This is a genomic window from Rhizorhabdus phycosphaerae (assembly GCF_011044255.1).
Classification (GTDB): domain Bacteria; phylum Pseudomonadota; class Alphaproteobacteria; order Sphingomonadales; family Sphingomonadaceae; genus Rhizorhabdus; species Rhizorhabdus phycosphaerae.
This window is the reverse complement of sequence record NZ_CP049107.1, coordinates 3,261,060-3,316,996: the sequence shown is the minus strand read 5'-3', so window position 1 is coordinate 3,316,996 and position 55,937 is coordinate 3,261,060. Positions and strand designations below refer to the sequence as shown.

55 protein-coding genes (1 of these 55 only partly in view) are annotated in these 55,937 nt (G+C 65.2%); 29 read left to right on the top strand and 26 right to left on the bottom strand.

Translation table 11 applies throughout. From position 1 onward, the window contains the following. Positions 1-133 precede the first annotated feature (133 nt). Positions 134-994: a TauD/TfdA dioxygenase family protein gene (locus G6P88_RS15450; protein ID WP_165323964.1), complete on the bottom strand. Its 861-nt coding sequence runs from the start codon at positions 992-994 to the stop codon at positions 134-136. Positions 995-1,236: 242 nt separating this feature from the next. Here G6P88_RS15450 and G6P88_RS15445 point away from each other — a divergent pair, with 242 nt between their 5' ends. Continuing rightward, positions 1,237-2,568 (top strand): LLM class flavin-dependent oxidoreductase, encoded by a 1,332-nt coding sequence (locus G6P88_RS15445; protein ID WP_165323963.1) that lies wholly within the window; start codon positions 1,237-1,239, stop codon positions 2,566-2,568. 44 nt (positions 2,569-2,612) lie between these two features. Beyond that, positions 2,613-3,986 (top strand): FAD/NAD(P)-binding protein, encoded by a 1,374-nt coding sequence (locus G6P88_RS15440; RefSeq protein WP_165323962.1) that lies wholly within the window; start codon positions 2,613-2,615, stop codon positions 3,984-3,986. A 32-nt stretch (positions 3,987-4,018) separates the two neighbouring features. Here the strand turns inward: G6P88_RS15440 and G6P88_RS15435 are convergent, their stop codons facing one another. From G6P88_RS15435 to G6P88_RS15415, 5 genes are read right to left on the bottom strand one after another with little or no spacing between them, the layout of a single operon-like run. Beyond that, entirely contained in the window at positions 4,019-5,107 is a 1,089-nt protein-coding gene (locus tag G6P88_RS15435) for an LLM class flavin-dependent oxidoreductase (protein WP_165323961.1), read from the bottom strand. Between the two features lie 18 nt (positions 5,108-5,125). Then, positions 5,126-6,361, bottom strand: coding sequence for a rhodanese-like domain-containing protein (locus tag G6P88_RS15430; protein ID WP_165323960.1), 1,236 nt, complete (start codon positions 6,359-6,361; stop codon positions 5,126-5,128). Continuing rightward, entirely contained in the window at positions 6,358-6,951 is a 594-nt protein-coding gene (locus G6P88_RS15425; protein WP_165323959.1) for a cysteine dioxygenase family protein, read from the bottom strand. Before G6P88_RS15425 ends, G6P88_RS15430 begins: the two co-directional genes overlap by 4 nt. Beyond that, complete coding sequence (locus G6P88_RS15420) at positions 6,948-7,757, bottom strand: ABC transporter ATP-binding protein (RefSeq protein WP_425594456.1); 810 nt, start codon at positions 7,755-7,757, stop codon at positions 6,948-6,950. Before G6P88_RS15420 ends, G6P88_RS15425 begins: the two co-directional genes overlap by 4 nt. A gap of 1 nt (position 7,758) precedes the next feature. Further along, on the bottom strand, positions 7,759-8,559 hold the full coding sequence (locus G6P88_RS15415) for an ABC transporter permease (protein WP_165323958.1): 801 nt from the start codon (positions 8,557-8,559) through the stop codon (positions 7,759-7,761). A 185-nt stretch (positions 8,560-8,744) separates the two neighbouring features. Between G6P88_RS15415 and G6P88_RS15410 the strand changes: the two genes are divergently transcribed. After that, positions 8,745-9,581 (top strand): LysR substrate-binding domain-containing protein, encoded by an 837-nt coding sequence (locus tag G6P88_RS15410; RefSeq protein WP_165323957.1) that lies wholly within the window; start codon positions 8,745-8,747, stop codon positions 9,579-9,581. 132 nt (positions 9,582-9,713) lie between these two features. Next, complete coding sequence (locus G6P88_RS15405) at positions 9,714-10,406, top strand: peroxiredoxin-like family protein (protein ID WP_206335789.1); 693 nt, start codon at positions 9,714-9,716, stop codon at positions 10,404-10,406. A 423-nt stretch (positions 10,407-10,829) separates the two neighbouring features. Here G6P88_RS15405 and G6P88_RS15400 read toward each other — a convergent pair whose 3' ends face one another. Then, a complete protein-coding gene (locus G6P88_RS15400) occupies positions 10,830-12,419 on the bottom strand; it encodes a methyl-accepting chemotaxis protein (RefSeq protein ID WP_226946597.1) in 1,590 nt (529 codons plus the stop codon). A 6-nt stretch (positions 12,420-12,425) separates the two neighbouring features. Here G6P88_RS15400 and G6P88_RS20355 point away from each other — a divergent pair, with 6 nt between their 5' ends. Then, positions 12,426-12,737: a hypothetical protein gene (locus tag G6P88_RS20355; RefSeq protein WP_226946596.1), complete on the top strand. Its 312-nt coding sequence runs from the start codon at positions 12,426-12,428 to the stop codon at positions 12,735-12,737. A 564-nt stretch (positions 12,738-13,301) separates the two neighbouring features. On the opposite strand, the gene G6P88_RS15395 is transcribed toward G6P88_RS20355, so the two are convergent. Then, a complete protein-coding gene (locus tag G6P88_RS15395) occupies positions 13,302-14,621 on the bottom strand; it encodes an APC family permease (RefSeq protein WP_165323955.1) in 1,320 nt (439 codons plus the stop codon). A gap of 192 nt (positions 14,622-14,813) precedes the next feature. On the opposite strand from G6P88_RS15395, the gene G6P88_RS15390 reads away from it, so the two are divergent. Together G6P88_RS15390 and G6P88_RS15385 are read left to right on the top strand one after the other, a co-directional pair. Beyond that, positions 14,814-17,300 (top strand): TonB-dependent receptor plug domain-containing protein, encoded by a 2,487-nt coding sequence (locus G6P88_RS15390; protein ID WP_165323954.1) that lies wholly within the window; start codon positions 14,814-14,816, stop codon positions 17,298-17,300. 2 nt (positions 17,301-17,302) lie between these two features. Further along, positions 17,303-18,697: a M20/M25/M40 family metallo-hydrolase gene (locus G6P88_RS15385; RefSeq protein WP_165323953.1), complete on the top strand. Its 1,395-nt coding sequence runs from the start codon at positions 17,303-17,305 to the stop codon at positions 18,695-18,697. Positions 18,698-18,715: 18 nt separating this feature from the next. Here the strand turns inward: G6P88_RS15385 and G6P88_RS15380 are convergent, their stop codons facing one another. Further along, positions 18,716-19,483: an SDR family NAD(P)-dependent oxidoreductase gene (locus G6P88_RS15380; RefSeq protein ID WP_165323952.1), complete on the bottom strand. Its 768-nt coding sequence runs from the start codon at positions 19,481-19,483 to the stop codon at positions 18,716-18,718. 336 nt (positions 19,484-19,819) lie between these two features. Between G6P88_RS15380 and G6P88_RS15375 the strand changes: the two genes are divergently transcribed. The 7 genes from G6P88_RS15375 (at position 19,820) to G6P88_RS15345 (ending at position 27,478) form a co-directional block, all read left to right on the top strand. Beyond that, a complete protein-coding gene (locus G6P88_RS15375; RefSeq protein WP_165323951.1) occupies positions 19,820-22,087 on the top strand; it encodes a TonB-dependent receptor in 2,268 nt (755 codons plus the stop codon). 70 nt (positions 22,088-22,157) lie between these two features. Beyond that, on the top strand, positions 22,158-23,477 hold the full coding sequence (locus G6P88_RS15370) for a metal-dependent hydrolase family protein (protein ID WP_425594495.1): 1,320 nt from the start codon (positions 22,158-22,160) through the stop codon (positions 23,475-23,477). Between the two features lie 11 nt (positions 23,478-23,488). Then, positions 23,489-23,962 carry an Lrp/AsnC family transcriptional regulator gene (locus G6P88_RS15365; RefSeq protein ID WP_165323950.1) on the top strand — a complete coding sequence of 158 codons (474 nt, stop codon included), beginning with the start codon at positions 23,489-23,491 and terminating at the stop codon, positions 23,960-23,962. Positions 23,963-23,999: 37 nt separating this feature from the next. Continuing rightward, positions 24,000-24,824, top strand: a complete 825-nt coding sequence (locus G6P88_RS15360; RefSeq protein WP_165323949.1) for an IclR family transcriptional regulator — start codon at positions 24,000-24,002, stop codon at positions 24,822-24,824. 84 nt (positions 24,825-24,908) lie between these two features. Further along, positions 24,909-26,654, top strand: coding sequence for an FAD-dependent oxidoreductase (locus G6P88_RS15355; protein WP_165323948.1), 1,746 nt, complete (start codon positions 24,909-24,911; stop codon positions 26,652-26,654). 333 nt (positions 26,655-26,987) lie between these two features. Next, positions 26,988-27,194 carry a cold-shock protein gene (locus tag G6P88_RS15350; RefSeq protein WP_165323947.1) on the top strand — a complete coding sequence of 69 codons (207 nt, stop codon included), beginning with the start codon at positions 26,988-26,990 and terminating at the stop codon, positions 27,192-27,194. Between the two features lie 65 nt (positions 27,195-27,259). Further along, a complete protein-coding gene (locus G6P88_RS15345) occupies positions 27,260-27,478 on the top strand; it encodes a hypothetical protein (RefSeq protein ID WP_165323946.1) in 219 nt (72 codons plus the stop codon). 28 nt (positions 27,479-27,506) lie between these two features. On the opposite strand, the gene G6P88_RS15340 is transcribed toward G6P88_RS15345, so the two are convergent. Then, the gene (locus G6P88_RS15340; RefSeq protein WP_165323945.1) at positions 27,507-28,085 is read right to left on the bottom strand and encodes a TetR/AcrR family transcriptional regulator; all 579 of its coding nucleotides are present in this window, start codon (positions 28,083-28,085) and stop codon (positions 27,507-27,509) included. Positions 28,086-28,246: 161 nt separating this feature from the next. Between G6P88_RS15340 and G6P88_RS15335 the strand changes: the two genes are divergently transcribed. The 6 genes from G6P88_RS15335 to G6P88_RS15310 all read left to right on the top strand — a co-directional run bounded on the left by G6P88_RS15335 (position 28,247) and on the right by G6P88_RS15310 (position 36,056). Then, positions 28,247-29,152 (top strand): sugar phosphate isomerase/epimerase family protein, encoded by a 906-nt coding sequence (locus G6P88_RS15335; RefSeq protein ID WP_165323944.1) that lies wholly within the window; start codon positions 28,247-28,249, stop codon positions 29,150-29,152. 81 nt (positions 29,153-29,233) lie between these two features. Further along, on the top strand, positions 29,234-32,611 hold the full coding sequence (locus G6P88_RS15330) for a glycosyltransferase (protein ID WP_165323943.1): 3,378 nt from the start codon (positions 29,234-29,236) through the stop codon (positions 32,609-32,611). 235 nt (positions 32,612-32,846) lie between these two features. Then, positions 32,847-33,764 (top strand): bile acid:sodium symporter family protein, encoded by a 918-nt coding sequence (locus G6P88_RS15325; protein ID WP_165323942.1) that lies wholly within the window; start codon positions 32,847-32,849, stop codon positions 33,762-33,764. 3 nt (positions 33,765-33,767) lie between these two features. Then, positions 33,768-34,154 carry a RidA family protein gene (locus G6P88_RS15320; RefSeq protein WP_165323941.1) on the top strand — a complete coding sequence of 129 codons (387 nt, stop codon included), beginning with the start codon at positions 33,768-33,770 and terminating at the stop codon, positions 34,152-34,154. 22 nt (positions 34,155-34,176) lie between these two features. Next, positions 34,177-35,337 carry a pyridoxal phosphate-dependent aminotransferase gene (locus tag G6P88_RS15315; protein ID WP_165323940.1) on the top strand — a complete coding sequence of 387 codons (1,161 nt, stop codon included), beginning with the start codon at positions 34,177-34,179 and terminating at the stop codon, positions 35,335-35,337. 197 nt (positions 35,338-35,534) lie between these two features. After that, positions 35,535-36,056 (top strand): MarR family winged helix-turn-helix transcriptional regulator, encoded by a 522-nt coding sequence (locus G6P88_RS15310; protein ID WP_206335788.1) that lies wholly within the window; start codon positions 35,535-35,537, stop codon positions 36,054-36,056. Here G6P88_RS15310 and G6P88_RS15305 read toward each other — a convergent pair. From G6P88_RS15305 to G6P88_RS15285, 5 genes are all read right to left on the bottom strand, one after another. After that, entirely contained in the window at positions 36,042-36,374 is a 333-nt protein-coding gene (locus G6P88_RS15305; protein WP_165325229.1) for a hypothetical protein, read from the bottom strand. The genes G6P88_RS15310 and G6P88_RS15305 overlap by 15 nt on opposite strands. A gap of 109 nt (positions 36,375-36,483) precedes the next feature. Further along, positions 36,484-36,927 carry an HU family DNA-binding protein gene (locus G6P88_RS20460; protein ID WP_282097764.1) on the bottom strand — a complete coding sequence of 148 codons (444 nt, stop codon included), beginning with the start codon at positions 36,925-36,927 and terminating at the stop codon, positions 36,484-36,486. A gap of 29 nt (positions 36,928-36,956) precedes the next feature. Then, on the bottom strand, positions 36,957-38,297 hold the full coding sequence (locus G6P88_RS15295; protein WP_206335787.1) for a hemolysin family protein: 1,341 nt from the start codon (positions 38,295-38,297) through the stop codon (positions 36,957-36,959). Between the two features lie 37 nt (positions 38,298-38,334). Continuing rightward, complete coding sequence (locus G6P88_RS15290; RefSeq protein ID WP_165323938.1) at positions 38,335-38,787, bottom strand: nucleoside deaminase; 453 nt, start codon at positions 38,785-38,787, stop codon at positions 38,335-38,337. A 156-nt stretch (positions 38,788-38,943) separates the two neighbouring features. Continuing rightward, positions 38,944-39,258, bottom strand: a complete 315-nt coding sequence (locus tag G6P88_RS15285; RefSeq protein WP_226946595.1) for a hypothetical protein — start codon at positions 39,256-39,258, stop codon at positions 38,944-38,946. Between the two features lie 160 nt (positions 39,259-39,418). On the opposite strand from G6P88_RS15285, the gene rpmB reads away from it, so the two are divergent. Further along, a complete protein-coding gene (gene rpmB / locus G6P88_RS15280) occupies positions 39,419-39,709 on the top strand; it encodes a 50S ribosomal protein L28 (protein WP_165323937.1) in 291 nt (96 codons plus the stop codon). Positions 39,710-39,790: 81 nt separating this feature from the next. Here rpmB and G6P88_RS15275 read toward each other — a convergent pair whose 3' ends face one another. Next, positions 39,791-40,738 carry an esterase-like activity of phytase family protein gene (locus G6P88_RS15275; RefSeq protein WP_165323936.1) on the bottom strand — a complete coding sequence of 316 codons (948 nt, stop codon included), beginning with the start codon at positions 40,736-40,738 and terminating at the stop codon, positions 39,791-39,793. A gap of 203 nt (positions 40,739-40,941) precedes the next feature. Between G6P88_RS15275 and G6P88_RS15270 the strand changes: the two genes are divergently transcribed. Continuing rightward, positions 40,942-41,334 carry a glycine zipper 2TM domain-containing protein gene (locus tag G6P88_RS15270; RefSeq protein ID WP_165323935.1) on the top strand — a complete coding sequence of 131 codons (393 nt, stop codon included), beginning with the start codon at positions 40,942-40,944 and terminating at the stop codon, positions 41,332-41,334. 271 nt (positions 41,335-41,605) lie between these two features. On the opposite strand, the gene cobT is transcribed toward G6P88_RS15270, so the two are convergent. From cobT to G6P88_RS15250, 4 genes are read right to left on the bottom strand one after another with little or no spacing between them, the layout of a single operon-like run. Beyond that, positions 41,606-43,444 (bottom strand): cobaltochelatase subunit CobT, encoded by a 1,839-nt coding sequence (gene cobT, locus G6P88_RS15265; RefSeq protein WP_165323934.1) that lies wholly within the window; start codon positions 43,442-43,444, stop codon positions 41,606-41,608. After that, a complete protein-coding gene (locus tag G6P88_RS15260) occupies positions 43,444-44,220 on the bottom strand; it encodes a tyrosine-protein phosphatase (RefSeq protein WP_165323933.1) in 777 nt (258 codons plus the stop codon). Before G6P88_RS15260 ends, cobT begins: the two co-directional genes overlap by 1 nt. After that, a complete protein-coding gene (gene cobS / locus G6P88_RS15255) occupies positions 44,217-45,221 on the bottom strand; it encodes a cobaltochelatase subunit CobS (RefSeq protein ID WP_165323932.1) in 1,005 nt (334 codons plus the stop codon). Before cobS ends, G6P88_RS15260 begins: the two co-directional genes overlap by 4 nt. Positions 45,222-45,250: 29 nt before the next feature. After that, positions 45,251-45,853, bottom strand: coding sequence for a J domain-containing protein (locus tag G6P88_RS15250; protein WP_165323931.1), 603 nt, complete (start codon positions 45,851-45,853; stop codon positions 45,251-45,253). A 39-nt stretch (positions 45,854-45,892) separates the two neighbouring features. Between G6P88_RS15250 and G6P88_RS15245 the strand changes: the two genes are divergently transcribed. The 3 genes from G6P88_RS15245 to G6P88_RS15235 all read left to right on the top strand — a co-directional run bounded on the left by G6P88_RS15245 (position 45,893) and on the right by G6P88_RS15235 (position 46,844). After that, a complete protein-coding gene (locus G6P88_RS15245) occupies positions 45,893-46,177 on the top strand; it encodes a BolA family protein (RefSeq protein ID WP_165323930.1) in 285 nt (94 codons plus the stop codon). A gap of 84 nt (positions 46,178-46,261) precedes the next feature. Beyond that, positions 46,262-46,444, top strand: a complete 183-nt coding sequence (locus G6P88_RS15240; protein ID WP_165323929.1) for a DUF1328 domain-containing protein — start codon at positions 46,262-46,264, stop codon at positions 46,442-46,444. 64 nt (positions 46,445-46,508) lie between these two features. Next, positions 46,509-46,844, top strand: coding sequence for a hypothetical protein (locus G6P88_RS15235; protein ID WP_165323928.1), 336 nt, complete (start codon positions 46,509-46,511; stop codon positions 46,842-46,844). A gap of 6 nt (positions 46,845-46,850) precedes the next feature. Here the strand turns inward: G6P88_RS15235 and G6P88_RS15230 are convergent, their stop codons facing one another. Beyond that, entirely contained in the window at positions 46,851-47,942 is a 1,092-nt protein-coding gene (locus G6P88_RS15230; RefSeq protein WP_226946594.1) for a DUF3667 domain-containing protein, read from the bottom strand. A gap of 76 nt (positions 47,943-48,018) precedes the next feature. Between G6P88_RS15230 and G6P88_RS15225 the strand changes: the two genes are divergently transcribed. After that, positions 48,019-49,296 (top strand): glutamate-5-semialdehyde dehydrogenase, encoded by a 1,278-nt coding sequence (locus tag G6P88_RS15225; protein ID WP_165323927.1) that lies wholly within the window; start codon positions 48,019-48,021, stop codon positions 49,294-49,296. Between the two features lie 192 nt (positions 49,297-49,488). Then, on the top strand, positions 49,489-50,154 hold the full coding sequence (locus tag G6P88_RS15220) for a DUF4136 domain-containing protein (RefSeq protein ID WP_165323926.1): 666 nt from the start codon (positions 49,489-49,491) through the stop codon (positions 50,152-50,154). A gap of 66 nt (positions 50,155-50,220) precedes the next feature. On the opposite strand, the gene G6P88_RS15215 is transcribed toward G6P88_RS15220, so the two are convergent. Next, entirely contained in the window at positions 50,221-51,027 is an 807-nt protein-coding gene (locus tag G6P88_RS15215) for an enoyl-CoA hydratase/isomerase family protein (protein WP_226946593.1), read from the bottom strand. Continuing rightward, positions 51,024-51,899 (bottom strand): SMP-30/gluconolactonase/LRE family protein, encoded by an 876-nt coding sequence (locus tag G6P88_RS15210; RefSeq protein ID WP_165323925.1) that lies wholly within the window; start codon positions 51,897-51,899, stop codon positions 51,024-51,026. Before G6P88_RS15210 ends, G6P88_RS15215 begins: the two co-directional genes overlap by 4 nt. A gap of 273 nt (positions 51,900-52,172) precedes the next feature. Here G6P88_RS15210 and G6P88_RS15205 point away from each other — a divergent pair, with 273 nt between their 5' ends. Continuing rightward, positions 52,173-52,667 carry a VOC family protein gene (locus G6P88_RS15205; protein WP_165323924.1) on the top strand — a complete coding sequence of 165 codons (495 nt, stop codon included), beginning with the start codon at positions 52,173-52,175 and terminating at the stop codon, positions 52,665-52,667. A 36-nt stretch (positions 52,668-52,703) separates the two neighbouring features. Next, positions 52,704-53,474 (top strand): helix-turn-helix transcriptional regulator, encoded by a 771-nt coding sequence (locus G6P88_RS15200; RefSeq protein ID WP_165323923.1) that lies wholly within the window; start codon positions 52,704-52,706, stop codon positions 53,472-53,474. A gap of 22 nt (positions 53,475-53,496) precedes the next feature. Here G6P88_RS15200 and G6P88_RS15195 read toward each other — a convergent pair whose 3' ends face one another. The 3 genes in view from G6P88_RS15195 to G6P88_RS15185 are tightly spaced (at most 43 nt apart) and all read right to left on the bottom strand, a layout consistent with a single transcriptional unit that may run on beyond the window. Continuing rightward, a complete protein-coding gene (locus tag G6P88_RS15195) occupies positions 53,497-54,210 on the bottom strand; it encodes a TetR/AcrR family transcriptional regulator (protein WP_226946592.1) in 714 nt (237 codons plus the stop codon). A 43-nt stretch (positions 54,211-54,253) separates the two neighbouring features. Continuing rightward, positions 54,254-55,255 (bottom strand): NAD(P)H-dependent flavin oxidoreductase, encoded by a 1,002-nt coding sequence (locus tag G6P88_RS15190; RefSeq protein WP_226946591.1) that lies wholly within the window; start codon positions 55,253-55,255, stop codon positions 54,254-54,256. A 1-nt stretch (position 55,256) separates the two neighbouring features. Continuing rightward, positions 55,257-55,937, bottom strand: partial view of an SDR family NAD(P)-dependent oxidoreductase gene (locus G6P88_RS15185; RefSeq protein ID WP_165323922.1) — the 3' portion only. 147 nt of this gene lie beyond the right edge of the window; the window shows 681 of its 828 coding nt (coding positions 148-828); its start codon lies beyond the right edge, outside the window — the gene reads right to left on this strand; it ends in the stop codon at positions 55,257-55,259.

Sequence of the window (55,937 nt, the reverse complement as noted above, 5' to 3'; positions counted from 1 at the left end):
CGATAATTCGCAGCGAAAGGCGGCGATGAAGAAACTCTTCCCCCAGCGAAACGACAGCTTTTATGGCCGATGTGCACATGAAAAAGGGCGCCGGTTCGCACCGACGCCCTTCCGCTGGACGTGCTCCGGTCGATCAGAGGTCGGCGTAGAGCGGCTCGTCCGCGATCAGCACGCGCTCGAGATGGCGGGGGAAGTCGCCGTAATTCTTCACCGCGTAATGAACCGCAGCCCGGTTATCCCAGAACGCCACCGAGCCCGGCCGCCAGGAGAAGCGTACCTGAAACTCCGGCCTCTTATACTGACGCAATATCTCGTCGAGGATCGCCTTGCTCTCGGAAAGCTCGACGCCGAGTATCTGGGGTCTTTGGGTGAAGTTGACCCAGAGTATCTTCTGGCCGGTTTCGCGATGGGTGCGGACGACGGGATGCGCGACGATCGGGTAATCATGGCCGGCGTCGTGCAGCGCTTCGCGGAAATCATGGGTCACGTGAAGCTGATCGAGCCGCTCCTTCAATTCCGAAGACAGGCCCTCATAGGCGAGGTTGGCGTCCACCCAGATCGTGTCGCCTCCGGTCTCGGGCAGGGTGACGGCGCGCAGCACCGCGCCCCAGGTCGGGACCAGCCGCCAGCTCGTATCGCTGTGATAGGCGTCGCCCGGCAGCACGTCGCGATGGATGCGCTTCTCATATTTCGCGGCATCGATCGCCGCGATCCGGTGGATCGGTGCAACCTTCGGATCGCGCGTCGTGCTCGGGTGGGTGTAGAGCGGAGCGAAATTGGCGGCGAAGGCCGCATGACTGTCATTGTCGAGCTGCTGGTCGCGGAAGAAGACGACTTTGTATCGAAGCACCGCCTGCCTCAGCGCATCGCGCTGTTCCGGCGACAGGGGCTGGCGCAGATCGACACCATGGATCTCTGCGCCGATCGTCGGCTGCAACGGGCGAATCTCGAATGGCTCCTTGGCAAGTAGCTCGGCAGGCAGGGCTTGGGACATCGTCTTCTCCATCATTGTACTGTGGCGAAGGCGATCATCCTCTTACTTGTCGCAAACTTCTCATGAGATATCGTCGGGACGAGTAAAATGATGAAATAGTATAACGCCTGCTGATGGGATTTATGATCCCACCACTATTCCGGCGATATATTGAGGTTGCTCAACCCTTGCTTTTGCATTCGCCATTCGTCGGCCAATGCTCCGGAGACTATGTTGACGCCAGCTCAACAGATGGATCCGAAATGACACGAACAATCAAACTGGGCCTGATCCTCCACGGCGTCGGACGCAGCTGGGGCGACTGGCGGCATCCCGACCGCGACGTGAACGCCAGCACCAGCTTTGCCTTCTATCTGGAGCAGGCGGAGCTGGCCGAGCAGGGCAAGTTCCACTTCCTGTTCGTCGCCGACAGCCTGTCGATCAACGAGCGGTCGAGCCCGCATTATCTCAACCGGTTCGAGCCGATCACCATCCTGTCCGCGCTCGCAGCGACCACCTCGCGGATAGGCCTCGTCGCGACGCTGACGGTCAGCTATTCCGAACCCTTCAATGTCGCGCGCCAGTTCGCTTCGCTCGACCATATCAGCGGGGGGCGTGCCGGCTGGAATGTGGTGACGTCCTGGCTGGGCGACACGGCCGCCAATTTCAGCAAGACCGAGCATCCGGCCCATGACGTCCGCTATCGCATCGCCGCCGAGCATGTCGACGTGGTCCAGGGGCTGTGGGACAGCTGGGAAGACGACGCCCATGTCGGGGACAAGGAAAGCGGACGCTTTCTCGATCCCGACAAACTGCGCCGGCTCGACCATCACGGCCAGTTCTTCCAGGTCCGGGGGCCGCTCAACATCAAGCGGTCGCCACAAGGCCAGCCGGTCATCTTCCAGGCGGGAGCTTCCGAAGATGGCCGCGACTTCGCCGCCTCGCGGGCCGACTGTATCTTCACCGGTGCCCAGACGATCGAGGAGTCGCAGGATTATTACTGGGACGTCAAAGCCCGCGCACGCAAACTGGGCCGCGATCCGAACCAGCTGTTCGTCCTGCCCGGCATCGGCCCGATCGTCGGCCTGACCGAGGAGGCGGCGGAAGCCCGCTATCAGGAACTCGCCGCGCTGAACTCGATCGAGACCGGGCTCGGCATGATCTCGCGTGCGTTCGACGATCATGATTTCGGCGCCTATGATCTCGATGCTCCGTTCCCCGACGTCGCCCATCTCGGGCGGAACAGCAATCAGAGCCAGTCGAACCACATATTGGAACAGGTCCGCGCCGAGGGGTTGACCCTCCGCCAGATCGCGCAGCGTATCGCCACGCCGCGCGGCGCCTTCGTCGGCACGCCCGAGAAGGTCGCCGATGCACTGCAGAAATGGTTCGAGGAAGAAGCGGCCGACGGCTTCGTGCTCTTCGAAACATTGCCGGGCCAGCTGGCGCTTTTCGTCGACCATGTCGTTCCGATCCTGCAGGCGCGCGGGCTGTATCGGGCCGATTATGAGGGCTCAACCTTCCGCGACAATCTCGGCCTGGCTTTTCCCGAGAACCGGTATACGGCGGCACGGCGCAACCGCGCGGCCGCTTGAAAGACCGACGCTGACTCGGGAGCGCCGGCAGGTATAAGCGGCGAATGAAATTAGCGTCTCACCGCGCCGGCCACGAGCATATCGCCGTGGTCGGCGCAGGCTTTTCCGGCAGCCTGCAGGCGATCAACCTGCTGCGGCACGATGGTCCCCGGACCACGCTCGTCGAACGACGGTCGACCGCCGGACGCGGGGTCGCCTATTCGACCGCACATCCCGGGCATCTTCTCAACGTGCGCGCCGCCAATATGAGCGCGCTGCCCGACGATCCCGATCATTTTCTCCGCTGGCTGGCCGATCGCCATCCCGAGCAGGACGGCTTCGTGCCGCGGACCCTCTACGGCGATTATCTCGGCGATCTGCTCTCCGATACTCTGGCTGCCTCGCCAGACCGGCTAGCGCTGCACCAGGCCGAAGTGGTGGATGTCGTCCCGGTCGCGGGCGATGGTTTCGATCTGCTCTTCGACGAGGGTGACCGGCTTAGGGCGGATGCCGTCATCCTGGCGCCCGGCAATCTGCCGCCCCACCAACCGACACCTCTTGCGGCGGCGGATTTGCCTTCGGCTGTCTATGCCGGAGATCCGTGGGCAGCAGACGCCACCACTGGCCTGTCTCCCGACGATACGATCCTGATCATCGGCACCGGGCTGACGATGGTCGACATGGTGCTGCTGCTCGAGGCCGGGGGGCATCGCGGCCGGATCGTTGCGATGTCGCGCCGCGGGCTCAGTCCCCATGCCCATGCCGACGGCGTGATGGCCGCTCCGCTAAACGAACGTCCGCCGGTGCACCCAACAGGGGCTCTCAGTGCCGTACGTAGGCGTGCGACCCACGTCGGCTGGCGCGCGGCGGTCGATGCCCTGCGACCGTTCACACAATCGATGTGGCTCGCCGCCGATGCCGGGCAACGGCGCAGCTTCCTGCGCCATCTGCGCCCCTGGTGGGACATTCATCGTCATCGGCTCGCACCCGCCGTCGCAGCCCGGATCGCGGCCATGCGTCGGAGCGGCCAGTTGGAGATCGTCGCCGGCAAGCTCCAGTCGGCGGTGGCGACCGGGAAGGGTGCAATCGTCGACTGGCGACCGCGCGGCGAGGATGCAATCCGGTCGATCGAGGTCGCGCGCATCATCAACTGCAGCGGGCCGCAAGGCGATCTGCGCAAGACCGACGACCGTCTGCTGCGGAATCTGGTCGCGCGCGGGCTGATCCGCCCGGACCCGCTCCAGCTGGGGATCGACGTCAACGCCCGCTCGGAGGCGATCGCCGAGGATGGGCGGCCCAATCCCGGCCTGATGATCATCGGGCCCATGACGCGAAGCGCCTTCTGGGAGATTGTCGCCGTGCCCGATATCCGGGTGCAGACATGGGCGCTCGCCCGCAGGCTGTGCAATGCGCAATGGGTGGAGGGCGAAGGACTGTAGCGCAAAGCCACGGCACTCCGCCCTCCGGTTGCTCAGGCGGCAGCCACGCCCGCCTGCGCATCTCTCGCGGCGACCAGCGCACGTGTCGCGGGAATCAGATCCTTGCCATATTCGACCGCGTCTCCGAGCGGATCGAAGCCGCGAATGAGGAAATGGTCGACGCCGATCTCGTAATAATCGAGGAGCGCCTCGGCGACCTGCTCGGGCGTTCCGACCAGCCCGGTCGAATTGCCCGCAGCGCCGGTCAGCGCCGCGACGCCCGTCCATAGCCGCTTATCCTGGCGAAGCGCCGACGCCGTACGCAGCAGCCTCTGCGCACCGTCATTGGGCGGGGTGTGACCTTCGAGCGGAAGCCCTGCGGCGATGCGGCTTTCGCGCACTTGCTCGACGATCTCGGCAGCCTTCTTCCAGGCTTCTTCCTCGGTCCCGGCGATCACCGGCCGCAGCGAGAGCGAGAAGCCGGGCGAGCGGCCATGGCGCGCGGCCGAGGCACGTACGCGCTGCACCACCTCGCGTGTCGCCTCCAGCGTTTCCCCCCATGTGGCGTAGACGTCGGCATGCCGCCCGGCGACATCGATCGCCTCGGCCGAGGTACCGCCGAAAAAGATCGGCAGATTGTCGGGTTTGATCGCGCTGAATGCCTGCCGGACCCGATAGAAGCGCCCCTCATGGTCGAAGGGCTGCGAGGCGCTGAGCTCCTGACGCAACACGGTCAGATATTCGTCGGTGCGGGCATAGCGTTCGGACTTGGTCGTGCCGACGTCGCCGTCGCGGGCCATTTCCTCGTCGGCACCACCGGTGATGATGTGAACGGCAACCCGTCCGCCGGACAGTTGATCGAGGGTCGCGAGTTGCCGCGCAGCGAGGGTGGGCTGGGTGAAGCCAGGCCGATGCGCGACAAGGAATCCCAGCCGCGAGGTGATGGCCGCCGCATGGGCCGCAACGATCTGGCTTTCGGGGCTGTTCGATCCGAACGGGATCAGAACCCGATCGAAGCCGCCGGCCTCCTGCGCGCGCGCCGCCGCGTCCACATAGTCCTTGTCGAGCACGCGGGACCGGATGGCCTGTTGCGTTTCAGAGCCATTGTTGAACCCGATATAGCCGATGAATTTGACGCCCATGCCGGACTTCCTTTCGTTTCAGATGACGTAAAAACCGTGCGTGCCGTCGCGTTCGAGCTGATCGACGAGGCCGAACTCCCAATCGAGATAGGCCTGCATCGCGGCTTGCGGATTGTCGGTGCCCTCATAAGGCCGCTTGTATCGCCCCTCGGGTCCGCGCGGGGGGAAGGCGTCGCTGGCACCGGTTTCCAGCGGCCCCTCGAAGCCGCTCTCGAGCACGTAAACCTCCCACCCCATCTGGGCGAGCCATGAGGCGCTCATGTCGGCGCGCGCACCGAGATCGTCGGCAAGCACGATCCGCGCGCCGCGCACCGGCGCGAAATGATCGGTTTCCTGGACGAGCTGCCCACCCGGCGCGTTGCGAAAGCCGGGCAGATGTCCGGCGGCAAAGGCGTCCGGCTGCCGTACGTCGAAGCGATAGAGCGTCCGGCGTCCATCGGCGCCCAGTCGCTTTAGCGCAGCTGTGTCGATGTGCCTGACGCCGGCGCGATAGGCGACCTGTCGCGCCCGCTCGCGGGCTTCTGCTGCTGCGCCCTGATCTACAGGCGGCAGTCGGCGCTGCTGGCCGTTCTCGAGTTGCTGGCCTGCCAGCGTCCACCCGATCGTACCGTTGCGCAGCGCCACGACGCGGTTGGGAAGGCCCGCATTGATAAGCGACTGCGTCCCGATGATGCTGCGGGTCCGGCCCGCGCAGTTGACGATGATCGTCGTATCGGGATCCGGCGCCAGAATGGGGGCGCCGACGACCAGTTCGGCGCCGGGCACACTGGTGCCGGTGGGGATGCTCATCGTCGCATATTCCTCGAAGCGCCTGGCATCGAGGATGCGGATATCGGCCTTTTCGTCGATCAGCGCCTGCACGTCGGGGGCTGCGAGCGACGGGGTATGGCGGCGGCTTTCGACCAGTTCGCCGAACGCCTTGGAATAGCTGTTCACATCCTGGAACAGTTCGTATCCGGCGTCCCGCCAGGCCTGCAGCCCGCCCGTGAGCGACGAAACCTCCGTGAAGCCCAGCGCGCGGAATTGCTCGATCGCATCGTCGACCAGGCCTTCACCATCGTCATAGAGGACGATCGGCACGTCGCGCCTCGGTAAACGGATCGGTGCCTCCTCTGCGATGCGCGACGGCGGGATCTGGGCGGCGAACAGGGGATGGCCCTGCGCGAACGCATGCTCGCTGCGCAGGTCTATCAGCGCGATTTCGTAGCGCAGCAGCCATGCGGTGCGGACGTCGTGGGGTGAAAGGCGGCTCATCGTGAGGAAAGATCCCAAAGATTTGGAAGGCTGTCGTTGGCGTAGCCGGAGATGAAGCGCTTGGGCCGTCCGGCGGAATCGTAGGTCGCCCGCTGCACGGCGCCGATATTGTCGCCATAGACGTGGATGCTGATCGAGACCCGGTCGTCATAGGCGTTGGAGACACTATGTATGTCTCCGATATCGGGGCCGAACGCCTCGACATCGCCCGGCTCCAACCGATGCGCAGGTCCGGTGCGGATCAAGGCTCCGTCACCCGACCAGCCATAGTTGCGCACCACCTCGGCACCCCGCAGCACGCCGACCAGCCCCCAGGTCCGGTGATCGTGGATCGGTGTGCGCTGGCCCGGCCCCCAGACGAAGCTAACGACCGAAAAGCGCTCGCGGCTGTCGCAGTGGAGCAGATATTGGCGATAGCGGTCGGGGTCGGGCTGGGCGTAGGCATCGGGCAGCCAGTCGTCGTGCGCAACGAGGTCGCGCAGCAACGCGGCATGGCTTGCCCCCGGCGGGCCGCCCAATTCCGCGAAATCCCGGATGAAGCCGCGCAGGCGAGCGACACCGCTTCCGGCATCGACGAGCGCGAGGGTCATGGCACGTCGCTTTCGCTGTTGTGCCAGATCGCATCGGCATAGGTTCCCTCGGGCGCCTCGACGCCGAGATGGCCGAGCAGGCGGCTGCGCAAAGGCCGGACACTGGCGGTCCGCTCGCCGCGCGGAGCGGCGATGATCTCTTCCGCGACGATCCGACCGGCATCGAGGACGAGAATGCGATCGGCCAGAGCGATCGCTTCGTCGACGTCATGGGTTACCATCATCACCGCCGGGCGATGGCGCCGCCACAAGGCCAGCACCAACTGGTGCATCCGGATACGGGTCAATGCGTCGACGGCCGCGAAGGGCTCGTCGAGCAGCAGCAGCTTGGGTTCGCGGACGAGCGCCCGGGCCAGCGCGACGCGCTGTGCTTCTCCTCCGGAAAGGGTCAGCGGCCAGGCGTTCAGCCTGTGCCCAAGGCCAACTTCCTGCAAGGCTTCTTCGGCGAGCAGGCGCGCATTGCCGCGCCGCAGCCCGAGCGCGACATTGCGCCACACCTTCTTCCAGGGGAGCAGCCGTGCATCCTGGAAGACGACCGCGCGCGATTCCGGAACGCGGACATTCTGGTCGGTGACGTCGTCCAGTCCGGCGAGCGTGCGCAGCAGGGTCGTCTTGCCGCTGCCCGAGCGTCCGAGCAGGGCGACGAATTCACCCGGCGCGATATCGAGATCGAGGCCGTCGATGATCGTGTTGGCACCATAGCGGCGGGTGAAGCCGCGCAGGCGGACGACCGCTTCTCCCGCCTCGGGAGGCAGGGTGGCCTTCAGGGCCCGCGATACGAGCATCAGTCCATGGCGAGCGGTCATGTCAGGCCTCCAATATGTCGGGGCGCCAGGCGAGCGCGCGTCGTTCGATCAGGCGGATGACGTGATCGGCCGCGAGGCCCAGCAAGGCGTAGACCATCAGGCAGACGACGATGATATCGGTCCGCATGAAGTCGCGCGCGTTGTTGATCAGGAAGCCGAGCCCCGCCGAGGCGTTGATCTGCTCGGCGATCACCAGCAGGATGATCGCGATCGACAGCGAATAGCGCAAGCCGACGAGAAGCGACGGCAGCGCAGCGGGCAGGACGACATGAACGATCTGCTCGGTACGGGAAAGCCCGAAGCTCTTCGCCGCATCCAGCAGTCGCACATCGACCCCGCGAATGCCGTTGTAGAGATTGAGATAAACCGGAAACAGCGTTGCGAAGGCGATTAGCGCGACCTTCGGCGTCTCGCCGATCCCGAACCAGACGATGAACAGCGGCGCGAGCGCGACCACGGGAATGGTGCGCTTGATCTGCATCACCGGATCGACGATCGCCTCGCCGATGCGCGACAGGCCGGCAGCCAGTCCCAGGGCGAGCCCCAGCGAAACCCCGATCGCCAGTCCCGTCGCCGCCCGGCCGAAAGAGACGAGCAGGTTCCGCGGCAATTCGCCGGACCAGATCATGTCCGCCATGGTGGCCAGCACCGCCGACGGTGCTGCGAGCGTCTGTTCGGGGATCGCCCCGGTTCGTGAGCCGAGCTCCCACAGCAGCAGGAGCAGCAATGGAGAGAGCGCCCGCGATCGGGCCACGGTGCGCCAGCGGGGCAATGTCGAGATGGAAGACGGTGTCAGGCTCATATACTATCGATATGATAGAGTTATCGAGCCGTCCTATTTGGATTGCTCATATATCCCCTGTCCGGGGCTCAGACGGTGAAGATAAAATCCTATTTTCAGTTGCTTATGCCTACACCCAAACTTCGCTTTCGGGCGGCAAAGAGAAGCTGCGTCCGAATACTCTATCAAATCAGTTATATTAAATCATGGCCGTCAACCTACCCACCAACCTCCTCCGCAGCTTTGTCGCCATTGTCGACTCGGGCTCGATGCTCAGCGCCGCCGACAAGGTGTTCGTCACCCAGTCCGCGCTGAGCCTTCAGATCAAGCGTCTCGAGGATATGCTGCAGCAGGCGCTGTTCACACGCGATGGTCGCAAGCTGGCCCTGACCAGCGCTGGAGAACTCCTGCTGGATTATGCGCGGCGCGTGCTCAGCCTGAACGACGAGGCCGTGGCGGCCGTGACCCGTGGCACCTTTTCCGGGCCGATCCGGATCGGGATGGTTCAGGACTTCGCCGACACCTTGCTGTCCGGTCTGCTCGCCCGGTTCGTCGAGCTTCATCCCACCGCGCAGATCTACGCGCGCGTCGCCGGCACGGCCGAGCTTCAGGGGCTGATCGAGCGCAACCAGCTCGACATCGCGCTGGGCTTTGCGCCCGGCGACGAACCCAGCGCCATCCGGGTGGCCCCAATGAGCTGGTATGGCGACGAGAGCCTTGCCGAGCGCCCCATTCTGCCGCTCGCCGTGCTCGAAAAGCCGTGCCGGTTCCGCGATGCGGCAATCGCCAGCCTGGAGGCCGCGGGACTACCCTATCGCATCGCGGTGGAGTCGCCCAATCTCTCTACGCTGCGCGCCGCCGTGCAGGCCGGCCTGGGCGTGACCTGTCGGACGCATCTGTTCCTTGCGGACGGGGACTTGGCGCAGGTCGAGAGCCTGCCTCGGCTGCCGAACATCAGCTGCGTCGTCATCCGCGCGGGCAATGCCGACGAGGCCAAGACACGGCTCGCAGACCTTGCCACCGAGGTGATCTGCGCGCTGTGAGGGGTTGAGCCTGGGCATCGCCGGTCCCGCCCCGCAACCTATGAGGCTGGCTCAATCGAGCCGTGCAAAGTCTCGTTGGTTGGTGGCTGCACCTTCCGTTTATCCAGCGCAGACCAACCCTGTGCGGAGCCGATGACGATGTCCCAATCCCTGCAATCGAAATTCGACGCCCTCCATGCCGAACGCGTGCGCAGCTGGGACGCTGCCAAGCTGGCGACGAACATCGCGCAGCGGCAGGCGCTGGTGGAGCGGTTCGATGCCGAGGCGGTCGTCAAGGCCGGCGAGACGGTCGCGCCTTTCGTGCTGCAACTGTCGACAGGCGGCGCCGTCGACCTGGCCAGCCTGACGCGCGACGGGCCGGTGGCGCTGATCTTCTTCCGCTTCGCCGGCTGCCCGGCGTGTAATATCGCCTTGCCGCATTATGACGAGCATCTCCGCCCCGCGCTTGAGGCAGCCGGTATCCGCATCGTCGCGGTGAGCCCGCATCTTCCCGAGAAGGGGCTCGATGAGATCCGTGTCCGTCATGGCCTCGGGTTCGACGTGGCAAGCGATCGCGGCAACAGCCTCGCTCGTCGTTTCGGCCTGACCTTCGTTCCGTACGACAACCCACCCAAGCCGGAGAATGACGAGACCTGGATAGGCGCCTTGACGGGTACGGACAGCTGGGAATTGCCGATGCCTGCCGTCGTCCTGATCGACACGCAGGGGAAGGTGCTTTTCGCCGATGTCAGCCCGGACTGGCTGCGACGGACTGAAGCCGCTGAGATCATAGCCGAGGTTGCTCAATTGCGCGAAGATCACCCCCGGTCCAGAATTCCAGCCTAGCTTCCATGCGGAGGCCAGCACGGCCTAAGCTCGATCACGGACGCAGAAACTGCGGTTTAGGCGGGCCCCAGACCATGCTTAGCGGCACGATATCTATCGCTCGGACGATGTCCCTTCTGGGCTGCTTGCAGACAATCGACCATCGGAACGCCAACTGGGCGCGGCGCTGAACGCCACCGACTGCGCCTGTACGGGCTCGACCTATAAGGACTTGCTGGCCCGCGACGCGTAGCCGGCGGTGGCAGGAGCAACACCGAGCCAGTTTGGCGGTAACCAAGCCAAGTGGATTCCGAAGCGCTCGACCGGTTTCGACAACCGCGTCCGCCTGAACGCTCATCCGGCGGGACATATGTCCCGCCGGACAATCATTATCGTCCAGACGCTGCGTGAGCCCGTCGCCGCTGTACCTCAGCCTCCCAGAGCTTATGCCGCGCAGCCGAAGTCGGCATCTTCGCCGTCCGGGCCACCCGTGCTGAGATCGAGCGTGAAGCCACGCACCCTCGCCTGCTGGTCCGCGACCGAGCCTGCGCGCGCGATGGGTTTGGCCGTTGGCTTGGAAGCCGGCCGCATCAATGGCTTGCGCGCGGGCTGCTTCGCTGCTGCAGCAATATTATGCGCACCGGCTACGCGAAAGAAACCAAGGCTATGCTGCAGTTCTTCCGCGCGGCCGGCAAGGTCGGTCGAGGTCGATGTAATCTGCTCGGACGCTGCCGCATTTTGCTGCGTGACCTTGTCGAGCTGCTGGATCGCCTCGTTGATCTGCGCGGCACCGATATCCTGCTCACGGCATGCGGCGCTGATCTCGGCTACCAGTTCGGACGTGCGGCGGATATCGGGGACCAGCCGGGTCAGCATCTCGCCCGCCTGGGTGGCCGCCGTCACCGTGTCGGACGACACGCCGCTGATCTCGGCCGCCGCCAGCTGACTGCGCTCCGCAAGCTTGCGCACCTCGGCGGCAACGACCGCGAAGCCGCGACCATGTTCGCCGGCGCGCGCTGCTTCGACTGCAGCATTGAGTGCGAGCAGGTCGGTCTGACGAGCAATCTCCTGCACGATACCGATCTTCTCGGCGATCGTACGCATGGCGATGACCGCCTTGTGCACCGCCTGCCCGCTCAACTCGGCATCCTGCGACGACTGGCGCGCCATCTTCTCGGTCTGGGCGGCATTGTCGGCGTTCTGCCGGATGTTTGCCGCAATCTCCTCCATCGCTGACGACGCTTCCTCGGCGGAAGCAGCCTGTTCGGTTGCGCCCTGCGACACCTGCTCGGACGAGGAGGACAATTCCTGGCTGCCGCTCGCCACCTGATCGGCGGCAACCGAGACGGTGCTCGCGAAATTGCTGAGATTGTCCACCAGAGTGTTGATCGCATCCTTCATGCGGCGATGATCGCCTTCGCATTCGATCTCGACCCGCTCCAGCAGCGAACCCGTGCTTACCAGATTGAGGACGCGGTTACCCTCGGCAATCGGCAGCAGGATGGCATCGAGCATGCCGTTAATGCCCTCGACCAGCCCGGCGAAGTCGCCGGGGAAGCGATCCGCCACACCGCGCTCGCTCAGCTGACCCGCAGTCGAGGCGTGGATCAGGCGCTGGATTTCGCCAATGATTGCCTTGAGATTGCCGCGCAGCATTTCGATCGTATCGTTGATGAACGCCTTCTTGCCCGGAAGTTGCGGCATCGGCGCATCAAAATTGCCTTCGGCAAACTGCTTGATACAGGCCATCGCCATCTTCTTGGCCGCGATATGATTGGCGACCATCTCGTTGATGCCTTGCGCCATCAGGCCGAAATCGCCCTCGAACTTTTCCACGGGCACGAACACGTCGATGTCGCCTTTGTCGTGCTCCGCCGACATCCTGTTCATTTCCGCGATCAGCCCCTTCAGGTTGCCGCGCAACTTCTCGATCGTATCATTGATGAACGCCTTCTTGCCCGGAAGCTGTTCCAGCGGGGCCTCGAAATCACCCTCGCTAAACGACTTGACGCAGGCCAAGGCCAGCTTTTTCACAGTGATATGGCTGACGACCAACTCATTGACCATATGCGCGGCAACCGCCAGACCGCCCTGGAATTCCTCGACGGGCAAAATGACGTCTATGTCACCCCGGGCATGCTCGGCGGTCATGTGCACCAGTCGCTTGTTGAAGGCGGCTGTCGGCGCGGCGGCCGCCTCGATCATCTCGTTGACGGCGACCAGAACCTCCCGCGCTTTCCCCGTAGTCCCTGTCAGGTCAAGACGGTCATCGACGCGTCCCTGCACAAAAGCGCGCTGCACACGGGCGATCTCCGCGATGGCCGTGTCGATGTGGGACGTGGTTTTCAGTGAAGCATGGAAGCGCATTGGCGTTCTCCTGAAGGAGCAGGGCGGGCGGGCACGTCGGCGTGCAGAAATGGAGGCGCACGGCAGGATCAGTCGCCAGCCTGGCGCCAGCCGACAGTCTCGCTGTCGATTAAAAGCTTGTCGGTCGAGCCGCGCGCTGCGTCGTCCGGATCGGGTTTCTCACCTCCGGCGGTGAAAAACACAGGAGAACCAAGGTCTCCGATCTGTATGAAATCGGGACGCTAGGTCCAAGTCTCAATGAGAAAGATCATGTCGCCCTCGTTATTTGGTTGTTCTGCTACAATCCTCTAACGAACAAGCCGATTTAAAATCCTTAAATCTGATACTTAAATTCCGCTTAATCATTCAGCCTGAAGCATGCTTCGTTCAGGTATGAATTCAGACAACTCATTGTACGAAAAGATTATTCGAAACTTATCGAGGGAAGTAACCGCTGATTGCGGGTAATACACAGTGCCCGATGGACTCAAGGAACAGCGCCACCCTCACAGGCCATCGACTCTCGAACAGGCGAAGGAAAAGAGGCAGATTCGGCCCGGCGCTCGCGTGCTAAACAGCCGTCCGCCCCGCGAACAGGCCAAGCCCCCAACGCGCGATCAGGCCCGCAATCAGGGTGCCGAAGCTGATCGCGGTGCCGACCCAGCCGACATAGTCGATGCTGGCCCACAATATGTAGATCGACACGCCCGAGAAGATCAGCGGCAGCAGCGGACCGAAGGGAACGCGATAGGGACGCTCGGCTTCGGGGCATTTGCGGCGCAGCAGCGGCAAGGCGAGGCCACTCAGCGTCAGAAACAGCCAATAGACCGGCGACATATAGTCGACCATCGTCGCGAAGCCGGCCGGGGTCAGCGCGCCCCAGACGATCAGCAGCAGGGTGATAGCCGTCTGCAGCAGGATTGCGGCGCGCGGCACGCCCCGCTGCTCGTCCCAGGTCGCCAGCCGCTCCAGCCCCGGCAAGTCAGCAGCTGCGGCATAGAGGGTGCGCCCGCCGACGATCAGCAGCGCGTTGAGGATGGCGATCGCCGCCACGCCGACCGCGATGACCATGGCGGTGCGGCCGACCTCGCCGAAGACCGCCTGCATCACCGCCGCCGCCGGCGCATCGCTGCGGGCCAGGCCGGCGGGGCCGAGGACGCTCACATAGGCCCAGTTGGCGACCAGATAAAGCAAGGTCACCGCCCCCATTCCGCCGATCATTGCGCGGGTTATGTCGCGCGGCCGCCGGACCTCGGCCGACAGCGTGGAGGCGTCGTTGAAGCCACCATAGGCCAGCATGACATAGACCATCGCGACACCGAAACCGCCGACGGGATCGACAGGGGGAACCGCGCCATCGACCGGCACCCCACCCTGCACGATCATCCACAGCGCCGCGCCGCCGAGTGCCAGCAGCGCAACCACGTCGAGCGCCACGAACGCGACCTCGCTGCGGGCGCTGGTCTTCAATCCGCGCAGGTTTATCGCCGCGAGCCCAACGACCATCGCCGCCGCGAGCACCGCTCGCGTCAATCGGTCCATCGGCCATAATTCGTTGAGATAGTCGGTCCCGACGAAGGCCAGCATGGCCGCCGAGGCGGTGAAGATGACGGTGAAGCGCGACCAGGCGAACAGATAGGCGATCGTCTGGCCATAGGCCTGCTTCAGGAAGCGATAGTCGCCGCCCGGATGGGGAAAAGCGGCGCTGAGTTCGGCATAGCAGAGCGCACCGATCAGCGCGACGACACCGCCCAGCGCCCAGGCGGCATAGATCGCCAGCGGCGAGCCCAGCGTGGCGCCGACGACCGACGCCGAGCGGAAGATGCCCGCCCCGACGACCATGCCGACGACGACCGAGGATGCCTGCCAGGGACCGATGACGCGCCGCACTCTATCCTGTCCGTACCCGTTTTTCCGTCGGCGTCCTCTGCCGCGTCATGGGCGGCTTGTCGTCCCTTTTCTGGCCTTCCCAACCGATCTGGAAGAAATTGTTACGAACGGAATAGCATTCTTGTCTAAACGCTCGCGCGCCATCGGTTATAACGAGCAGCATAAAAGACAGGCGTTTCAGGGGACTATTCCATGCGCAAGATCGATCACCGCCTTCTCGCCGGCATCGCGACCGGTGCCTTCCTCCTCGCAGGCAGCGCCGCCATGGCGCAGACGACCGAGACCTCGGGCGATCCCGAGATCACCGTCATCGGCAGCCGCGCGCCGAACCGCACGGTGCTCGACAGCCCGGTGCCCGTCGACGTGATCCGCGGCGACGCGATCCGCCAGGCCGGTGCAACGGGCGAACTGGCCCAGTCGATCGGCACGCTGGTTCCCGCCTTCAACTTCCCGCGCCAGTCCAATTCGGGCGTCGGCGACACGGTGCGCGCCGCGCAGCTCCGCGGCCTTTCGCCCGATCAGGTGCTCGTGCTCGTAAACGGCAAGCGCTACCACACCACCTCGACGCCGGCGCTCGACACCAAGGTCGGCAAGGGCACCGCGCCGGTCGACCTCAACACGCTGCCGATCAACGGCGTCGGCCGCCTGGAAGTGCTGCGCGACGGTGCCGCCGCCCAATATGGTTCGGACGCAGTCGCCGGCGTGATCAACATCGGCCTCGACCGGATGGACCATGGCTTCGTAGCCGACATGACCTATGGCCTGAACATCACCAAGCCGCGCGCAGTGGGCAAGACGCTCGACGACGGACGCAACATCTCGGGCGCGCTGAAGTTCGGCACGAAGCTCGGCGACGGCGGCTTCCTGACGGTCGGCGGCGACTATACCCACCAGCAGGGCACCAACCGCGCCGGCTATGACCAGGGCGGCCAGTTCCTGTCGAACGGCAGTTATAGCGATCCGCGCAACGACCAGTTTTTCGGCAAGCGCCTGTTCAAGGTCGGCGATCCGCGCGTCGACAGCGGCCATCTCTGGTACAATGCCGAGACCCCGGTGGGCGGCGACCTGACCTTCTACAGCTTCGGCGTCGCTCATGCGCGCAAGTCGGTCGGCGCGAACTTCTTCCGCTGGCCGGTGATCGTCGACGGCAATGGCAACGACTATCTGCCCCCAGCCCAGCCGAACGGCACCGGCGGGTTCCGCCCGAAGAGCGTCGTGCGCAATCGCGACATCTCGGTCACCGCCGGCCTCAAGGGCGAGCTCGGCGACTGGCGCACCGATGCCAGCCTGACCTATGGCCGCAACTGGATCAGCTACCGCCTGCGCGACTCGGTCAACTATTCGCTCGGCGCGGCAAGCCCCAACGCCTTCCTGCTGTCGCGCGTCCGCTCGGACCAGCTCGTCGCCAATCTCGACCTGTCGCGCGACTATGAGCTCGGCCTAGCAGCCCCCGTCACCGTCTCCTTCGGCGGCGAATATCGTCGGGAGAACTGGCGTTCCAAGGCGGGCGACCCCGCCTCCTATGCCGTCGGCCCGCTCGCCGATCCGGCCTCGCTCGGCCTCCAGCCCGGCGCACAGGCCGGCCCCGGCCTGACCCCGGACGACGCGCGCAAGCTCGATCGCGACGTGGTCGCCGCCTATCTCGAACTGTCGACCAAGCTCGCGCCGACGCTGTCGGCCGACGTCGCCGGCCGCGTCGAACATTATTCGGATGCGGGCACCAGCGTTGCCGGCAAGGCGGCCCTGCGCTGGGAGTTCGTCGACGGCTTCGCGCTGCGCGGATCGGTTTCGAACAGCTTCCGTGCGCCGGCGCTCGCCCAGCGCGGAGCCTCGGCCACCTCGCTCAACTTCGGCGCGGGCGGGCAGCTGCGCCGGGTCGCGACGCTCCCCGTCGACAGCGCCGTCGCGCAGTCGCTCGGCGCCGCCAAGCTGAAGCCCGAGAAGAGCTTCAACCTCTCGGCCGGCATCACCGCCTCGCCCTTCGAGGGCCTGCACCTGTCGGTCGACGCCTTCCGCATCCTGATCGACAACCGCATCACCCTGTCGGAGCGCTTCGACCTGACCGGTCTCAGCGCGGCACAGCGTGCCGCACTGGGCCTCGGCACCTTCGACGCGATCAACTTCTTCACCAATGCGGTCGATTTGAAGACCCGCGGCATCGAAGCCGTGGCGGACTATCGCTTCACCCTCGGCGAAGCCAAGGTCGGCCTGTCCGCCAGCTACAGCTATGCCAAGAGCAGCATCCGCAGCGTCGATGCCCCGCCGGCCCAGCTTGCCGCCAACGGCATCAGCGGCAATCTCATCGGGCTCGAGGAAACCAACACGCTCGTCAACGCCGCGCCGCGCGACAAGCTGATCCTGTCGGGCGACTGGGCACAGGGGCCGTTCTCGGCCACGGTGCGCGGCATCCGCAACGGCTCGGTCGTGCGCGTGTTCGACTTTGGCGGCGGTTTCGCGCCGCGCCAGCGCTTCGGCGCCGAATGGCAGCTGGACACCGAGGTGTCGTATAGCTTCGCCGAAGGGCTGACCTTCAGCATCGGCGCGAACAACCTGTTCGACAACTACCCGGACCGGTCGATCGACGACATCAACGGCGCGGGCAACCTCGCCTATGACGTGCTGTCGCCGATCGGCATCAACGGGCGCTACCTCTACGCCCGCGCTCGGGTCGCCTTCTGACGATGCGCGCGCTGATCGCCCTCGCCGCGCTCTGCGTCGCCGGTACCGCTCATGCCGCTCCCGCCACCGACTGGCGGGCGCGTGCGGATGGCCTGCTGGCGGATGCGGTGGCCGTGCCTTCGGTCGATGGAAAGACCGGGGCCCGGCCCGTGGCGGAGCGACTGGCGCGCGAGTTCCTGGCGGCGGGTTTCCCGGCCGCCGACGTGCGCGTACTGCCCTACAAGCAGACCGCCGCGCTGATGGTCCGCCTCCGCGCGGCCCAGCCGAAGCGTGGCGCCGTCCTGCTGCTCGGCCATATGGACGTAGTCGATGCACGGCCGGAGGACTGGTCTCGCGATCCGTTCAAGCTGATCGCCGAGGGCGGCCATTATTATGGTCGCGGCACCAGCGACATGAAGGGCGGCTTCGTCGCCCAGGCGATCGCGCTGCTGCGGCTGAAGGCAGAAGGGGTGAAGCTCGACCGCGACGTCATCCTCTTCGCGACCGGCGACGAGGAGAGCGAGGGCGAGGGTGCGGCGAAGATCGTCGGCGAATGGCGTCCGCTGCACAATGCCGTCATCGCGCTGAACGCCGATGGCGGGGGCGGGTCGATCGACGGCGCAGGCCGGCCGCTGGGCTTCCGGCTCCAGACATCCGAAAAGACCTATGCGAGCTTCACCTTCACCGCGCGCAACCGCGGCGGCCATTCGTCGCGCCCGCGTGCCGACAATGCGATCTATGCGCTGGCGGGGGCGCTCGAGCGGCTGTCGGCCTATCGCTTCGCCCCCATGCTCAACGAGACGGTGAAGGCCTATCTCGAAAACTCGGCGCCGCTGCGCCGGCCGGAACTGGCGGCGGCGATGCGCGCCTTCGCCAAGGATCCGACCGACATCAAGGCAGCCGACCGCATCGACGCCGACGATGGCGAGATCGGGATGATCCGCACGACCTGCGTGGCGACGCTGCTGGGCGGCGGCCATGCCGAAAATGCCCTGCCTCAGACGGCGACCGCGACGGTGAACTGCCGCATCTTTCCCGGCGTCCCGGCAGAACAGATACGAACCGAACTGCAGGCGGTCGCGGGCAAGGACGTCGAAGTGACAAAGCTCAACGCCTTCGGGGACGGCACCCAGCCCTCGCCCCTTACCGATGAGATCGTCGGCGCCTACACAAGGGCGGTTCGCGCCCGTCATCCTGGGGTCGCGATCATCCCCGAGATGACGCCGGGCGCGACCGACGGCGGCCGGCTGCGGGCTAACGGAATCCCGACCTATGGCGTGGACGGGCTGTGGCGGGTCGACCCCGACGACATGCGCGCCCATGGCAAGGACGAGCGTATCCTGGTCGAGGCCTTCCATGCCGACCTCGACCATTGGTACGACCTGATCCGCAACATCTCCGGCGCACCCCGGCGCTGAGCGCCGGGGCAGCCTCAATCAGCGCATCAATTCTTCGTTGGTCGGCGTCCGGCGCAGCGATTGCCCGGCCGTGCAGTCGATCGCCTGACCGGTCGTCGATGCCGACTCGTCCGACAGCAGCCACAGCGCTGCATTGGCGACGTCGTCGACCGTGCTGAGACGGCCCAGCGGGATTTCGCGCAGGAACGCGCCTTCGAGCGTCGGCAGCGCGAAATAATCCTCGGTCATCGCCGAACGGGTGAAGCCGGGGATGACCGAATTGACGCGAATGCCGCGCTCGCCCAGTTCGTTCGCTGCCACGCGGACCATATGGTCGACACCGCGCTTCGTGCCTGCATAGGCCGAAAGCCCCGGCGGGGCGACGGCGGCCGTCAGCGACGAGGTGGTGACGAGCGACCCGCCGCGCTCCATGCGCCGCGCCATATGCTTGAAGAACAGCGCCGTGCCGATGAAGTGCACGTCGCACATGAGGCGCAGCTGCTCGACGGTGACATCGAGGATCGAAGCCTGCGTGTCCGCGCCCGCATAATTGATTGCGCCGTCGAGCCCGCCGAAACGATCCACGGCGGCTGCCGCCAGCGCCTCGATCTGCGCCTCGTCGGTGATGTCGCAAGCGACCGCAACCCCGCCGACTTCGCTCGCGACCGCCTCGACGCCTGCCTTGCGCCGGGCCGCAAGAACGAGATTTGCGCCCTCGCGCGCGAGGATGCGCGCAGTAGCCGCGCCCATGCTCCGACCGTCCGAAGCGCCCAGGATTACGATCGTCTTTCCGTCGAGCCTTGCCATGTTCATCCCTCCTGTCGGCGGCGGCCTTTGCGGCCACACGCTGCTCTCGCCGGGAAAGTACAGGAGGGGTCCGCGGCCGGGATGCTGATCAATCAGCTAGGTGGCCGCAACGGGTTCGGGGCGGATGCCGCCAGAACTCGCCGAATATTCCTATGGTGATATTCGTCGGCAAATTCGGATTTTTGAGGCGAAACCGGTTCCGCTTTGACAGCAATGCTGGCGGATTTTCACTACCGAAATCGAAGATCGGACAAAATTACACCCACTCGCAGGCAGAGCAAAATCTACCAACGTCCGCGAGCAAGCCGGTCGATCGATCCATAAAAGGGGAAATATATGGTGCTCTTCGCCAAGGCTCATTTCGCACGTCGCCTGTTGATCGGTACGGCTCTGACCGCCCTCCTGTCGACCGCTCCCGCTCTTGCCCAGACCGACGCTCAGGCCGCTGCCGAGAGCTCGGACGGCATGGGTGACGAGATCGTCGTCACCGCGCTGCGCCGCGCGACCAATCTGCAGGAAACGCCGCTCGCGATCAGCGCGGTCACCGGCAACACCCTGACCACCATGGGCGTCACCGATTCCAACGGCCTTGCCCGCGTCAGCCCCGGCCTCGTCGTCCGCGAGGGCGGTTTCTCCGGTTCGCGCGTCACGATCCGCAACATCCGGGCGGCGGGCGAAGCGACCGTCGGGCTCTATTATGACGACGTGCCGCTGATGGGCTCCTCGGGCGTCAGCAGCGACGCCGGCGGGACGACCCCCGACATCCGCCTGTTCGACGTCGACCGGGTCGAAGTGCTGCGCGGTCCGCAGGGCACGCTCTACGGCTCGTCGTCGATGGCGGGCACGGTCCGCCTGATCTTCGCCAAGCCGAAGCTCAACAAGACCGAGGCTACCGTCACCGGCCAGATCTCGGCCGTCGATGGCGGCAGCCTCGGCTTCGAGAATCAGGCGATGGTCAACGTGCCGATCGTCTCCGACCTTCTGGCGATCCGCGCGGTCGGCTTCGTGCGCGAGCGTCCTGGCTATGTCGACAACGTCACGCTGGGCCAGAAGAACGTCAACGACCAGTTCAGCACCGGCGGCCGCATCATGGCGCGCCTCGAGCCGGCCCCCGGCCTGACGATCGACGGCGTCGCGACCTTCCAGAACCTCAAGGGCGGCCTCAACGACTATTTCCTCGCGTCGGGTTCCTACAAGCGCAACTATGAGGCCGACCAGCCGGTGCGCGACAAGTTCCGGCTCTACAGCGGCACGATCAACTGGGATCTGGGCCCGGTCACGCTGACCGCGGTCGGCTCGCACGCCTATCGCAACTTCAACTACAGCTATGACATCTCAGCCTTCTTCCGGGTCAACGCCGCGCGCTTCCCGGTCGGGTCGGCAACCTACAACCTGCTCAACAACCAGGCGCCGGCCGTCGCCAACTCGCCGCAGATCACCAAGACCGACACGTTCGAAGCGCGGATCTCCGGTAGCGGCAAGGGGCCTTTCCAGTGGACCGGTGGCTTCTTCTACAGCGACCGCAAGGGCGACTTCGCCAGCAACATCCTGCGCGCCGCTCCCGGGTCCGGCGACGTCCTGCCGGTCAACGCGACCAATCTCCTTGGCCAGCGTCTGATCACTGACGGGCTGAAGCAGAAGGCCGGCTTTGCCGAGGCGACCTATGAGATCACCGACCAGCTCTCGGTGACGGGCGGCGTCCGTTACTACGACTATACCCGCAAGGTCACGGGCGTGGTCACCGTCGTGAACACCTCGGTCGGCTTCGCCCCGACGCCCTTCACCGCGCAGTCGAGCAGCGAGAATGGCTGGCTGTACAAGGCGAACGTCAGCTACAAGGTCACGCCAGACGTGATGCTCTACGCCACCGCCTCGAGCGGCCAGCGCCCTGGCGGCGTCAATCAGAATGTCAGCCTGCCGGCCGATCTGCAGAGCTACGCTTCGGACAAGGTCTGGAATTACGAAGCCGGCGTGAAGAGCAGCCTGTTCGATCGCCTGCTTACCCTGAACGCCGCACTGTTCCAGATCGACTGGAACAACATGCAGACCTCGGGCACGCTGCCAGGCACCAATTTCGGCTTCATCGCCAATGCCGGTCGCGCCCGCGTCCGCGGCATCGAGGCCGAAGCGACCCTCTATCCGCTCGACGGCCTGCAGATCCAGGCGTCGGGCTCCTACATCGACGCCGTGCTGCGCGAGGACCAGACCAACCAGTCGCTGCTCGCCTCGGGTCTCAAGGGCGACGACATCCCGAGCGTGCCCAAGGTCACGCTGCAGGGCGGTGCTCAATATGACTGGGATCTCAGCCCCGCGCTGAAGGCGAATGTCCGGTCCGATGTCTTCTACAACAGCTCGACCTGGACCGAATTCCGGCACACCAGCGCCTTCCAGCGCAGGCTGCCCGCCTATGCCGTCGTTTCGCTCCGCGCGGGCTTCGGCGCGCAGGACGACAATTGGAGCGCCTCGCTGTTCGTCAACAACCTGTTCAACGACGATACGGTGATCAGCAAGCTCAGCGCCAATGTCTATGGCGGCCTCAATAACGTCCGGGCGATCAGCAACGTCCCCCGCACGATCGGCATCGACTTCACCAAGCGCTTCTAACTATCGAGAGGGGGTCCGCTGGGCCCCCTCTTTTCTTTCACGCCCAATCGACAGGAGAGCTCCCGTGACCATCCGCACCGGCCGCCTGGCCTTCACCCTCGCGCTTGCCGCAGCCTCGAGCCTTTGCTCGCCAGCCATGGCCCGGGATGTCGTCATTCACGCCGGAAAGCTGATCGACGGCGTGTCTCGCCAGCCGCGCGAGCGCGTGTCGATCATCATCAAGGACGATCGGATCACGGGCGTCGAACCGGGGTTCGTCGACAAGCCGGGTGCGGACGTGGTCGATCTTTCCGGCAAGACCGTCCTGCCGGGCCTGATCGACACGCATGTCCATCTGCTGCTCGAACTGGGCAAGGGCTCGCAAGTCGTCAATGCGGTCACCAAGAACGCCTTCGATCATGTGCTCGACGGCACGGTCAACGCGCGCAAGACGCTGATGGCGGGCTTCACTTCGGTCCGGGACGTCGGCGGCTATACCCCGGCGATCGTCGCGCTGAAGAAGGCCGTGGCCTCGGGCGAGATCGTCGGGCCGCGCATGTGGGTGGCAGGCAGCATCATCAGCCCGACCGGCGGCCATGCCGATGCCAGCACGGGCTTCGACGAAGCCCTGTCCAAGCCCGAATGGACCGAGGGTATCGCCGATGGTCCCGAAGAGGCGATCAAGTCCGTCCGGCGTCATCACCGACAGGGCACCGACCTGATCAAGATCGTGCCGAGCGGCGGCGTCGCCAGCGTCGGCGACGACCCGCAGGCGCAGCTGATGACCGACGAGGAGATCAAGGCCGTCGTCGACACCGCGCATACGCTGCACATGAAGGTCGCGGCCCATGCCCATGGCACCGTCGCGATCGAGCATGCCGCGAAGCTGGGGGTCGATTCGATCGAGCACGGCTCCTTCGCCGACGCGGACGGCGACAAGATCATGAAGGCCAACGGCACCTGGCTGGTGCCGACGCTCACCGCCGGCGCCTCGGTGGTCGACTATGCCAAGACCCATCCCGAACTGCTCGCGCCATCGGTGGCGGCGAAAGCTCTCGCGGTCGGCCCGATCATGCAGGCCAATTTGGCCCGGGCGTACAAGGCCGGCGTCAAGATCGCCTTCGGCACCGACGCCGGCGTGTTCGCCCACGGCACCAACGCGCGCGAGTTCGAACTGCTCGTCGGCGCGGGCATGACCCCGATGGACGCGATCCTTGCGGCCACCTCTTCCGCTGCGGCGCTGATAGGCGACGAGGCCGATATCGGCTCGATTCAGGCCGGCCGTTATGCCGACATCATCGCGGTCGATGGCGACCCGCTGCAGGACATCGCCACGCTGCGCAGGATGAGCTTCGTCATGAAGGGCGGCGAGGTCGTCAAGGCTCAGCCGAGCCCTGCCCCGACGCGCTGACGGGGGCGACCATGGGGGGACAGACCGACGGCGAGACGCCGCCAGCCGCGCGGCTCGATCGCTACGACATGAAGATCGTCGCGGCGCTCGAGCGCGATGGCCGGCTGAGCTGGAGCGACCTGGCCGCCGAGATCGGCCTGTCCCTCACCCCTACGCTTCGGCGGGTGCGCAAGCTCGAACAATCGGGCGTGATCATCGGCTATGCCGCGAAGGTCGATCGAAGCGCACTGATCGGTTCGATGCCGGTGTTCATCTCGGTGAAACTCGAACGCCAGACCAGCGAGATACTGGAGAGCATCGAAAAGCTGGTCGAGGGCCTACCCCAGGTCGTAGCCGGCTATCTGATGAGCGGAACGAACGACTATCTCCTCCACGCCTTCGTCCGCGACCTGGCCCATTATCGCGAGCTGCTGGCGACCCTCACGCGCGCCAGCGGCATCGCTCACATAGAGTCCAGTTTCGTTCTGAAGACCTTCAAGGCATGACCATGCCGTTGGTGCCGATGAAGGGCTGAGGGACAGTATGCGACGCAGGACGGTCAAGTCGGCATCGAGGGCGTTCGAGGTGCTCGAACTCTTCGCCGATCTGCGCCGCCCGCTGCGGCTCAACGAGATCCACACCGCCCTGGGCTATCCGCAGTCGAGCACGACCACCCTGCTCAAGAGCATGGTGATGAGCGGCTATCTCAACTACAGCCGCCACAGCCGGACCTATTTGCCGACAACGCAGGTCAGCGCGCTCGGCAACTGGCTGACCGGCCATATCGTCGCCGATCCAGCCTATCGCGATCTGGTCGAAGGACTGCAGCGGATCACCGACGAAACGGTGGGGCTCGCCACCGAGAACGACCTCTACATCCAATATGTGCTGTTCCGCGAGCCATCGCACGACTTCAAGTCGGTGCCGCGCGAAGGGGTCATGCGCCCGATGATCGATTCGGCGGCGGGCCTCGCCCTGCTCAGCCAGATGAAGGATCGCCAGATCGAGAAGATCTTCCGCTATTCCCATTATTACCGGATGGGCGAAGGCGAGGCGCACAGCCTCGACCACCTGATGCAGGATATCCGCTGGATCAGGCAGATCGGCTATGCGCACCATGAGAACCGTCCCGACCCCGGCCTGTCGGCGATCGCCATGCCGCTGGGCCAGACGATGTACGGCGTCCGCCTCGCGATCGGCGTGGGCGGACTGGTCGACCGTATCGCCAAAGCCAAGTCCGATATCGTCCGGGCGATGCGCGAGCAGGTCAGCGCCTTTCATCTCGCCAACCGCGATGCATTCCAGAAGCCATCCGACCCTGCAGAGGTCGACGATGAGGATGGCGACCAGAGCGATCAGCCGGATTGATCTTTTTTATGACTATCGTTTGAAATAGTCGCGCAACGTCCCTATCCATCCTATCGTCCCGCAAAATCGAAGGGACGGGATGCCATGACGATATCGAGCGATGAGCGCGCGGGACAGGGCGTGAGCCGGCGCGTGCTGCTGGCGGGTGCAGGGCTTGCCGCCACAGCTGCGGCCCTGCCGACCAGGGCGCAGGCTATGGCTGCCGACGGAGCATGGGATCAGGTGGCAGACATCGTCTGCATCGGGAGCGGCGCCGCCGGCTGCAGCGCAGCCGTGACGGCGGCCTCCGCAGGCGCCAAGGTCATCCTGCTGGAGAAAATGCCTTTCCTCGGCGGTACCACCGGCAAATCCGGCGGCGTCGCCTGGATCTGCAACCACTTCGGCCTGCGCGCTCAGGGGGTGAAGGACGAGAAGGCCGATGCGATGGCCTATATGTGCCGCTTCTCCTTTCCGCAGCTCTACGATCCGACCAGCCCGACGCTGGGTCTGGCAGAGGCCGATTATCACCTGATCGAAGCCTTTTACGACCATGGCTACAAGGCGATCGACCATCTGCAGACGGTGGACGCGGTGCGCTTCAAGCAGTTCCGCCTGTGGGGCATCGACGAGCCGGCGCCCGACTATGCCGACCATCTGCCCGAGAACAAGGTTCCTACGGGCCGCGCACTGGAGCCTGTGACGGGCTCCGGAAGCCAGGGCGGCGGTAACCTGGCCATGCAACTGACCGACTGGCTCGAACGAAACAAGGTGCCGGTCCTCACCGAAACCCGTGTCACACGGATCGTCATGGACGACGGCCGAGCGGTCGGCGTCGAGGCGGAGGCCAATGGCAAGACGCTCCGGATACGCGCACGCAAGGCGGTCATCTTCGGCACCGGCGGCTATGCCCACAATCTCGACCTCGTCGGGCTGCACCAGACCGCGCTCTACGGTTCCTGCGCAATGCCGGGATCGACCGGCGACTTCATTTCCATCGCCGGGGCAGCGGGCGCCGCGATGGGCACGCTGGACGGCGCCTGGCGGACGCAGGTGCTGTTCGAAGAGGTGCTGGAAAGCCGCGAGCTCGGCGTATGCGCCTTCTTTCTCCCGGGTGACTCCATGGTGTTGCTCAACAAATATGGCCGCCGCGTGGTCAATGAGAAGCGCTGCTACAATGACCGGACGCGCGTCCATTTCGCTTATGATCCGGTTCGAGACGAATATCCCAACCAGCTTCTCTTCATGCTGTTCGACCAGCGTTCGCTGGATCGCTTCGGCGGCGCCTATCCGATGCCGGCGAAAGCGTCCGAAAGCCCCTATCTGGTAAAGGGCGAAAATTGGGACGCTCTGTTCACGCGGCTCGACGCGAAGCTGGCCTCGTTCGGCGGAAGGAGTGGCGGCGTCAGGCTGGATCCGGGCTTCGCAGCAGCGGCCGGCGAGAGCATCCGCCGCTATGACGGCTTCGCCAAGGCCGGTCGCGATGCCGATTTCGATCGCGGCGCGCAGCTCTACGACGTTCAGTGGCACAAGCTGTTCTCGGCGGCACGCGAAGGCACCCCATATGGCGCCAACCCCTATCCGAACCTCACCATGCATCCGTTCGCGGCTGAAGGCCCCTATTATGCCTTCATCCTCGCGGCAGGCGCGCTCGACACAAATGGCGGGCCGCGCATCAACCACCATGCGCAGGTGCTGTCCGCAAATGGTGAACCGATCCCGGGGCTGTACGGCGCAGGCAACTGCATCGCGGCGCCAACCCGCAACGCCTATTATGGCGCCGGCGGCACGATCGGCCCGGCGCTGACCTTCGGTTACATTGCCGCCAACCACGCGTTGAAGGGGACGATCTGAGCTGCCCCGCTCACCGAGACGGGCAGGCAACGTTTTAGCATCCGCCTCTCCCCGTCATCCCCGCGAAGGCGGGGATCCATAACCTCCGAACCGCAAGAGGTTCGGCGCCAGCGCATATGGATTCCCGCCTTCGCGGGAAAGACGGAGCACGAATAGGTGTGAGGGGCGTCGCTTTCCTTTTGCCGGCCGATCGGCTATGGCGATGTCGCTGACGTCGTATGCGACGGATAACGGGCCGCTTTGGCTCCCCTTTGTCCCTTTCAAGCCTCACGAAGCCGGGATGCGCCGCTGTTGGCGCATGCCCGTCATGCCTATGGGACAAGGATACTCCCCATGATCACCGGTACCGTCAAATTCTTCAACATCGACAAGGGCTATGGCTTCATCGCGCCGGAAGACGGCAGCGGCGACGCTTTCGTCCATATTTCGGCCGTCGAGCGGGCTGGCATGCACACTCTCGATCGTGATCAGCGCGTCTCCTACGAGCTGGAAACGAACAATCGCGGCAAGACGAGCGCCGTGAACCTTCAGGCGGCGTGATGCATGGGGCGGGCGTATTGCGATACGCCCGCCGCTTTCCCATCCCGCGTTACAGAGGAACCGTCATGTCCAGAGCCGTGAACATCCAAGCCACGCCCGACCATATCACCCAGAGCTGCGCCAAGATCGGTGCCAGCATCACGGCCATCGAGGCCCTTACCTCGGGTGGATCGCGGGTCGTGCTCAGCAACGCCGCCGGCTGTGCCGCGATCACGCGTCACTATGGCTCGAAAGTCATCACCGGTCGCGTCACGCGCCAGCCGCTGCGCTCATTGCGCGGCTGACCGCCGGGCAATCGCCTGCCGGCCGGGGTCAGCCCGGCGGCAGGAGGCCCGCTATGTGCTGGGCCAATATCTCTCGCTGACGATCGGGTGACCATCGATCGGGATCATAGACCGCCTGGGTCGCGATACCCGCCGCCGCACTCAACAAAGCCTGGGCAATCAGAAGCGACCGGTCGCCTTCGGTCACGGCACCGCTGGAAATGATCGCCCGATGGAACAGGTCGACCGCCTCGCGGCTGCGCTGGCGCTGCTCCGCAAGGAAGGATTCGTCGGTGGTGGCAAGCCCCCAGAAGGCCAGCCAGATACGCCAACTGTCCATCCGCTCTTCGTCGAGCGGCAATACCGCCGACAATATGTCCTGCAACGGAACGCCCGCCATGGTCGCCTCGTCGATGCGTGACGAGGTCCGTTCCATGCGCAAGCGGTAGGACGACAGCAGCAACTCGTGCTTGCTGTGAAAATAGTGCGACACGATCGAGGTACTGCACCCCGCAAGCGCGGCGATGTCGCGGACCTTGGTGCCTTCGATGCCGCGCTGTGCGATCAGTGTCGCAGCGATCTCCGCCACCTGCCGACGGCGCGCTTCGTGATCGACGATCTTGGGCATCTGGGGTCAACGCTCCTTCCGCCGCGCTTATGGCGTCATTGGTGCAGCGCAACAACATCATTCCTCCGCATAAAGGCCAGCTTGGCGCGACCGGCCGGAGCGTGTCGAAAGGGTGCAGGCGCAGTTCCGGATGCACGGGCGCGCGACGTGAGAGGACGCCGATGACCGAGACAGCGAAGCGACTGCCGGCCGACCCGCTGCTGGTCGCCACCTATTTTACTTTGGCGGGCGACGTGCACCCTTTTGCTCCGAGCACCGTGAGCCCGATTCCCTTCGCCACCCGCGCCGAAGCCGCCAGCCGCGCCGGCTATCGCGGCATCGGGCTGGGGGCGCAGGACGTGCTGCATCTCCTGGCGACGCTCGGCGCCCGCGAGATCCGCAGCATCGCCGCGGCGAACGGTCTGGAACTGATCGAACTGGAAGTCCTCGTCGACTGGTATGCCGCCGGCGAGCGGCGACGGGCATCCGACCAGCTGCGGGCCTCGCTTCTCGCCGCCGCCGCCGACCTGGGCGCGGTGCATCTCAAGGTTGGCGGCGATCTCGCAAATGGCGATTGGCCGCTCGACGGGGTGATCGAGGACTTCGCCGGTCTTTGCGACGACGCGGCGCGTGCCGGAACCGGCATATGCATCGAGCTGTTTCCGGGCAGCTCGATCGCCGATCTGAAGACGGGCACCGCGATCGTCGCGGGCGCTGCGCGGCGCAACGGTGGCCTGCTGATCGACATCTGGCACATGGTGCGGGGCGGGATCGACTTTGCGGAGATCGCGGCGATGGACGCTTCCCACATCCTGCATGTCGAAATCGACGATGCCGACGCGGTGCAGCAGGGCTCGATCATCGACGATACGATCGACCGGCGCCGCCTGTGCGGGGAAGGCGACCTGCCGCTCCCGGCCTTTCTGCAGGCCATTGCGGAAACCGGCTATAGCGGCGCCTGGGGCGTCGAGATATTGTCGGTAGAACAGCGCGCCCGCGATCCGGAAAGCGCCGCTCGATGCTCCTTCGAGGCGGCAAGACGCTTCTTCCCGCGCGCCAGCGCCCCCGGCCCGGATGCCATCGGTTAACGGAGAATAACCGAACACACTTTATCAGACGTTCATCTTTGCCGGGCATAGCTGCATCCATCGCATTGGGTGGGTGGCTGCGTGCAATCTCAGGTCTTTCATGATCCGACCGGCAGACGGGCGTTTCTCGTCCGCTGGACGTTTCGCGCAGCTTCGGTCGCGCTGCTGCTGGCCGCACTGATTCTGGGCGTGGCGCTGTTCACCTTCGACCAGCGTGCGGCCCCCGCCCTTCCCGACTTTCGATCGACGGGCGCGCCCTTCGTCATGCCGGCCGCGTCCCGCGACTCTGCCGCCGGATCCTGGCTCCCGGAACGCCCGCGGGCGGTGCCGACCGCCATGCGACGCCCGGAACGCACGGGCTTCTACATGCCTTGGGATGCGGCGAGTCGGCAGTCGCTCGCCGCGCATGCCGGCGAGCTCGATTATGTCGCCGCCGGTCTCGCCACGGTCACGGGTGCCGGTCACCGATGGCGGCATGAAAGCGACCCGCACCTGCACCAGGTGCTCGGCCGGCAGACGCGGCAGAAGCTGCTGCTCATGGTGCAGAATGTCGGCATCGAGACCGGATGGGATGGCCGCAACAGCGCGCGCCTGTTCGCCGACCGCAGGGCGCGCGCGACGCTGATCGACAGGATCGAGCGGGCGGCACTTGCCGACGATGCGCGCGGAGTCGTGCTGGACTTCGAAAACCTTCCTCCCACCGCGCATGATGCCTATCGGCGCTTCCTCGGCGAGGCACGGCGAAGGCTCGCTGCGCGAGGGCTGCTGCTGACGATCGCCGCCCCCGTCGGCGACGAAGCGTGGGACTTGGGCCGCTATGCGCCGCTGGTCGATCGCCTGTTCCTGATGGCCTATGACGAGCATTGGCCCGAAGGCGAGCCAGGCCCCATCGCGTCACAGCCCTGGTTCGCCCGCGTCGTGGGCGATGCGGTCAGGGCGGTCGGCGCGGACAAGGCGACCATCGCGATCGGCAATTACGGCTATGACTGGGGTGCCGGGGTCGCCGAACCGATAACCGTCGCCCAGGCGTGGGAACGCGCCGCAGCGGCCGGCGTACTGCCCCGCTTCGATCCCGTGACCGGCAACAGCCACATCGTCTACCGGAAGGACGGCGTCGTTCACCAATTGTGGTTGCTCGACGCCCTGAGCGCCTGGAACAACCTGCAGACCGCGCGACAGCTCGGCGCAGGCGGTATCGCCCTCTGGCGTCTCGGCAGCGAAGATCCCGGCTTCTGGAGCGCCCTGGGGACGCCGTCAGGACAGGTCCCGCCCGTGCAGGCCATCGCCAATCGCGAGGATGTCCAGTTGCTGGGAGAGGGCGAGATCCTGCGCCTGGCCAGGAGCGCGCAGCCTGGGCGGCGCGACATCGCGCTCGACACGAGCGGCCTGATCCGGAGCGCCCGCTATGCCGCCCTTCCATCGCATCATGTCGTGCAACGGGCCGGGCTGCAGCCCCGGCTCGTCGCGCTGACCTTCGACGACGGACCCGACCCCCGCTGGACGCCGCAGATCCTCGACGTCCTCAAGCGCGAGGGCGTCCCGGCGACCTTCTTCGTGACCGGCGCCAACGCGCTTGGCGAGGCCGCGCTGCTGCGCCGGATCGTGGCCGAGGGGTCCGAGCTGGGCAACCACTCGACGACCCATCCCGATCTCGACCGTCTTCCCGAAGCTGCGATCCGCTTCGAGATCAATACGACCCAGCGGCTCGTGGAAAGCTATACCGGCCGATCCATGCGCCTGTTCCGCGCGCCTTATCTCGGGGACGCCGAACCGAACACCTCGGCCGAGCTCCACGCCTCCACGGTCGCTGCGGAAATGGGCTATCTGTCGATCGGCCTGAACGTCGACCCGCTCGACTGGACCGCGACGACAGCCGACACCATCGTGCGCCGCACCGTCGAGCAGGTCGCCTCCGGCAAGGGCCGGCGGGCCACCCAGATCGTCCTCCTCCACGATTCGGGTGGAGACCGCAGCGCGACGGTCGAAGCGCTGCCCGGCATCATCCGCGCGCTGCGGGCACGCGGTTATTCCTTCGTCACGGTCTCGCGACTTGCCGGGCTCGATCGGGACGCGGCGATGCCCCCGCTCGCCGGGACTCGCGAAGCCGCGGCGCAAGGCGCGCGCACGCTGTTCGGGATCGTGGCCTGGGCCGGAAAGGCGCTTGGCCTGCTCTTTACCGTCGCGATCGCCCTCGGCATCGGACGCGCGCTGCTTCTCACCCTGCTCGCCTGGCTGCAGTCGCGCCGCGCGGCGCCCCCCTGCCCGCCGGCCCATCTCGTCCCCGCCTTCGTGTCGGTCCTGATCCCCGCCTATAATGAGGAAAAAGTTATCGAGGCGTCGGTGCGCCGTGTTCTCGCAAGCACCGGCCCCCGCATCGAGGTCATCGTGATCGACGACGGTTCGGCCGATCGGACCGCTCGCATCGTCACCGACGCCTTCGGCATGGATCCCCGCGTCACGCTGCTGACCCTGCCGAACGGAGGCAAGGCACGCGCCCTGAACGAGGGACTTCGCATCGCCCGGGGTGAGGTCGTGATCGCGCTCGACGCCGACACCCAGTTCGAACCCGATACCATCGCGCGGCTCGTCCGCTGGTTCGCCGATCCGGCGGTAGGCGCGGTCGCGGGAAATGCGAAGATCGGCAATCGCGTCAACCTCGTCACCCGCTGGCAGGCGCTCGAATATGTGACGGCCCAGAATCTGGAGCGTCGCGCGCTCGCGGCCCTCGGAGCCGTGACCGTCGTGCCCGGCGCTGTCGGCGCGTGGCGGCGCACCGCCCTCGACGTGGTCGGCGGTTATCCGCACGACACCCTGGCCGAGGACCAAGATCTGACGATCGCGGTCCAGCGCGCCGGCTGGACCGTGGCCTGCGATGTCGACGCCATCGCCTGGACCGAGGCGCCCGACAGCTTTCGCGCGCTGTTCCGCCAGCGCTATCGCTGGGCTTTCGGCACGCTGCAATGCCTGTGGAAGCATCGCGGCATATTCCTGAGCGGGCGTCCGCGCGGCCTCGCCCTGGTCGGTCTGCCGCAAGCCTGGCTGTTCCAGATCGGCCTGGGTCTGGTTTCTCCGCTGATCGACCTCGCCCTGCTCGTCAGCATCGCCGACACGGCGCTGCGCACGTCCAATCGCGGCTTCGCCATGATGCAAACCGACCTTCGTACGATGCTGGGCTTCTGGCTCGCCTTCGCCGCGATCGACGCAGCCAGCGCCTGGTTCGCGTACCGGCTCGACGGGCGGGAAGGACGACTGCCGCTGCTGCGCCTGCTCGCCCAGCGCTTCGGCTATCGGCAGCTTCTCTACGCGGTGGTGCTCAAGGCCGTCCTGTCGGCGCTGCGCGGCCCCCGGGTGGCCTGGGGCAAGCTCGATCGCAGCGGCGTCATCCAGATTCCGTTTCAGCGTGGCGCAGCGCCTGCGGCCAGGATGCATATCGCCGCTCCGCTCGACGAGGCCGCCTGACGACCGGGCGGATCTTTCCGCCGGGGGAAGAGCGCCGGACCGCAACAGTTCCCGGTTGATAAAACCATATTTCATGTGAATATGGCCACAACTCATCCCAGCCGGCGCGGCCCCGCCGCCGATTTCGGAGGATTTCTGCCTTGCCAAGCGGCCGATCGGCGACGATCAGCCGGGGCGGCCGCGCAGGACCATCTCCGAAACGCATGCCGCAGGGACGACGACAGGGGGACTAGCGATGACGGACATCATGACGATCGCCGAGCAGTATCTCCTGCCCGCGGCCCTCTGGCTGGTGATGTTCTCCATGGGTGTCGGGCTGATGCCGCGCGATTTCGCCCGGATCGTCGAGAATAGTCGCGCCTTCCTGGTGGGTGTGGGAAGCATGTTGCTGCTCGTGCCGCTGTTCGGCACGGCGCTCGCCATCGGCTTCGCCCCGACACCTGCGCTGATGATGGGCTTCATCCTGCTCGCCACCTGCCCTGGCGGCATATTGTCGAACCTGCTGACCGATCTCGCCCGGGGCAATGTGGCGCTCTCGGTTTCGATGAGCCTGTTCGTCAGCGTGGTCTATATCTTCACCCTGCCGTTCATCACCTATTTCGGCCTCGACTTCGTTTTCGGCGAGGGCCAGTCGATCACGATTCCCGTCGGGGAGTCGATCAGTAAGATCCTGACGATAACCGTTTTCCCTGTTGCGACGGGGATGCTGTGCCGAAAGCTCCTGCCGGCCTTCGCCCTGCGGATCGAGCCCCTCGTCAAGACGCTGTCGACCAGCGTGCTCGTCGTCGTGTTCGGCATGATCGTCGTGCAGCAGTGGGAGACGCTGAAGCAATCCTTCGGCATCGTCCTCGCGATCGTCCTGGCGATGAACATCTGCAATCTGGGGATCGCCTTCCTCGCCTGCCATCTGGCCCGCATCGGCCGCCGCGAGCGCATCGCGATCGGGATGGAACATATCGTCCGTCAGGAGGCGACCGCGATCTTCGTGGCGGTCACGCTGCTCGACCGCAACGACATGTCGCTGCCGATGATCATCAACACCTTCATCGGCATGGCGGTGGGCATTCCTTTCGTCACATGGCTGCGCGCGCGTTCGGCACGGCTTGGCGCGGCCGACGATGCAGTTCTTCCCGATGCCATCAACCGGAGCTGACACATGGATCTGAAGCGAATTTCCTCGGGGTCGCGGTTCGAGGAACTCGCCGCCTATTCGCGCGCGGTGGTCGACGATCTTTATATTCATGTGTCTGGCACGGTCGGGCCCGATCCCGAGACCGGCACCATGCCAGAGGATGCAGCCGAGCAGGCCCGCAACATCGTCCGCCTGCTGGCCGGCGTCCTCGCGGCCGAGGGCGCGGACTTCCGCCATGTGGTGCGCAACCGCGTCTTCCTGACCGATCCCGCCGACCTGATGGCGGTCGCGGCGGTGTTGCGGGAGACCTTTGGCGCATGCCCCCCGGCGAACACCACCCTGATCAACGGCATCCCGGCACCTGGCGCCAAGGTCGAGATCGAAATCACCGCACGGCGCCCCGCCGCCTGACGCACACCCACAGGAATTGACGATGACCAAGCTGGCCAGCCGGATCACCGGGACCTCGAAGAAGAGCTACGGCATGTACGAACAGGCGCTGCGCCTGGACGCCGACGACCTCATCCATCTGGAACTCGGCAGGCCGGTGCACGACACCCCCGCCGTGATCAAGGAGGCGGCGATCACGGCGCTGTGCGAGGGCCATGTCCATTATGGCGACATGATGGGAGAGCGGGCGCTTCGCTCGGCGCTGTCCGTGAAGCTGCGCGACTTCAATGCGATAGATGCATCGCCCGACGAGATCCTGGTCACCAACGGCCTGACGCAGGGCTCTTTCGCGGCCTTCATGGCGCTGGTGAACCCCGGCGACGAAGTCATCCTGCTCGATCCTTATTATCCCCAGCATGTCGGCAAGATCGAGCTGGCAGGAGGGCGCGTGGTGACCGTGCCGCTCGACGCCGATAACGGCTTCGCGATCCGCGCCGACTGGATCGATGCTGCCATCACCCCGGCGACGCGGATGATCGTGCTGGTCAATCCCGCCAATCCGACCGGGCGCGTCTATACGCGTGCGGAGCTCGAGGCGCTTGCCGATGTGGCGATCCGGCACGACCTGATCGTCGTCTCGGACGAGGTCTATGAATATATCACCTTCGGCGCTCGCCACGTCAGCATCGCGTCGCTGCCGGGCATGCGCGAGCGAACGGTCTCGCTGTTCGCCTTTACCAAGGCCTATGCGATGGACGGGTGGCGGCTCGGCTATGCCGTCGCAGCCCCCGAGATCGTGGCGGGACTGGTCAAGATCTCGACCAGCGCCGTCACCCATGTGAACAGCTTCATCCAGTTCGGCGCACTGGCGGCCGTTACCGATGGGGCGGCCGAGATGCAGGCGATGGTAGACGACGACCGCCGGAAGCGCGATCTGGTCGTCAGCCGCCTCAATCAGATGCCGCAGGTCCGCTGCGCCGAGCCGCAGGGCACGATCTATGCTTTCCCGGATATCAGCGCGACCGGCATTCCCGCGCAGCAGCTCGCCGAGCGTCTCCTCCATGAGGCGCATGTCGTGGTCGAAGCGGGCAGCTTCTATGGCACCGCCGGCGAAGGCCATCTCAGGATCTGCTTCGGTTCCGAGCCGGAAGACCGCATCACAGAGGCGCTCGATCGCCTCGGGCACTTCTTCAACGCGCTCTGAGCCGAGGCTTGCGGAGATTACCAGCGCAGGGGAGGTTTCCGTTTCCTTGCGGCTGTGATTTGTAAGGATGTGAAGAGGAGAGGCTCGACCTTTGGCGCATATACACGCGCGAAGGAACGTCTATTCTTCGAAGGTGGGGCATTGGCTGCGACGATATCGTTGAACCGCAGCCATCGGACGTAGCGGAGTGGATGGAATTGGCGAGCGAAGCTGTCAGGAAGACGATCGGGGCGAATGGTGGGGAGCCCGGGGATCGCAGCGTCTACGATCCCAGCAATCCGAGCTTCCGACTGGAAAACTCCCCCTTCTACCTGATGGCGCACGCCGACTTCAAATATCATGAGGACATGGACAAGGTCCTGCACAAGCATGGCGTGTCCAAGCCGATCTACCGCGTTATGACAGTGCTGCGCGAACGCCAGCCGGCCAGCATCGGCGCGATCGCCGAAGCGGCGCTTACCAAGCGCTCGACCGTCAGCCGGATCATCGATCGCATGGCCGAACAGGGCCTGGTGTCGACCGAGCCCAATGCCGAGGACAACCGCGTCACCGAGGTAAGGCTGACCGAAGATGGCCGCCAGTTGCTCGCCAAGCTGACCCCGATCGTGGGGCGGCAGTTCGTAAGGGCAATGGAAGGGGTCAGCGACCGGGATCTCGGCGTGTTGCTCCGCACCTTGCAGAAGATCAGCGCCAACCTGTCGAAGCTACCGATCGAGTAGGCCGCCTTCAGCCGCCTCACCCGTCAGGCCCAGCCGGGCCGCGACGGCCTCGACCGGCGTGCCAGGCTTCACCAGCAGCCATCGTCCAGGCGAACGCGCGTCGATGGCGACCACGCGGCCCTTCGGGCAAAGCTTGAGACAGGGCGTCTCGATGACGCCATAGTGGGCCTTGCGGCCCTTGCGGCGGTTGCCGAGCGCCCGCAGCGCTTTTGCCAGCGGCACGCGTTCGTCTGGGCCGAAGCCCCCACCGACGCGTTTGCTGCATTTGCGGCACACGAGCGCGACGCCCGTCCAGTTCGACTGCACATGATCCGGCATGGTGGTTCCAACGCCCGAACGCTCGATCGGGCCCGCCTCCGCCGGTCTCAGCACAAAAAAAGGGGCGACATCGCTGCCGCCCCTTTTCATCCTGAAGAGCCGAAGGCGATCAGCCGTTCAGCGCATCCTTGAGCGCCTTGGCGGCGGTGAAGGAGATCTTCTTCGAGGCGGCGATCGTCAGCGTCGCACCCGTGGCCGGATTGCGGCCCTCGCGCGCGGGACGGTCGGTGACCTTGAACTTGCCGAAGCCCGGCAGCGAAACTTCTTCGCCCTTCTGGGCAGCGTCGGTGATGGCCTTGAGAGCCGCGTCGAGGACGCGCTTGGCAGCGGCCTTATCGATCCCCTGTTCGGCGGCGACAACGCCAGCGATGTCGGCAGTGTTCATGATCACTCCTGGTCTTGCTTGATGAAAATCCCTTTGCGCCGGGGTCCGACGCAAGGCGCCTCTTGTGCGCGGCTCTTTCTTGTGGAGCAATTGGAAAGTCGCGCGAAATCCGGAAAAAAACAGGTCTCGATCGATTTTCGCGCCTTTTTTTCGACGAGTCGCCCCCATGTGAGGCTGCAATCCCGCTCCGGGAGGGATCAATTCTCCGTCGGACAAGGCTCCACGAGCAGTTTGTCGATGCGTCTGCCGTCCATGTCCACCACTTCGAAACGCCATCCGCGATAGTCGAACGACTCACCGGTTACGGGAAGGTGTTTGAGCCGCCAGAGTGCAAGGCCGGCAACGGTGGCGAAGTCCCGGTCCTCCGGCAGATCGAGCCCGAGCCTCTCTCCAAGAGCGTCCGCGGAGGCTGTTCCCGACACGAGAAGGCTGCCGTCCTCGCGCACGACGACCGCCGGATCGGTGTCGTAATCCTTGTCGGACGCAAACTCCCCCGCAATCGCCGCGAGCAGGTTGGCCGGTGCGACCAGGCCTTCGAAATGCCCATATTCGTCATGAACGAAAGCCATCGGCACTTCCGCCTCGCGCAGGGCCTTCAACGCGTCCATCGCATCGACATGATCCGGCAGCACGATGCCCTTCTTGAGCATGGCGCGCAGGTCGATCTCCGCCCCGCCGAGCAGCGCGCGGACCAGGTCTCGCGCATGGATGACGCCCAGAAGCTGGTCGACCGAGCCGTCTCCCACCGGCATGCGCGTGTGCGGCAGCTCCGCCAGTTGCGCACGAATTGCATCGGCATCGTCGTTGATGTCGATCCATTCGACATCGGTACGCGGGGTCATCACCTCGCGGACAGGCCGGTCCGCAAGCCGCACCACACCCGAGATGATCGCGCGTTCGCTTTCCTCGATCACGCCCGCCGACGAAGCCTCCGCGACGATGAGGTGGAGTTCCTCCGCCGTCACATGATGTTCGGATTCTCGGTTCAAGCCCAATATCCGGAAGACGAGCCCACTGGTCTGGTCGAGCAGCCATACGAACGGTGCGGTGACCCGCGAGAGCCACAGCATCGGCACCGCGAGAAAGGCCGCGATCGGCTCCGGCGCCCGCAGCGCGAACTGCTTCGGTACCAGTTCGCCCACGATCAGCGAGAGGAAGGTCGTGATGGCGATGACCAGAACGAAGCCGGCTTCCGCCGCGCTGCTCTCGGGCACGCCGACCAGCACCAGCCTTTCGCCGACCGGTCCACCCAGACTCGCCCCCGAATAGGCACCGGCAAGGATGCCGATCAGGGTGATGCCGATCTGCACCGTCGACAGGAATTTACCGGGGTCGGCTGCAAGCAGGATCGCCGTCCCCGCGCCGCGCCGCCCGGACCGCGCCATCGCCTCGAGGCGCGCCCGGCGCGCCGATACGATCGCGAGCTCCGACATGGCGAAGACCCCGTTGAGCGCGATCAAAGCCACGATCACTACGAGGTCGAACCAGGGAAAAGGGGTCAGGGGGGCTGTATGCGGCATGGCGCTTCCCATGCTCATGACGTGAATTTAGGATTTTGCCAACCGGCCATGTCGATCATCGCCGCGCCGCGAAGAAGTTTCGCAGCATCGTCGCGGCCTCCACGTCCCCGATGCCGCCATAGACGTCGGGGCGGTGGAGGCAGGTCGGCTGGTGGAAGAAGCGCGGCCCGTTGACCACCGCACCGCCCTTCGGATCTTCTGCTGCGAAATAGAGGCGCCGCAGCCGCGCATGCGAGATAGCGCCCGCACACATGGCGCAGGGCTCCAGGGTGACATACAGATCGCAGCCGTCGAGCCGGTGCAGGCCAAGCGTGCTGCACGCCGCCCGAATGGCCTCCATCTCGGCATGGGCCGTCGGATCGCGCCTCCTGGCCATTGCGTTGACCGAGGCCGCGACGACCTCGCCATCGAGCACCACTACGGCGGCTACGGGGACCTCGCCCTCGTCGGCCGCCCGGGCCGCCATGTCGAGGGCGAGGCGCATCGCGGGTGGAAGCGGAAAGGTCATTCCCTCCCTCTATCCGATTCGGCCGTTGGCGAAAATCTGATGAGCTGCTGTAGCCCGTAGCGATGTGTCACATAGGCAAGGCGCCGCTCCCTGCGGGAACGGCGCCTGTATCCCATCGACACTGGCATGCGTCCTGGACGCATTCCGATGCCTGGTTCAGTTGGCCTTCTGAACGTCGACCGTCGGAACCTTGATCTCTTCCTTGGTGGTGCCGACCTCGACCTTCGGAACGGTGATATCCGTCGTCTTGGTGTCGACATCGACCTTGGCGGTGTCGACGTCGAAGGCAGGAGCCTGTCCGCCCTCCACTGCAACTTCCGGCAGCTTGGTCTCGCGGGTCTGGTTGACGTCGATCAGACCGAAGGCGAAAGCGGCGACGATCGCGAGAACCGCGACGACCGCGACGATCAGACCGACGCGCAGGCCATTGCTTCGGTTGGCCGGTTCGCGATATTCATTAGTGGTGTTCATGGCTTCCTCCTGCTCCCTGTTGGGCAGGTGGTGTAACGAACATGTCGTTATGCAGTTGCATCGAATGCGCGCGGGGGACGTCAGGCGGGTTGACGAATCCTCTCGCGACCGTTATCCGCCGCGACTTTCCGGGCAACCCGAACATTCAGGACGAAGTACAATGTCGCGCATCTGCGAGCTGACCGGCAAGGGCCGCCAAGTGGGCAACAACGTGTCCCACGCCAACAACAAGACGAAGCGGACCTTTCTGCCCAACCTGCAGAACGTCACGCTGATCTCCGACTCGCTCGGAAAGGGCGTGAAGCTGCGGGTCTCGACCCACGGCCTTCGCTCGGTCGAGCATGTCGGCGGCCTCGACAACTGGCTGCTCAAGACCTCGGACGAGCAGCTCTCGCTGCGCGCCCGTCGCCTGAAGCGCGACGTCGCGAAGAAGCAGCAGGCTGCGGCCTGATCCTCTTCCGCTTTTGCGGAATATGACGGATTTCGACCGGGGCCTCGCAAGAGGCTCCGGTTTTTCCGTGTCGACTGCTCGTCAATCCAGACGAAATTTGAGCAGCAGAGTCCGTTCCATCGGCACCTGATTATCGTCCGAGACGATCCAGATCATCGTCCGTCCGCCCTCACGCGCGACGGTAACCCCTTCCATATTGTCGATATTGAGCGGCGGCGCGAATGCGCCCAGCATCTCTCCCTTCACCGTGATTCCGGGCGCTATCTGCGACGGATCGACGATGGTCAGCGCGGCCGAGAAGCCGTCGAGCAGTCCGAATCTGCGCTGCAGTACGAGAATCCTACCATCCGGAAGCAGGGCGGCATCGCTGGGCGCATATCCGTCGGGTGGCCTGTAGCCGAACTGATAGGGTCGGTTACGCGCCTGGGTCGGATCGCCGGGAAACATCAGCGCGGCCTTGACGCCTGGGGCGATCATCCGCCCTTCGGCGAAAATGACGAAACGGCCGCCGTCCAGCCGTACCATCGCCTCCGCGCCGGAATTCTTCGCCCAGCCGGACATTGCGGGGGGCCAGCCCGTCGACAGCACCGTTGAAAGATCGGACGCGTAGCGCATCACCGCGTTACGATATTCGAAGCCCACCCAGACGTCGCCCTCAGGGCCGACCGTCATCGATTCGGCATCGCGATCATATTTGTTGCCCGATGGGCCAGGAAAGCCAGGGAGTTCGCCGAATCGAGTCCGTACGATCGCCCCTCCCTCCATGGTGAAGCGCAGATACTGGCCCGTGTCGGCAATCGCGAGAAATTGGCGGCCATCCCCATGAAGTGCCGAATAGCCTCCAAAATTGCGCTGACGGCTCGTCAGATGCCAACCTGCGACATAGCGCAGGCGCCCGAAACGGCGTCGCTCGGGCGCAGCGGGGTCGAGCGGGATCGCGGTCGCAACGACGCGCTCGGTCGACGATTCGGGAAAGCTGGCCGAGCTGGGCAGAAGGCAGAAAAGCAGTGCGGCGTGCAGCTTTCTCATTACCTCGCGAATAGCCCCGCCCCCCGGGAAACCCAAGAGCTTTGCGCTGCGCGGCTGGCGAAGGGGTGCGCGAAGATGAACCTGCGCCAACAGGCGCGTTCAGCCTCGGCTCACGCGACTCATGGGAAAAGGGCCTCATCGATCGGCCCGACTGGCCCGATGGGTCCCACCCAGAGGGACGGACGGTCGAGAAGGAGGTTCTTATGTTGCGCAAGATTATCGCGGCCGTTGCCGCCACCACCGCCGTCTTTACCGCCACCATCCCGATGGCGGCGCAGGCCCAATATTATGGCGGCCGCTACGAGCAGGTTCGCGACTGGCGCGGCGATCGCGGCTATTATGGTGACCGCGGCTATCGCCGGGACGGCTATTACCGGGATCGCGGCTATTATCGCGACCGGGGCTATTATCGTGGTGATCGCGGCCGCTGCCGCGACAAGGGCACCGGTGGCACGATCATCGGCGCCATCGCCGGCGGCCTGCTGGGCCATGAGATCGGCAATGGCCGCTATGACCGCGGAGACGGCACCACGGGCGCCATTCTCGGTGCGGGCGTAGGCGCCCTCGCGGGCCGCGCGATCGACCGCAACTGCTAAAAGCGGCCCAAGGGGTCCGGCGCAGACCGCCGGACCTCATCCCACCCCCTGACAAGTTCCCCGCGTGGCGTTGTGGGGAGGAGGGTCGTCGTCTCGCTGGAGGAGGCGGCGGCCCTCCACTTGTTCGGAGCGCGAAGCCTGAAGAGCCCGGAGCCTGCAAGGCTCCGCAAGCGCGAACACGCGCCCGATCTTATGCGAGGCCAAAACGCATATTAGGTAAGCCGAGCCGGACGGATGTCCGGCGCCCGGCGCTTGAGGGCTTAAACTATACTCAGCGCGGCTCCAGATCGAACAGCGCCGCCAGTTGCTCGACCATCGTGCCGCCGAGTTGCTCGACGTCCATGATCGTGACCGCGCGCTGATAATAGCGCGTCACGTCATGCCCGATGCCGATCGCGATCAGTTCGACCGGCGATTTGTTCTCGATCCAGCCGATCATCTGACGAAGATGCCGTTCGAGATAGGATCCGTTGTTCACCGACAGGGTCGAGTCGTCGACCGGGGCGCCATCCGAAATCACCATCAGTATCTTGCGCTCTTCGCGCCGCGCGATGATTCGGTTGTGCGCCCATTGCAGCGCCTCGCCGTCGATATTCTCCTTGAGGAGCCCTTCGCGCATCATCAGGCCAAGCGACTTGCGCGCGCGGCGCCAGGGTTCGTCGGCCTTTTTGTAGACGATATGGCGCAGGTCGTTGAGGCGACCGGGGGCCGGAGGGCGCCCCGCAGCCAGCCAGGACTCGCGCGACTGTCCCCCCTTCCAGGCACGCGTCGTGAAGCCGAGGATCTCGGTCTTGACGGCACAGCGCTCGAGGGTGCGGGCGAGAATGTCGGCGCAGATCGCCGCGATCGATATCGGCCGCCCGCGCATCGAACCCGAATTATCGATCAGCAGCGTGACGATCGTGTCGCGGAAATCGGTATCGCGCTCGATCTTGTAGCTCAGCGAGTGGGTCGGATTGACGACGACGCGTGCGAGGCGCGCCGCATCGAGAAGTCCCTCTTCCTGATCGAAGTCCCAGCTGCGGTTCTGCTGGGCCATGAGACGGCGCTGCAGCCGGTTGGCGAGCTTCGTCACCGCCCCCTGCAAGTGGACGAGCTGTTGATCGAGATAGGCCCGCAGGCGGGTCAATTCCTCCTCGTCGCACAATTCGGTGGCGGCGATCTCTTCGTCGAAACGCGTCGTGTAGGCGTGATAGTCGAAGGTCGGCGGCAGATCCGACAGCGGGCGGTTAGGCCGGACGGGCATCATCCCTTCCTCGCCGTCGTCGCCGACCTCGCCCTCCATGTCGGTGGGCGCATCGTCGTCCATCTGACGCTGCTCGCCCTCCTCGTCGCCGCCCTCTGACTGCTCGGACCGCGTCTCCATCTGCGAATCGCTCGACCCGCCGGAGTCGTCGCCGTCTTCCTGCTGGTCCTCGCCTTCGCTCTGTTCTTCCTGGCTGTCGTCCTCTCCCTGATCGGGATCGGTCTGGGGGACCTCGCTGCCGTCGATCAGTTCGAGATCCTCGAGCATGCGGCTGACGAGCCGGGCGAAGGCGGCCTGGTCGTCAAAGGCGAGTTGGAGCGCGTCGAGATCCTTGCCGGCCTTGTCCTCGATCCATTGGCGGACGAGACCGAGGCCGGGCTCGGCCATTGCCGGGATGGCCTGGCCGGTCAGCCGCTCGCGGACGAGCAGCCCGATGGCCGTCGACAGCGGCACCTCGTCACGCGTCCGAGCGCGCACCAGCGGATCCGAGCGCAGGCGGACGTCGAGCGCATGATTGAGGTTGGAGCGAACCCCCTCCATCGAACGCGAACCGATCGCCTCGATCCGCGCCTGCTCGACCGCGTCGTGGATGGCGCGGGCCACGGGCTCTCCGGGCGCTATCCGCTCATGCAGCGCCTGATCGTGATGGCGCATCTTGAGTGCGAAGCCGTCGGCGAAACCTCGCGCCTCGGCCACCGCCTGCGCCGGAAGATTACGCGACGGCATCGGAACGCGTATCTGCTTGTAGCTGGCGGAGGGCGTCTCGGCCGTGAAGTTGAGCTCCAGCTCAGGTTCGCGCGCCATGGCACGGGCTGTGCCGCCCAGAACCTGACGGAAGCTCTCGATGGGCGATTGTTCGGCCATCAGTCCAGCAACCTTTCCCGGATAATCCGCTGTGCCTCGCGATCGACGCCGATTGTCAGCAGATAGGCGTCCAGCCCGCCATGATCGCGATCCAGACTGTCGTACATGGCGTCGAGATAGTCGGCGTCGGCCGCCAGCAAGGGACGGAGCACGTCGGGATCGACCGCTTCATATTGGTCATATCCACCGCGTGATGCGTCGAACAGCCGGCTGAAATCGGCGAAACGGTTGGTCAGCAGATAATCGTCCAACACCGTTTCGCGCGGAACGCCCAGCATCGACAGGATCAGTGCCGCGGCCACGCCCGTGCGGTCCTTGCCGGCCGAGCAGTTGAACAGCAGCGGCACCTGCCCGCCCGCCAGCCGCTCGAACAGGAAGCGGTAGGAAGGGGCATGGTCGACCAGCAGTTCGGTATAGAGGTGCAGCATCTTGGCGCGAACCGCCGCCGCATCGGCCAAGGTGCCGCGCAGCAACTCACCCAGCACGCCGCTGCTTTCGGTATAATCGCGCGTCCAGTAGAAAACGCCCGCCCGCTCGCACCAGCTCGACGGGTGGCGTTTGCGTTCGCCCCCGCGCCGCAGATCGCACACCGTCGCTATGCTGAGCGACGCGAGGTACCTCTCGTCGGCTTCGGTCAGATAGGACATCACCCCCGACCGGTAGAGCAGCCCGCGCCGAACGGTTCGTCCATCGACGGTCGGGTAGCCGCCCATGTCGCGCAGGTTGAACCCACCTTCGAGCGGCAGCAGCGGCGAGAGATCGAGCGTGGCGGTCATGCCTTGCCGACGACGCTCTCCGGCAGATCCTTACCGAACACCCGCTGATAGTACTCAGCCACGAGCGGCCGTTCGCTCTCGTCGCACTTGTTCAGGAAGGACAGACGGAAGGCGAAACCGACATCGTTGAAGATGAGGGTGTTCTGCGCCCAGCTGATCACGGTGCGGGGGCTCATCACGGTCGAGATGTCGCCGGCGATGAAGCCTTGGCGGGTCATGTCGGCGACCTTGACCATGTCTTCGACGGTCTTCTTCCCGTCGGGCTTGTCATATTCGCCCGACTTGGCGAGCACGATCTGTGCCTCCGTCGCCGCTGGCAGATAGTTGAGCGTGACGACGATGTTCCAGCGGTCCATCTGGCCCTGGTTGATCTGCTGGGTGCCATGATAAAGGCCCGTGGTATCGCCGAGGCCGACCGTGTTCGCAGTCGCGAACAGGCGGAACCAGGGATTGGGACGGATCACGCGATTCTGGTCGAGCAGGGTCAGCTTGCCCTCGGTCTCCAGCACGCGCTGGATCACGAACATCACGTCGGGGCGACCGGCGTCATATTCGTCGAAGACCAGTGCGGTCGGCGTCTGCAGCGCCCAGGGCAGCAGACCTTCGCGGAACTCGGTCACCTGATGCCCGTCGCGCAGCACGATCGCGTCGCGCCCGACCAGATCGATGCGGCTGATATGGGCGTCGAGATTGATACGGATGCACGGCCACTTCAGGCGGGCGGCGACCTGCTCGATATGGCTCGACTTGCCGGTGCCATGATAGCCCTGCACCATCACGCGGCGGTTGTGCGCAAAGCCGGCAAGGATGGCGAGCGTGGTGTCCGGGTCGAACACATAGGCCGGATCGATATCGGGAACGCGCTCGTCGGATTCGGAGAAGGCCGGCACTTCCATGTCGATATCGATGCCGAACAACTCGCGCACCTTCACCTTCCGGTCGGGCGCCTCCAGCACCGTCGCGGTGCGGCTGTCGGGCAGGACGTTGGGCAGATCGGTCATAGCTGTGCCTTTGGGATCAACTTTGCTGCTTAAGCGAAGGCCGGGCGGCCTTTGAGTTGCGTATAAGCCGAAATCACGTCCTGCAAAGCCTTCTCATGACTTCGGTCCCCGCCATTTCTGTCAGGGTGATAGCGCCTTACCAGTTCGGCGTAACGTGTCCGAAGGGCCCTGCGGTCGGCATCCTTGTCGAGCCCCATGATCTTCAACGCCTGGCGATCCGATTCCGAAAGGGGGCGTCCGTCGCGCCTCTCGCGATCGGCCGCGCGTGCGAATCGGGCACCGATCGCGTCGAGCGGATCGACGAAATCGCCCCAGCGCGGAGCGGCCCCGGCCCCGGGCGTGAAAGCCCGCGTCTCACGGTCCCATCCGCCATAAGATGTCTGCTCTGCTTCGATCTCCTCGGTGCTCATGCCCGTGAAGAAATTATAGCCGCTGTTAAACGCCCGGATATGATCGAGGCAGAGAAAGCGCCAGTCGCCGGGCCCGTCGAAGCCGGGGCGGCGCCCACCCGGGACGGGGGCGCGAAATTCGCCGGGGCCGTTGCAACCCGGCTCCGCACATAGCCGGCGGCTGTCCTCGACCCGACCATGGAAACGCGCCCGCGATTTGCGGGCGGTAAATTCTTCGCTCAATTCTGGCCTCGTTCGATCCAAACCCTCTATATAGGCGATATGAGCCAGACTCCCATGGGCCCCGTAGCCACAGAAATAACCGCCCGCCTCACCGAGGCACTCTCCCCAACCCGGCTGGCCGTGATCGACGACAGCGAGAAGCACCGCGGTCATGCGGGCCATGACGGTTCGGGCGAGAGCCATTTCACCGTCGAGATCGAGAGTCCCCTGTTCGTGGGGCAGAACCGTGTCGCCCGGCAGCGCGCGGTGAACGCGGCATTGGCGGACCTGCTGCGCGACAAGGTCCATGCGCTCGCGATCAAGGCCAGCGCGCCGGCAGAATGATTTCGGTCGAAGAGCTGATTTCGCCGCAGGAACTTTCGACGCCCTTGCTCCGTTTCCCACGCACATCGGAAGCGGAGACATATCATGCTGAAATGGGCGCTAATCTTCCTCGTCGTCGGGCTGGTGCTCGGCGCCATGGGCTTCGGCGGCGTCGGTGGCGCCTTCGTCGGCCTCGCCAAGATTCTGTTCTTCGTCGCGATCGCGCTGTTCGTGATCTTCGCTTTGCTGGCGCTCTTCGCCGGCAAGAAGATCAGCGACAGCCTCTAAGCGCGACAGCGGGCCGCAGCCCTCGCCGCTGGGCGAGCGCTGCGGCTTACGCTATGGCGATAGGATGAAGATCGTATTCCTTGCGGCAGCCGCCGCGTTCTCGCTCTCTACGGTCGCCGCACAGGCGGCATCCAACGGGTTCAGCGACCAGCTCAAGAAGCTGTCGCCGCTACAGCAGCGGGCCACCTTGCGTCGCGCGGTGCTCGACGAGGGCCAATATTGCCGCAAGATTGGCCCGGTGGCCTATCAGCAGGCCTACAAAAATCTCGAGATGTGGACGGTTCAGTGCGACCGCGGCGCGGCCTACGCCACCTTCATCGGTCTCGACGGATCGGTTCAGGTGCGTCCTTGCGCCGATCTGGTCAAGCTGAAGCTGCCCGCCTGCCGCCTGCCCAAATGAGGGCCCTCAGGCGCCCATTGCCAGCAGCATGACCACGAAGATCAACGCCGACGTGTAGGCCGAGATGATGAGTGCGATCATGCGCCACAGGGCGCCGAAGCGACTCAGACCATAAGCGCCCTTGAGCTGCCGATACATGTGCCAGGGCGGGAACAAGAGCATCACCAGAGGCGTGAGCGCCGTCCCCACGCCCAGCCCGGCAACCAGGCTCAGACCGATCACCATCAGCGTCATCGCCGCCAGCGAGTAGGTGGCGAAGACCGCATGATCGTAAAGCCCTACATCGCGGCGGAAGGCGAACAGCAGCCAGATGAACGGCAAAGAGATCGGGATGAGCGCCCAGGAGAATTTATAGGCGCTCGACTGCATCTTGTACGCGGTCAGCTCCGGATTGCGGGTCAGATGCTGCAGCGCCAGGTCGATCGCCGGGACACCGGTATCGATGTTCAGCTTCAGTCCCTCGACATCGCTCGCCTTTGGCGGGCGTATCTGCCCGGTCGTTACCAGCCGCAATGCGGCCTGCTCCGATCGGAGATCCCCCAGCCTCTCGTTGAGATCGGCAGTCTTTTCGCCCCGCGCCCGGCGCGCCTGCTTCTCGGCGGTGAGCGTCGCGATCTGCTTCTCGACGCCCGCCAGTTCCTGCGCCGCCTCGGTCCGCGCTTCGGCAAGCTTCACGGGGTCGCCGTCGAATCGCATCGAGCCGAACGGCCCTCCGACCAGCCCGAACACGGCCACCATCAGGAACACCGAGAACAGGAACAGCGCCATCGGAGAGACGAAATTGACGCGCTCGCCGCGGATATAGCGCCGGGTCAGTTCCCCGGGACGCCAGAAGAGCAATGGCACGGTGTGCCAGGTGCGCCCTTCGAAATGGAAAACGCCATGGGCGATGTCGTGGAACAGGGCGCCCGCCGTCCGGTGGACATGGCCCGACTGACCACAGCGATGGCAATGCGGCCCGATCAGTTCCGTGCCGCAGTTCAGGCAAACCGTTCCGTGACCCGCCTCATGGCCGGCGTGGCCGGACGCACCGGCCACGGTTCGCGCTACGATGCCCCCGGTGGCGATATCCGCCACTGCTTCGAATTCCCCCGACATCGTTGAAAGTTAGCATTGCCGCAGGCCAAGTGCGAGTGGCTTTGGGCGGCTCGTCGCTTTGTGCTACGGCGCGCGCATGACCGAACTGAGCGCCCTGTCCGCCACCGATCCCACTGCCCTCGTCACGTCGATGGGTCGCCGCGCACGCGAAGCTGCGGCCGCCCTTGCAGCCGTGCCGACCAGCCGGAAGGCACAGGCCCTGATCGAAGCGGCCGCTGCGATGCGCCGGACGGCAGAGCCCATCCTTTCCGCCAACCATGTGGATGTGGAGCGGGCTCGTGCCAATGGGCTGACCGGCGCGATGATCGACCGGCTTTCGCTGGATGAAGTGCGGCTGGAGGGCATCGCCGCCGCGCTCGAAGCCGTTGCTTCCTTGCCCGACCCGGTCGGACAGATCATCGACGAGAGCCGCCGCCCGAACGGCATGCTGCTCCAGCGCGTCCGCGTGCCGCTGGGCGTGATCGGTATCATCTATGAGAGCCGGCCCAACGTCACCGCCGATGCCGGGGCGCTCAGCCTGATGTCCGGCAATGCCTGCATCCTGCGCGGCGGATCGGAAGCGACCGAAACCAATCGCGCTCTCCACGGCGCCATGCTGGAAGGCCTGCGTGCCGCAGGCCTGCCCGAGGCCGCAATCCAGCTCGTCCCCGTGACCGACCGGGCGGCCGTGGGCGCGATGCTCAAGGCCCAGGGTCTGATCGACATCATCGTTCCGCGGGGCGGCAAGAGCCTGGTCGCGCGCGTGCAGGAAGAGGCGCGGGTGCCGGTGCTCGCCCATCTCGACGGCATCGTCCATCTCTATATCGACGGCGCGGCCGATCCGGCCAAGGCGCTGCCGCTTGCGGTCAATGCCAAGATGCGCAGAACCGGCATTTGCGGTGCAACCGAGACAATCCTCATCGACCGCGCCTATGGCGAGGCCGGGGCCATCGTCGCGGCCCTTCTCGATGCCGGCTGCGAGGTTCGCGGCGATAGCGCCATAGTGGCTCTCGATCCGCGCGTGACGCATGCGACCGACGCAGACTGGGATATCGAATATCTCGATGCCATCGTCTCCGTCGCCTTCGTCGACGGCGTCGAGGGCGCAATGGCGCATATCGACCGACACAGTTCGCGCCACACCGACGCCATCGTGACCGAGGATCAGGCGACCGCCGAGCGCTTCATCGCCGGCGTGGACAGCGCCATCGTCATGCACAATGCATCGACCCAGTTCGCCGATGGCGGTGAGTTCGGCCTGGGCGCGGAGATCGGCATCTCGACCGGTCGCCTGCACGCGCGCGGCCCAGTCGCGCTGGAGGGTCTCACGACTTATAAATGGGTCGTGCGCGGGACAGGCCAGTTGCGCCCCTGATCGTCGGCCGGACGTCATAAGACCCCATCGAGCAACGGAAAAGCGCGCTGCCGAGTAAGGTCTGGCGGTCGGTCGCAACCTCTGCGCGGCGGCAACGTTCAACAAAGGTTCACCCACGGCTTGCGATAACCGGTGGCGGAACTAGGTTGAAGCTGTTCGCAGGACCGTTTCGATAAAGACAAGGCCTTACCCATGCCGATCATCCGCAAGATTTTCGCCGCCGCTGCCCCTCTGGCGCTGCTCGCGGCCGCTGCCTGCACCCCATCCTTCAAGGCCAATGTTTCGCGCTTCCAGGCACTGCCGGTGCCCGAAGGCCAGACGTTCAGCGTCGTTGCCGCCGATCCGCGTAACGAGGGCGGCCTCGAATTCGCGCAATATGCCAACCTCGTCACCCAGCGTCTCGCGTCCTATGGTTACCGTCCGGTCGAGGGCGGCGCGAAGCCCGAGCTGATCGTGAAGTTCGATTATGGCGTCGACAATGGCGTCCAGAAGACGGTCACCCGTCCGTCGGCTCGCGGCGGTTTCGGTGCCTGGGGTGGCGGCCCCTGGGGCGGCTTCGGTCCTTATGGCCGCCGCTGGGGCTACGGGTCCGCCTTTTATTATGGCTGGGACCCCTTCTGGTATGATCCCTGGTATCCGGAAATCGACACCTACACGGTCTTCACCAGCCGTGCCGACATGATCATCGAGCGTACCGCCGACGGCAAGCGCCTGTTCGAGGGCAAGGCGAAGGCGCGTTCGGTCGAGGACTCGCTGCCCAAGCTGGTACCGAATCTGATCGAGGCGATGTTTACCAACTTCCCCGGTCAGTCGGGCGAGGAGGTCCGCATCACGGTCGCGCCCGAAAAGAAGAAATAAGGCGGCAGCCTTTGTGGTTCAGGGGCGTCCGGCCGATGGCCGGGCGCCCTTTTTCTACGCCTGCGTTCAGCGGCTTGCAGCGCGGCGACGGCTGAAGGCCGGGCGCCGCTTTTCCGCAAAAGCCGAACAGGCCTCCTGAAAGTCCTGCGTCATCAGCGCCAGGCACTGGACATGGTTTTCCAGTTCCAGCGCGGCCCCGAGACTCGGCGCATCGAGGTTGGCGCGCATGACCTGCTTCGTGTGCTTGATCGCATAGTCGCTGTTCTGCGCAATCTGGCGCGCCATCGCGATGGCATGGTCCAGCGCCGTGCTGCCATCGTCCGCGGGGCAAGCCAGTCCGATCGCGATCGCTTCGTCGGCCCCCACAGGGCGCCCGGTGAGCATGACCTCGAAGGCGCGTGCTGCACCGATCATGCGCGGAAGGTGAAAGCTGATACCGCATTCGCCGGCACTCAGGCCGATCTTCACCGCCCCGACCATGAAGCGCGCACCGGGACCGGCGACCCGCACATCCGCCGCCAGCGCCAGGCCCATGCCTGCGCCTACGGCCGCGCCATCGATCGCCGCGACGACCGGGAAGCGCGCCTGCGCGACCGCCGCCATGAGGCCTGCGAAGCGCTCCTGCAAATCCATCCAGGCTATCGGATCCTGCGGCGCACCCTCCCCGACTGCCTCCTTGAGGTCGAGCCCTGCGCAGAACACCTTGCCCTGCGCCGCCAGCACGACAGCGCGAACATCCTCTTCGGTCTCGATGCGCACCAGCTCCCTTCGCAGCGCGTCGACCATAGGGAGGGTCATGGCATTGGCGGCCTCCGGACGCGCGAGCGACAGGATTCCGCATCCGTCGCCGATATTCTCGAACTCGATCATCATTCCGTCTCCAGCATGGTCAACGCCGTCAAATGGTCCGGCACGCCGGGACTATCGACGGGGAGGCGCAAGAGGGCACCGGCTCCGGGCATATCGGCGTTGCCGCCTGTGGTGACCAGGAGCGATGGTGGTGTGCCGGGCATGACCGCGACGCTCACGATGTGCGGGGCGGGGGACTTCAGGCTGTGAGTCGGCTGCCCGTCGGCCGAGAAGCGGCGCAAGACTCCGCTTTCCCAACAGGCCACCCACAGACCGCCATCCTGATCCGTCACCAACCCATCACTGTCTTCGAGCGGGATGAACAGTTCCGGCTGCCCCGCGACCCCGTCGTGCCGCGGATAGCGCCAGACTCCGCGGCTCGTTTCCGAATGATAGAGCCAGCGTCCGCAGGGGCTGAAGGCGATGCCGTTCGACGCGAACACGTCCCGCCGGATGACGGTGATCTTGCCCGACGCATCCATGTGGAAGAAGCGGCCCGGGGCAGGCCTGCGTCCCAATTCCATGATCGAGACGAAATCGATCGTGCCGCCATAGAAGCCGCCCGCCCCGTCAGCCTCCATGTCGTTGACCGCGACGATCGGCTCGCCCTCGATCTCCGAGAGGACGCTCTGCGTGTCGCCGGTCAGTAGGTCGAGCGCGATGATGCCGCCCCGCCCGCCGCACAGCGTTTTCCCCGATACGTCATGAACGATCCCGCCGACCCAGTCGCGGCCCGCCAGCGTCGTCCTGACGGTGCCATTGACATCGCGGCGGTGGACGGTGCCGGCCGAAAGGTCGGAAAACCAGAGCGAGCCGTCGGGGGCCGCGCGCGGCGCCTCGACGAACAGAAAGCCGGAGGCGAGTTCCTCGAAATCGGCGGAAACAGGGTTGGGCACAGCGCTCTCCGTTATATCCTGTGATTACTCTCTACGCCGCGATCACCTTCGTCATCCGAAAGCTCAGCTCCTCCCTCAGGCGCGGCAGGAACAGCGACGATCCTCTCTTCAAAATCACAGGCGACCTGATGCCCGGAGTAATATATGAATTGCTAGTCAGGTTCATATTATCACGTAGAAGACTGCGCTCCACCTGAACATTGGGAGAGTCACGATGATCGATCTGCAGGCGATCCTGCACCGCCCCTTCCTGCTACAGGGGAAGCCGGTGCGATGAAGGCGCATCTCCAAGGCGTTCATCACTTCGCTCTTTCGGTGCCGGATATCGAAGTTGCGCGACGCTTCTACGTCGACCTGCTCGGCGCCGAAATCATCTCCGAGGTCACATGGGAAGCCGGCAATCCCTGGGTCGACGCCATCATCGGCGTCCCCGACACGGCCGCGCGGACCTTCATCGCCCGGCTGAGCAACGTCCAGGTCGAGATCTTCGAATATCTGGCGCCGGAACAGCCCGCCGCCGACCCGAACCGCCCCGTCCACCTCCATGGCTACACCCATGTCGGCTTTCAGGTGGACGACGTACAAGCCACATATGAGCGGATGATCGCGGCCGGTCTGCGCTTCCACACGCCGCCCGACCTGTCGACGATCACGATCGACGAAGACGGCCGGAAATCAGGCTTTGCCGCGACTTATGGCCGCGACTTCTTCGGAAATGTTTTCGAAATTCTCGAAATTCATCCCAATCCGACCATCAAGCCGATCTGAGGCCACGAGGGTCGGTTTCAGCGCAGGGGAACAGGCATGAACTTCCCGGACAAGATCGATGCTGTGCGGATCCGCGACCGAGCCGATGTCCGCCGGGCCGCGATCGCCTTTCGCGAAGCCGTCCACGAGATGTTCGATTGCAGGATCGCGGCCTGCGACAACATCGCGCTGAAGCAGCGCATGTGCGACGGCGATGGTGCCAATCTGGCTACCCAGGTCTTCGGCTGGACCGATCGGGACAAATGGCTATGCACCCCTTATCTGGCGCTCGGCTCGCCGCTTACGACGGCCTGCCGGTTCGAGCCCGAACCCTTCTGGGTCAATGCCGAAGGCTTTCGCACGCGTCTTCCGAACAGCTGGCTGAACGAGATCGACCTTTCCGATTTCGAGAGGCGCGCCCTGACCCGCGCGGCAATCGTCGTTCCCGTCCACCTGCCGTTCGGGCAGATCGGTTCGGTCAGCTTCACATTTCCCGACCCCATGAAGCTGGACCTGTCGGCGGAATACGACGCCTATGCGGACATGCTCAGTCTCTATTCGCGCACCTTCATCACCTCCTATCAGCGGGTGATGGTAAAGCTTGGGGGTATCCCGGCGAACTGGTCGCTCTTGTCCAAACGCGAGGTGGAATGCCTGTCCTGGGCTGCGGTCGGAAAGACCGATATCGAGATCAGCATGATTATCGCCCGCAGCCGGGCGACCGTCCGCTTCCACATCATGAATGCCGGTGCGAAGCTCAATGCGGTCAATCGTAGCCAGACCGTCTTCAAGGCGGCGCAGCTCGGCTATATCGGTCTGAACTCATGAGGCGGCTCGTCGCCCCTGGCGGCTAGGCCCGCTCGATCTCCAGATAGGCCAGAGCCATATCGAGGGCGGCCTCGGCGAAGCAGGGCGACTCGATCCGCAGTTCGGGATTGAGCTCCCCGGACACCGGCAGGATAGACCATATCACCGCGCCGCGGATGATATTGTGGACATAAGTCACGCGCCGCCGCAGATCGTCGGCATTGCGATCGGGAAGCTTGGCGATCAGCAGATCGGCGATCCAGTCCACGACCTGAGCATTGGCCTCGCTCTGGTCGCGGTGGGTGGCCGCATCGTCCAGCCGATGGCGCTCGATCAGGCGGAGCAGGCCATCATCGCTCTGGAAGGCGCTGAAGATGATGTCGACATGCAGCGTGACGACATCGACGGGTCGGACCGAGCTGTCCTGCGCCGATCGGCACAACGCTTCGATCTCGTGCATGCGCAGCGCCCGAAACCCCTCGATCACGGTCTGCAGCAGGGCGGATTTGCTGGCGAAGCGCTGATAGACGGTGCCGACGGGCACCCCGGCCTCAGCCGCGATGGCGCTGACCGGGGTTGCTTCGAAGCCCTGCTGGGCGAACAGCTTCATCGCAGCCGCGACGATCCGCTCCAGGGCGTGGCGACTGCGCTGCTGGCGCGGCATGACATAGCTTGTCGAGTTGGCGAGCCACACGGCAGGGTCGCGCTCGAAGGGAAGTCTGCCAAGCAAACCGGCGGGGTTGTCGGGATCTTCCATGCCGCCCCCCATATTCGCCGATGGCGCGCGGCGCCAGAGTCGATCAGGAGACCATCGCCTCCCGATCGTACCCCGCGAGCGCAGCGCGCAGCCGATCCGAGCAGTCTTGTGCCATCCGCTCCAGCAGTTCGGCGCAGGTCGGGACGTCGTCGATCAGGCCGATCGCCTGGCTAGCCCAGACGAGCCCGCCATCGACGTCGCCCGCCTCCAGCGCCGCACGGCCCCGGGCCCCGGCGACGAGATGCGCGATATCCTCGAACCCAGCGCCACCGGGGCGGTTCTCCGTGGCGATGACCTCTTCCGATATGGCGTTCCTGAGGACCCGACCTGTGTTCCGCAGCGTCCGAAAGATCAGACGGGTGTCACCCTCGCTCGCCTGCACCAGAGCGGCCTTGATCGCTGGATGGACGGGCGCCTCCTGCGTGACACAGAAGCGCGTACCCATGTTGACGCCCGCCGCGCCGAGCGCGAGCGCCGCCGCCAGACCCGCACCGTCGGCGATGCCCCCCGAGGCGATGACCGGGATCGACAGCCGACGCACGGCAGCCGGAACCAGCACCAGCCCGCCAATGTCCTCTTCGCCCGGATGACCGGCCGCCTCGAAACCATCGATCGAAATGATGTCGACGCCCTTGCGCTCGGCGGACAGCGCGTGTCGTACCGTCGTGCATTTGTGCAAGATGACCATGCCCGCCGCCTTCGCGCGCGCGAAGAATTCCGGGGGGATCATGCCGGCCGTCTCGAGCACCTTGACGCCGCTGTCGATAGCCGCCTGGAGATATGCGTCATAAGGTGGTGGCGTTCGCGTCGGCAGCATCGTCAGGTTCACCCCGAAGGGCTGATCCGTCATGGAACGGCACAGCGCGATCTCCCGCGAAAGGTCTTCCGGCGTCGGCTGTGTCAGCGCAGTGAGGATTCCCAATCCGCCCGCATTCGAAACCGCACTGGCGAGGGCCGCACGGCCCACCCATTGCATGCCTCCCTGAACGATCGGCAGGCGGATGCCGGTCAGGCGCGTCAGCGGCGTGTCGATGCGCGCCGACACCTCAATATTTCACGTTGCGCGTAAAGCCGCCGTCCACGGTCAGATTGACGCCGGTGATCCAACTGGCGCGCGCGGAGGCGAGATAGAGCACCGCATCGGCGATCTCGTCGGGCCGGCCGAAGCGGCCTGCGGGATGCTTCAGCCGGTTGGCCTCATAATAGTCGGGCATGGCCTCTTCGAGAAAGCCCCAGCTGCCGTCATCGACATAGGTCGGGCCCGGACACACGCAATTGCAGCGGATGCCGAACGGCATGTAGTCCTGCGACAGCTGGTGCGCGTAATTGATCAGCGCGGCCTTGATCGCTCCGTAAGAGAAGCCGCTCTCTCCAAAGGCATGGCTCTCGATCGCGGTAATCGTCGACATCTGGACGAAGGCGCCGTTTCCCGAGGCCTTCAGATGCGGCAGCGCGGTATCGAACATCGCGACCGCCGACATCAGGTCGACATTATAATTGATGTCCCACCCCTTGCGGCTGCGTGGAATCCCGCCGAGCGCGCTGGCATTCGAGACGACGATGTCGATGCCGCCCATTTCATCGGCGGCCTTCTCCACCCAGTCCGTGACCTGATCGAAATAGCCGCAGTCGACGACGCTGCCATAGACCTGCCCCCGGTCTGACAGCGCCGCCAGCGCCTCCTTCACCCCGTCGCCGGCCAGTGGATTGGAATAGACCTCGCCATC

Coding starts and splice junctions, on each gene's coding strand:
- G6P88_RS15285 (WP_226946595.1), bottom strand. CDS start 39,258: ATGAACACCACTAATGAATATCGCGAACCGGCCAACCGAAGCAATGGC.
- G6P88_RS15360 (WP_165323949.1), top strand. CDS start 24,000: ATGCGACGCAGGACGGTCAAGTCGGCATCGAGGGCGTTCGAGGTGCTC.
- G6P88_RS15215 (WP_226946593.1), bottom strand. CDS start 51,027: ATGATGATCGAGTTCGAGAATATCGGCGACGGATGCGGAATCCTGTCG.
- G6P88_RS15410 (WP_165323957.1), top strand. CDS start 8,745: ATGGCCGTCAACCTACCCACCAACCTCCTCCGCAGCTTTGTCGCCATT.
- G6P88_RS15325 (WP_165323942.1), top strand. CDS start 32,847: ATGACGGACATCATGACGATCGCCGAGCAGTATCTCCTGCCCGCGGCC.
- G6P88_RS15305 (WP_165325229.1), bottom strand. CDS start 36,374: ATGCCGGATCATGTGCAGTCGAACTGGACGGGCGTCGCGCTCGTGTGC.
- G6P88_RS20355 (WP_226946596.1), top strand. CDS start 12,426: ATGGCTGACGACCAACTCATTGACCATATGCGCGGCAACCGCCAGACC.
- G6P88_RS15350 (WP_165323947.1), top strand. CDS start 26,988: ATGATCACCGGTACCGTCAAATTCTTCAACATCGACAAGGGCTATGGC.
- G6P88_RS15440 (WP_165323962.1), top strand. CDS start 2,613: ATGAAATTAGCGTCTCACCGCGCCGGCCACGAGCATATCGCCGTGGTC.
- G6P88_RS15415 (WP_165323958.1), bottom strand. CDS start 8,559: ATGAGCCTGACACCGTCTTCCATCTCGACATTGCCCCGCTGGCGCACC.
- G6P88_RS15445 (WP_165323963.1), top strand. CDS start 1,237: ATGACACGAACAATCAAACTGGGCCTGATCCTCCACGGCGTCGGACGC.
- G6P88_RS15335 (WP_165323944.1), top strand. CDS start 28,247: ATGACCGAGACAGCGAAGCGACTGCCGGCCGACCCGCTGCTGGTCGCC.
- G6P88_RS15230 (WP_226946594.1), bottom strand. CDS start 47,942: ATGTCGGGGGAATTCGAAGCAGTGGCGGATATCGCCACCGGGGGCATC.
- G6P88_RS15260 (WP_165323933.1), bottom strand. CDS start 44,220: ATGACCGCCACGCTCGATCTCTCGCCGCTGCTGCCGCTCGAAGGTGGG.
- G6P88_RS15355 (WP_165323948.1), top strand. CDS start 24,909: ATGACGATATCGAGCGATGAGCGCGCGGGACAGGGCGTGAGCCGGCGC.
- G6P88_RS15425 (WP_165323959.1), bottom strand. CDS start 6,951: ATGACCCTCGCGCTCGTCGATGCCGGAAGCGGTGTCGCTCGCCTGCGC.
- G6P88_RS15240 (WP_165323929.1), top strand. CDS start 46,262: ATGCTGAAATGGGCGCTAATCTTCCTCGTCGTCGGGCTGGTGCTCGGC.
- G6P88_RS15365 (WP_165323950.1), top strand. CDS start 23,489: ATGGGGGGACAGACCGACGGCGAGACGCCGCCAGCCGCGCGGCTCGAT.
- cobS (WP_165323932.1), bottom strand. CDS start 45,221: ATGACCGATCTGCCCAACGTCCTGCCCGACAGCCGCACCGCGACGGTG.
- G6P88_RS15320 (WP_165323941.1), top strand. CDS start 33,768: ATGGATCTGAAGCGAATTTCCTCGGGGTCGCGGTTCGAGGAACTCGCC.
- G6P88_RS20460 (WP_282097764.1), bottom strand. CDS start 36,927: ATGGGGGCGACTCGTCGAAAAAAAGGCGCGAAAATCGATCGAGACCTG.
- G6P88_RS15270 (WP_165323935.1), top strand. CDS start 40,942: ATGTTGCGCAAGATTATCGCGGCCGTTGCCGCCACCACCGCCGTCTTT.
- G6P88_RS15430 (WP_165323960.1), bottom strand. CDS start 6,361: ATGAGCCGCCTTTCACCCCACGACGTCCGCACCGCATGGCTGCTGCGC.
- G6P88_RS15340 (WP_165323945.1), bottom strand. CDS start 28,085: ATGCCCAAGATCGTCGATCACGAAGCGCGCCGTCGGCAGGTGGCGGAG.
- G6P88_RS15220 (WP_165323926.1), top strand. CDS start 49,489: ATGCCGATCATCCGCAAGATTTTCGCCGCCGCTGCCCCTCTGGCGCTG.
- G6P88_RS15315 (WP_165323940.1), top strand. CDS start 34,177: ATGACCAAGCTGGCCAGCCGGATCACCGGGACCTCGAAGAAGAGCTAC.
- G6P88_RS15205 (WP_165323924.1), top strand. CDS start 52,173: ATGAAGGCGCATCTCCAAGGCGTTCATCACTTCGCTCTTTCGGTGCCG.
- G6P88_RS15435 (WP_165323961.1), bottom strand. CDS start 5,107: ATGGGCGTCAAATTCATCGGCTATATCGGGTTCAACAATGGCTCTGAA.
- G6P88_RS15390 (WP_165323954.1), top strand. CDS start 14,814: ATGCGCAAGATCGATCACCGCCTTCTCGCCGGCATCGCGACCGGTGCC.
- G6P88_RS15405 (WP_206335789.1), top strand. CDS start 9,714: ATGACGATGTCCCAATCCCTGCAATCGAAATTCGACGCCCTCCATGCC.
- G6P88_RS15245 (WP_165323930.1), top strand. CDS start 45,893: ATGAGCCAGACTCCCATGGGCCCCGTAGCCACAGAAATAACCGCCCGC.
- G6P88_RS15225 (WP_165323927.1), top strand. CDS start 48,019: ATGACCGAACTGAGCGCCCTGTCCGCCACCGATCCCACTGCCCTCGTC.
- G6P88_RS15275 (WP_165323936.1), bottom strand. CDS start 40,738: ATGAGAAAGCTGCACGCCGCACTGCTTTTCTGCCTTCTGCCCAGCTCG.
- G6P88_RS15375 (WP_165323951.1), top strand. CDS start 19,820: ATGGTGCTCTTCGCCAAGGCTCATTTCGCACGTCGCCTGTTGATCGGT.
- G6P88_RS15380 (WP_165323952.1), bottom strand. CDS start 19,483: ATGGCAAGGCTCGACGGAAAGACGATCGTAATCCTGGGCGCTTCGGAC.
- G6P88_RS15385 (WP_165323953.1), top strand. CDS start 17,303: ATGCGCGCGCTGATCGCCCTCGCCGCGCTCTGCGTCGCCGGTACCGCT.
- G6P88_RS15195 (WP_226946592.1), bottom strand. CDS start 54,210: ATGGAAGATCCCGACAACCCCGCCGGTTTGCTTGGCAGACTTCCCTTC.
- G6P88_RS15200 (WP_165323923.1), top strand. CDS start 52,704: ATGAACTTCCCGGACAAGATCGATGCTGTGCGGATCCGCGACCGAGCC.
- G6P88_RS15295 (WP_206335787.1), bottom strand. CDS start 38,297: ATGAGCATGGGAAGCGCCATGCCGCATACAGCCCCCCTGACCCCTTTT.
- G6P88_RS15345 (WP_165323946.1), top strand. CDS start 27,260: ATGTCCAGAGCCGTGAACATCCAAGCCACGCCCGACCATATCACCCAG.
- G6P88_RS15290 (WP_165323938.1), bottom strand. CDS start 38,787: ATGACCTTTCCGCTTCCACCCGCGATGCGCCTCGCCCTCGACATGGCG.
- cobT (WP_165323934.1), bottom strand. CDS start 43,444: ATGGCCGAACAATCGCCCATCGAGAGCTTCCGTCAGGTTCTGGGCGGC.
- G6P88_RS15420 (WP_425594456.1), bottom strand. CDS start 7,757: ATGACCGCTCGCCATGGACTGATGCTCGTATCGCGGGCCCTGAAGGCC.
- rpmB (WP_165323937.1), top strand. CDS start 39,419: ATGTCGCGCATCTGCGAGCTGACCGGCAAGGGCCGCCAAGTGGGCAAC.
- G6P88_RS15450 (WP_165323964.1), bottom strand. CDS start 994: ATGTCCCAAGCCCTGCCTGCCGAGCTACTTGCCAAGGAGCCATTCGAG.
- G6P88_RS15235 (WP_165323928.1), top strand. CDS start 46,509: ATGAAGATCGTATTCCTTGCGGCAGCCGCCGCGTTCTCGCTCTCTACG.